The organism is Patescibacteria group bacterium, assembly GCA_028707495.1.
In the GTDB taxonomy this organism is placed as follows: domain Bacteria; phylum Patescibacteriota; class Patescibacteriia; order UBA2591; family JAQWAS01; genus JAQWAS01.
Map to the genome: position 1 here is coordinate 1 of JAQWAS010000006.1, position 56647 is coordinate 56647.

General features: G+C 32.1%; 63 protein-coding genes and 7 tRNA genes. 37 read left to right on the forward strand and 33 right to left on the reverse strand.

The window, feature by feature from the left end:
- Positions 1-76: 76 nt before the first annotated feature.
- From PHS07_02740 to infB, 6 genes are all read right to left on the reverse strand, one after another.
- Positions 77-1018 (reverse strand): hypothetical protein, encoded by a 942-nt coding sequence (locus PHS07_02740; GenBank protein ID MDD4607226.1) that lies wholly within the window; start codon positions 1016-1018, stop codon positions 77-79.
- A 37-nt stretch (positions 1019-1055) separates the two neighbouring features.
- On the reverse strand, positions 1056-1697 hold the full coding sequence (locus PHS07_02745; GenBank protein MDD4607227.1) for an MFS transporter: 642 nt from the start codon (positions 1695-1697) through the stop codon (positions 1056-1058).
- A gap of 268 nt (positions 1698-1965) precedes the next feature.
- The gene (gene rny / locus PHS07_02750; GenBank protein MDD4607228.1) at positions 1966-3489 is read right to left on the reverse strand and encodes a ribonuclease Y; all 1524 of its coding nucleotides are present in this window, start codon (positions 3487-3489) and stop codon (positions 1966-1968) included.
- A 178-nt stretch (positions 3490-3667) separates the two neighbouring features.
- Entirely contained in the window at positions 3668-4270 is a 603-nt protein-coding gene (clpP, locus tag PHS07_02755) for an ATP-dependent Clp endopeptidase proteolytic subunit ClpP (protein MDD4607229.1), read from the reverse strand.
- 16 nt (positions 4271-4286) lie between these two features.
- Positions 4287-4583, reverse strand: coding sequence for a 30S ribosome-binding factor RbfA (rbfA, locus tag PHS07_02760; GenBank protein MDD4607230.1), 297 nt, complete (start codon positions 4581-4583; stop codon positions 4287-4289).
- A 2-nt stretch (positions 4584-4585) separates the two neighbouring features.
- On the reverse strand, positions 4586-6580 hold the full coding sequence (gene infB, locus PHS07_02765; GenBank protein MDD4607231.1) for a translation initiation factor IF-2: 1995 nt from the start codon (positions 6578-6580) through the stop codon (positions 4586-4588).
- A 108-nt stretch (positions 6581-6688) separates the two neighbouring features.
- On the opposite strand from infB, the gene PHS07_02770 reads away from it, so the two are divergent.
- The 8 genes from PHS07_02770 to PHS07_02805 all read left to right on the forward strand — a co-directional run bounded on the left by PHS07_02770 (position 6689) and on the right by PHS07_02805 (position 11374).
- A complete protein-coding gene (locus tag PHS07_02770; protein ID MDD4607232.1) occupies positions 6689-7855 on the forward strand; it encodes a hypothetical protein in 1167 nt (388 codons plus the stop codon).
- A gap of 19 nt (positions 7856-7874) precedes the next feature.
- A tRNA-Ile gene (locus PHS07_02775) sits at positions 7875-7951 on the forward strand.
- Between the two features lie 102 nt (positions 7952-8053).
- Positions 8054-8128: transfer RNA gene (locus tag PHS07_02780), tRNA-Phe, on the forward strand.
- A gap of 329 nt (positions 8129-8457) precedes the next feature.
- The gene (locus PHS07_02785) at positions 8458-8709 is read left to right on the forward strand and encodes a GIY-YIG nuclease family protein (GenBank protein ID MDD4607233.1); all 252 of its coding nucleotides are present in this window, start codon (positions 8458-8460) and stop codon (positions 8707-8709) included.
- A gap of 10 nt (positions 8710-8719) precedes the next feature.
- Positions 8720-8796, forward strand: a tRNA-Pro gene (locus PHS07_02790).
- A gap of 24 nt (positions 8797-8820) precedes the next feature.
- A complete protein-coding gene (locus PHS07_02795; protein MDD4607234.1) occupies positions 8821-10695 on the forward strand; it encodes a hypothetical protein in 1875 nt (624 codons plus the stop codon).
- 3 nt (positions 10696-10698) lie between these two features.
- On the forward strand, positions 10699-11286 hold the full coding sequence (locus PHS07_02800; GenBank protein MDD4607235.1) for a CYTH domain-containing protein: 588 nt from the start codon (positions 10699-10701) through the stop codon (positions 11284-11286).
- A 13-nt stretch (positions 11287-11299) separates the two neighbouring features.
- Positions 11300-11374 (forward strand) — tRNA-Gly (locus PHS07_02805).
- Between the two features lie 114 nt (positions 11375-11488).
- On the opposite strand, the gene PHS07_02810 is transcribed toward PHS07_02805, so the two are convergent.
- The 8 genes from PHS07_02810 to PHS07_02845 form a co-directional block, all read right to left on the reverse strand.
- Positions 11489-11647 (reverse strand): DUF5679 domain-containing protein, encoded by a 159-nt coding sequence (locus tag PHS07_02810; GenBank protein MDD4607236.1) that lies wholly within the window; start codon positions 11645-11647, stop codon positions 11489-11491.
- Positions 11648-11739: 92 nt separating this feature from the next.
- Positions 11740-11946, reverse strand: a complete 207-nt coding sequence (locus PHS07_02815) for a DUF1858 domain-containing protein (protein MDD4607237.1) — start codon at positions 11944-11946, stop codon at positions 11740-11742.
- The gene (locus PHS07_02820) at positions 11927-12307 is read right to left on the reverse strand and encodes an iron-sulfur cluster assembly scaffold protein (protein ID MDD4607238.1); all 381 of its coding nucleotides are present in this window, start codon (positions 12305-12307) and stop codon (positions 11927-11929) included. Before PHS07_02820 ends, PHS07_02815 begins: the two co-directional genes overlap by 20 nt.
- A 285-nt stretch (positions 12308-12592) precedes the next feature.
- Positions 12593-13738, reverse strand: coding sequence for a cysteine desulfurase family protein (locus PHS07_02825; protein ID MDD4607239.1), 1146 nt, complete (start codon positions 13736-13738; stop codon positions 12593-12595).
- Positions 13739-13838: 100 nt separating this feature from the next.
- Positions 13839-14168: a thioredoxin gene (trxA, locus tag PHS07_02830; GenBank protein MDD4607240.1), complete on the reverse strand. Its 330-nt coding sequence runs from the start codon at positions 14166-14168 to the stop codon at positions 13839-13841.
- A 199-nt stretch (positions 14169-14367) separates the two neighbouring features.
- Positions 14368-15513, reverse strand: a complete 1146-nt coding sequence (locus PHS07_02835) for a hypothetical protein (protein ID MDD4607241.1) — start codon at positions 15511-15513, stop codon at positions 14368-14370.
- Between the two features lie 84 nt (positions 15514-15597).
- Positions 15598-15795, reverse strand: a complete 198-nt coding sequence (locus PHS07_02840; protein MDD4607242.1) for a hypothetical protein — start codon at positions 15793-15795, stop codon at positions 15598-15600.
- A gap of 25 nt (positions 15796-15820) precedes the next feature.
- Positions 15821-16117: a DUF134 domain-containing protein gene (locus PHS07_02845; protein ID MDD4607243.1), complete on the reverse strand. Its 297-nt coding sequence runs from the start codon at positions 16115-16117 to the stop codon at positions 15821-15823.
- Positions 16118-16254: 137 nt separating this feature from the next.
- Here PHS07_02845 and PHS07_02850 point away from each other — a divergent pair, with 137 nt between their 5' ends.
- Positions 16255-17166, forward strand: a complete 912-nt coding sequence (locus PHS07_02850; GenBank protein MDD4607244.1) for a slipin family protein — start codon at positions 16255-16257, stop codon at positions 17164-17166.
- Positions 17163-17423, forward strand: a complete 261-nt coding sequence (locus PHS07_02855; protein ID MDD4607245.1) for a hypothetical protein — start codon at positions 17163-17165, stop codon at positions 17421-17423. Before PHS07_02850 ends, PHS07_02855 begins: the two co-directional genes overlap by 4 nt.
- Before the next feature lie 58 nt (positions 17424-17481).
- Here PHS07_02855 and PHS07_02860 read toward each other — a convergent pair whose 3' ends face one another.
- The 5 genes from PHS07_02860 to PHS07_02880 all read right to left on the reverse strand — a co-directional run bounded on the left by PHS07_02860 (position 17482) and on the right by PHS07_02880 (position 21186).
- A complete protein-coding gene (locus tag PHS07_02860; GenBank protein MDD4607246.1) occupies positions 17482-18132 on the reverse strand; it encodes an orotidine 5'-phosphate decarboxylase in 651 nt (216 codons plus the stop codon).
- 19 nt (positions 18133-18151) lie between these two features.
- Positions 18152-18820: an orotidine 5'-phosphate decarboxylase gene (locus PHS07_02865; GenBank protein MDD4607247.1), complete on the reverse strand. Its 669-nt coding sequence runs from the start codon at positions 18818-18820 to the stop codon at positions 18152-18154.
- Positions 18821-18937: 117 nt separating this feature from the next.
- Entirely contained in the window at positions 18938-19141 is a 204-nt protein-coding gene (locus tag PHS07_02870; protein ID MDD4607248.1) for a hypothetical protein, read from the reverse strand.
- Between the two features lie 115 nt (positions 19142-19256).
- Entirely contained in the window at positions 19257-20834 is a 1578-nt protein-coding gene (locus tag PHS07_02875) for a SpoIID/LytB domain-containing protein (GenBank protein ID MDD4607249.1), read from the reverse strand.
- 178 nt (positions 20835-21012) lie between these two features.
- A complete protein-coding gene (locus tag PHS07_02880; protein ID MDD4607250.1) occupies positions 21013-21186 on the reverse strand; it encodes a hypothetical protein in 174 nt (57 codons plus the stop codon).
- Positions 21187-21512: 326 nt separating this feature from the next.
- Between PHS07_02880 and PHS07_02885 the strand changes: the two genes are divergently transcribed.
- The 14 genes from PHS07_02885 to PHS07_02950 all read left to right on the forward strand — a co-directional run bounded on the left by PHS07_02885 (position 21513) and on the right by PHS07_02950 (position 32466).
- The gene (locus PHS07_02885; protein ID MDD4607251.1) at positions 21513-22004 is read left to right on the forward strand and encodes a hypothetical protein; all 492 of its coding nucleotides are present in this window, start codon (positions 21513-21515) and stop codon (positions 22002-22004) included.
- Between the two features lie 336 nt (positions 22005-22340).
- Positions 22341-23783, forward strand: coding sequence for a flippase (locus PHS07_02890; protein MDD4607252.1), 1443 nt, complete (start codon positions 22341-22343; stop codon positions 23781-23783).
- Positions 23784-23812: 29 nt separating this feature from the next.
- Positions 23813-25162, forward strand: coding sequence for an O-antigen ligase family protein (locus PHS07_02895; GenBank protein ID MDD4607253.1), 1350 nt, complete (start codon positions 23813-23815; stop codon positions 25160-25162).
- Complete coding sequence (locus tag PHS07_02900) at positions 25152-25862, forward strand: pseudouridine synthase (protein ID MDD4607254.1); 711 nt, start codon at positions 25152-25154, stop codon at positions 25860-25862. The genes PHS07_02895 and PHS07_02900 overlap by 11 nt, the downstream gene beginning before the upstream one ends.
- Positions 25863-25877: 15 nt before the next feature.
- Complete coding sequence (locus PHS07_02905) at positions 25878-26186, forward strand: hypothetical protein (protein ID MDD4607255.1); 309 nt, start codon at positions 25878-25880, stop codon at positions 26184-26186.
- Positions 26187-26202: 16 nt separating this feature from the next.
- Positions 26203-26288, forward strand: a tRNA-Ser gene (locus PHS07_02910).
- Positions 26289-26315: 27 nt separating this feature from the next.
- On the forward strand, positions 26316-27074 hold the full coding sequence (locus tag PHS07_02915; protein ID MDD4607256.1) for a PD-(D/E)XK nuclease family protein: 759 nt from the start codon (positions 26316-26318) through the stop codon (positions 27072-27074).
- Between the two features lie 2 nt (positions 27075-27076).
- Complete coding sequence (locus PHS07_02920) at positions 27077-28009, forward strand: aminoglycoside phosphotransferase family protein (GenBank protein ID MDD4607257.1); 933 nt, start codon at positions 27077-27079, stop codon at positions 28007-28009.
- Positions 28010-28047: 38 nt separating this feature from the next.
- On the forward strand, positions 28048-28917 hold the full coding sequence (locus PHS07_02925; protein ID MDD4607258.1) for a UTP--glucose-1-phosphate uridylyltransferase: 870 nt from the start codon (positions 28048-28050) through the stop codon (positions 28915-28917).
- A gap of 9 nt (positions 28918-28926) precedes the next feature.
- A complete protein-coding gene (locus PHS07_02930; GenBank protein ID MDD4607259.1) occupies positions 28927-30297 on the forward strand; it encodes an extracellular solute-binding protein in 1371 nt (456 codons plus the stop codon).
- Between the two features lie 30 nt (positions 30298-30327).
- Positions 30328-31065, forward strand: coding sequence for a pilin (locus PHS07_02935; protein MDD4607260.1), 738 nt, complete (start codon positions 30328-30330; stop codon positions 31063-31065).
- Positions 31066-31078: 13 nt separating this feature from the next.
- Positions 31079-31453 (forward strand): hypothetical protein, encoded by a 375-nt coding sequence (locus PHS07_02940; protein MDD4607261.1) that lies wholly within the window; start codon positions 31079-31081, stop codon positions 31451-31453.
- Positions 31454-31666: 213 nt separating this feature from the next.
- Positions 31667-32044: a hypothetical protein gene (locus PHS07_02945; protein MDD4607262.1), complete on the forward strand. Its 378-nt coding sequence runs from the start codon at positions 31667-31669 to the stop codon at positions 32042-32044.
- Between the two features lie 11 nt (positions 32045-32055).
- Positions 32056-32466, forward strand: a complete 411-nt coding sequence (locus PHS07_02950) for a pilin (protein ID MDD4607263.1) — start codon at positions 32056-32058, stop codon at positions 32464-32466.
- A 62-nt stretch (positions 32467-32528) separates the two neighbouring features.
- Here PHS07_02950 and PHS07_02955 read toward each other — a convergent pair whose 3' ends face one another.
- From PHS07_02955 to PHS07_02970, 4 genes are all read right to left on the reverse strand, one after another.
- Positions 32529-33251: a glycosyltransferase gene (locus PHS07_02955; GenBank protein ID MDD4607264.1), complete on the reverse strand. Its 723-nt coding sequence runs from the start codon at positions 33249-33251 to the stop codon at positions 32529-32531.
- Positions 33252-33263: 12 nt separating this feature from the next.
- A complete protein-coding gene (locus tag PHS07_02960) occupies positions 33264-34775 on the reverse strand; it encodes a glycosyltransferase family 39 protein (GenBank protein MDD4607265.1) in 1512 nt (503 codons plus the stop codon).
- Positions 34759-36420, reverse strand: coding sequence for a hypothetical protein (locus tag PHS07_02965; protein MDD4607266.1), 1662 nt, complete (start codon positions 36418-36420; stop codon positions 34759-34761). The genes PHS07_02960 and PHS07_02965 overlap by 17 nt, the downstream gene beginning before the upstream one ends.
- 187 nt (positions 36421-36607) lie before the next feature.
- Positions 36608-37216 (reverse strand): glucose-6-phosphate isomerase family protein, encoded by a 609-nt coding sequence (locus PHS07_02970; GenBank protein MDD4607267.1) that lies wholly within the window; start codon positions 37214-37216, stop codon positions 36608-36610.
- A gap of 304 nt (positions 37217-37520) precedes the next feature.
- On the opposite strand from PHS07_02970, the gene PHS07_02975 reads away from it, so the two are divergent.
- Positions 37521-38240, forward strand: coding sequence for a YebC/PmpR family DNA-binding transcriptional regulator (locus PHS07_02975; GenBank protein MDD4607268.1), 720 nt, complete (start codon positions 37521-37523; stop codon positions 38238-38240).
- A 262-nt stretch (positions 38241-38502) separates the two neighbouring features.
- Entirely contained in the window at positions 38503-38994 is a 492-nt protein-coding gene (gene ruvC, locus PHS07_02980; protein MDD4607269.1) for a crossover junction endodeoxyribonuclease RuvC, read from the forward strand.
- A 71-nt stretch (positions 38995-39065) separates the two neighbouring features.
- Here the strand turns inward: ruvC and PHS07_02985 are convergent, their stop codons facing one another.
- Genes PHS07_02985 through rpmF form a run of 4 tightly spaced genes read right to left on the reverse strand, consistent with a single transcriptional unit; the run spans position 39066 to position 42757 of the window.
- Positions 39066-41324, reverse strand: a complete 2259-nt coding sequence (locus tag PHS07_02985; GenBank protein MDD4607270.1) for an AAA family ATPase — start codon at positions 41322-41324, stop codon at positions 39066-39068.
- 4 nt (positions 41325-41328) lie between these two features.
- Positions 41329-42030 carry a ribonuclease III gene (rnc, locus tag PHS07_02990; protein ID MDD4607271.1) on the reverse strand — a complete coding sequence of 234 codons (702 nt, stop codon included), beginning with the start codon at positions 42028-42030 and terminating at the stop codon, positions 41329-41331.
- A complete protein-coding gene (gene nusB, locus PHS07_02995) occupies positions 42017-42460 on the reverse strand; it encodes a transcription antitermination factor NusB (GenBank protein MDD4607272.1) in 444 nt (147 codons plus the stop codon). The genes rnc and nusB overlap by 14 nt, the downstream gene beginning before the upstream one ends.
- Positions 42461-42502: 42 nt before the next feature.
- Positions 42503-42757: a 50S ribosomal protein L32 gene (rpmF, locus tag PHS07_03000; GenBank protein MDD4607273.1), complete on the reverse strand. Its 255-nt coding sequence runs from the start codon at positions 42755-42757 to the stop codon at positions 42503-42505.
- Positions 42758-42976: 219 nt separating this feature from the next.
- Between rpmF and dnaA the strand changes: the two genes are divergently transcribed.
- The 3 genes from dnaA (at position 42977) to PHS07_03015 (ending at position 47060) form a co-directional block, all read left to right on the forward strand.
- Positions 42977-44347 carry a chromosomal replication initiator protein DnaA gene (gene dnaA, locus PHS07_03005; GenBank protein ID MDD4607274.1) on the forward strand — a complete coding sequence of 457 codons (1371 nt, stop codon included), beginning with the start codon at positions 42977-42979 and terminating at the stop codon, positions 44345-44347.
- A gap of 187 nt (positions 44348-44534) precedes the next feature.
- On the forward strand, positions 44535-45365 hold the full coding sequence (locus PHS07_03010; protein MDD4607275.1) for an ATP cone domain-containing protein: 831 nt from the start codon (positions 44535-44537) through the stop codon (positions 45363-45365).
- Positions 45366-45383: 18 nt separating this feature from the next.
- Complete coding sequence (locus tag PHS07_03015; GenBank protein MDD4607276.1) at positions 45384-47060, forward strand: GspE/PulE family protein; 1677 nt, start codon at positions 45384-45386, stop codon at positions 47058-47060.
- 20 nt (positions 47061-47080) lie between these two features.
- Here PHS07_03015 and PHS07_03020 read toward each other — a convergent pair whose 3' ends face one another.
- Positions 47081-47551, reverse strand: coding sequence for a hypothetical protein (locus PHS07_03020; GenBank protein ID MDD4607277.1), 471 nt, complete (start codon positions 47549-47551; stop codon positions 47081-47083).
- Between the two features lie 233 nt (positions 47552-47784).
- Here PHS07_03020 and ruvB point away from each other — a divergent pair, with 233 nt between their 5' ends.
- Together ruvB and queA are read left to right on the forward strand one after the other, a co-directional pair.
- On the forward strand, positions 47785-48798 hold the full coding sequence (gene ruvB, locus PHS07_03025) for a Holliday junction branch migration DNA helicase RuvB (GenBank protein MDD4607278.1): 1014 nt from the start codon (positions 47785-47787) through the stop codon (positions 48796-48798).
- 2 nt (positions 48799-48800) lie between these two features.
- Positions 48801-49826 (forward strand): tRNA preQ1(34) S-adenosylmethionine ribosyltransferase-isomerase QueA, encoded by a 1026-nt coding sequence (gene queA / locus PHS07_03030; GenBank protein ID MDD4607279.1) that lies wholly within the window; start codon positions 48801-48803, stop codon positions 49824-49826.
- A gap of 48 nt (positions 49827-49874) precedes the next feature.
- On the opposite strand, the gene PHS07_03035 is transcribed toward queA, so the two are convergent.
- The gene (locus tag PHS07_03035) at positions 49875-50537 is read right to left on the reverse strand and encodes a hypothetical protein (GenBank protein ID MDD4607280.1); all 663 of its coding nucleotides are present in this window, start codon (positions 50535-50537) and stop codon (positions 49875-49877) included.
- A 130-nt stretch (positions 50538-50667) separates the two neighbouring features.
- Between PHS07_03035 and PHS07_03040 the strand changes: the two genes are divergently transcribed.
- Positions 50668-50742, forward strand: a tRNA-Cys gene (locus PHS07_03040).
- Positions 50743-50793: 51 nt separating this feature from the next.
- Here PHS07_03040 and PHS07_03045 read toward each other — a convergent pair.
- Positions 50794-51234, reverse strand: a complete 441-nt coding sequence (locus PHS07_03045; protein ID MDD4607281.1) for a hypothetical protein — start codon at positions 51232-51234, stop codon at positions 50794-50796.
- 92 nt (positions 51235-51326) lie between these two features.
- Here PHS07_03045 and PHS07_03050 point away from each other — a divergent pair, with 92 nt between their 5' ends.
- Together PHS07_03050 and holA are read left to right on the forward strand one after the other, a co-directional pair.
- Complete coding sequence (locus PHS07_03050; protein MDD4607282.1) at positions 51327-52235, forward strand: 5'-3' exonuclease H3TH domain-containing protein; 909 nt, start codon at positions 51327-51329, stop codon at positions 52233-52235.
- 12 nt (positions 52236-52247) lie between these two features.
- Entirely contained in the window at positions 52248-53219 is a 972-nt protein-coding gene (gene holA, locus PHS07_03055; protein MDD4607283.1) for a DNA polymerase III subunit delta, read from the forward strand.
- Positions 53220-53276: 57 nt separating this feature from the next.
- On the opposite strand, the gene rpsT is transcribed toward holA, so the two are convergent.
- From rpsT to PHS07_03070, 3 genes are read right to left on the reverse strand one after another with little or no spacing between them, the layout of a single operon-like run.
- Positions 53277-53549, reverse strand: a complete 273-nt coding sequence (rpsT, locus tag PHS07_03060; GenBank protein MDD4607284.1) for a 30S ribosomal protein S20 — start codon at positions 53547-53549, stop codon at positions 53277-53279.
- Positions 53550-53582: 33 nt separating this feature from the next.
- Positions 53583-53897, reverse strand: coding sequence for a hypothetical protein (locus PHS07_03065; GenBank protein MDD4607285.1), 315 nt, complete (start codon positions 53895-53897; stop codon positions 53583-53585).
- A 19-nt stretch (positions 53898-53916) separates the two neighbouring features.
- Entirely contained in the window at positions 53917-54108 is a 192-nt protein-coding gene (locus PHS07_03070; GenBank protein ID MDD4607286.1) for a hypothetical protein, read from the reverse strand.
- A 506-nt stretch (positions 54109-54614) separates the two neighbouring features.
- On the opposite strand from PHS07_03070, the gene ruvA reads away from it, so the two are divergent.
- The 3 genes from ruvA to PHS07_03085 all read left to right on the forward strand — a co-directional run bounded on the left by ruvA (position 54615) and on the right by PHS07_03085 (position 56310).
- Positions 54615-55175 carry a Holliday junction branch migration protein RuvA gene (gene ruvA / locus PHS07_03075; GenBank protein MDD4607287.1) on the forward strand — a complete coding sequence of 187 codons (561 nt, stop codon included), beginning with the start codon at positions 54615-54617 and terminating at the stop codon, positions 55173-55175.
- Positions 55176-55244: 69 nt separating this feature from the next.
- Complete coding sequence (locus PHS07_03080; protein MDD4607288.1) at positions 55245-56231, forward strand: peptidoglycan bridge formation glycyltransferase FemA/FemB family protein; 987 nt, start codon at positions 55245-55247, stop codon at positions 56229-56231.
- 4 nt (positions 56232-56235) lie between these two features.
- A tRNA-Arg gene (locus PHS07_03085) sits at positions 56236-56310 on the forward strand.
- Positions 56311-56647: the final 337 nt, after the last annotated feature.

Here is a 56647-nt window from a genome sequence, read left to right on the forward strand (position 1 = left end):
AATTTTATTTTTGTCTTGGCGTAGGGGCAGAGGGGCTGGGGGTGAATGCCCCGAAGCCAAGACTCCTTATTATTTATTAAGGATTGCCAATTAAATAGATATTTAATGTAACAAATAAAACATACGCAATAAGTAAAATAAGGCCTTCGCGCCGATCCATCTTTTTCCCGCTGTGATAAAAATATGCGAACAATGTCAATATAACTCCCAAAAATATGGCCACTATCCAAAAGGCTGAATTGGTATCAAAAATAATCGGACGAAGAAGAGCCAAAACTCCCAAGACTAACACATTCGTGAATGACGAGCTAAGCAAATGACTCAAAGAAAGTTCTGACGATTTTTTGCGCCACGAAGTAATGGCAATACTTATTTCCGGCAGATTCGTGCCAATCGAAAAAACCACAAGTCCGATTACCAATTGACTAACTTGAATATAATTTAGCAAATCCAAAGTTATGCCAACAATCCAATGTGAAGCAACAAGGACGCCTATAATTCCGACAATAGCCAAAACAATTGACTTGCCGACCCGATTGCTATTGGGTATTTCTATATGTTTATGATTGCTAAAATGGTTTAGGTGATACAAGTAAAAAATCAGACCGACATATAGACCAATCATCGCCATACCGTCAAACAAACTATATTTGCCGTCAACTCCAAACAAAATTGGGGAAAAAATAACCAAAACTGTCGGAATCAATGAAGCTAAACGTCCATCGGTGGCTATCTTTCTATTGAGAAGCAGGCTTGCGCCCAAGATAAGGCCAAGCATAACAATTATTCCACCGAGCAAATTTCCAACCGATAAAGCCGTGGCGCGATCAATCGTTGCGTTTATACCCAAAGAAAGTTCGGGCAAGCTGGTGATAAGTCCGAGCAAAATTCCAAACGCGAACAAGCGAATTTTTAAAACAGCGCCCAAATACTTGATATTTTTTACAGCAAAATTCGCCGACCAGCCCAAGGCGATAAATAGTAATAAAAGTTTTAGTGAATCAAGTAAAATTGGCATAATTATAATTTTTCAATTCTTTTTTTGTAACAATCATCTATTTAAAACTATCCAATTTCAACGGTGCCCTGTCTGATTTGTCACGCATCAATGTTTTAATGATACTTCTCTTGCTTATGCCCAATACCAATAAAATTGTGGCGCTGATTATGCCGAAGAAAGTTATTATTCCGAAAAGAATGTTAAAACCGAATTTATCGGCTATTATAGCGCCTATTGCGGCACTTGATGCTGTGGCTATACCTACGCCAACATCTTCCAGCGACCATTCAAACCCAACAATTTTTTTATCTATGTGATTGGTAAAAATTATACGCCAAGCCGGAACCGCCATAGAGTAGGCGAGACCGTTAAAAATTTGTAATAAATATACATGCCATGGATGAGAGGATATCGTATAAAATAGCGGGATAATCGCGATTAAAAAAGTGCCGGCCACCATAAAAGAATATTCGTCTCGCTCGCCTTTTATTTTGTCCATCAATCGGCTGATCGGCATTACCATAAGAACTCTTGTGATCCAGTAACAAGCCACCGCGTAGCCGATCACTTCAATCCTGTTTTCGATATTTTCTAAAATAAATACCGCGAATATGGGTGCCAGTAGGCCGACCGCAAAGAAAAGAAAAAAATCAGAGAAGATTAAAAAACGAATTGTCCTACTCACTTTATTATTCATAGTTTATATTAATTGTTTATTTTATAAAATCGTTTTCTGAGCGACGAGAGGAGCGAGAAAAACACCATATACCCCCCTCTTAAAAAAATAAAAATAAAATTTGTTCATTATAGAAAAGTGTTAGGCGTTAGCCGTAAAAAGAAAAGCATATTTCATATAACAGGGTTTATACAAACTCATTAAATTGAGCCTTTATTTAAGCCAAAAATGAGCTTAAAATTTGTAATCATAAATGGTTATGATTACACAGAAATAGGCTATTTATTATTTACCTTGCATACTCAGTAATGCGTTTTTCACGAATAACGCTGACCTTGATCTCGCCAGGATATTTGAGTTCTTCTTCAATGCGATTAGCTATTTCACGAGCGAGCTTTTGAGCTTGAAGATCATCAATTTCTTCGGGCATAACAAAAACGCGAATTTCGCGACCAGCTTGAATAGCATAAGTTTTATCAACTCCATCAAAGTCACGAGCTAGATTTTCAAGTTCCTCTAGACGTTTGATGTATTCTTCATAAGTATCTTTACGCGCACCAACTCGAGCGCCAGAAATGGCATCAGCTACTTTAACAATGACCGATTCGAGTGTAGGTGGGTGATCTTCGTGGTGATAGGCAATACCATTGATAATTTCTTCTGACAGACCGAATTTTTTACCCAAGTCACGGCCAATATCAGGATGAGTACCAATTACTTCATGGTCAACAGCCTTACCAATGTCATGGAGTAAACCCGATTTTTTAGCAATGGTGACGTCTGCTCCTAGTTCAGCTGCCAAGAGGGCAGAGAGGTTAGCAACTTCAATTGAGTGTTGTAGAACATTCTGACCATAGGATGAGCGGAATTTTAAACGACCTAAAAGTTGAATCAGTTTAGGATCTAAACCAGTTACACCCATTTCATAAACTGCATCTTCACCAGCTTTGCGAATCTCACGAGCCATTTCTTCTTTAGTTTTTTTAACAATTTCTTCAATGCGACCCGGATGAATACGACCATCCAAAATTAATTTTTCTAAAACTCTTTTAGCTAAATGACGACGAATCGGTGAAAAACCAGAGATAACCACGGTTTCTGGAGTGTCATCAACTATAATTTCTGTGCCAGTTAATTGTTCTAAAGTTTTAATATTACGACCTTCACGACCAATAATACGACCCTTTAATTCGTCCGATGGTAAGCTGACGGTCGTGGTGGTTAGTTCGGGAGTAACTGACGAAGCGCAACGTTCAACGGTTTGAGTTAAAATTTGTCGTGCTTTGTTGTCCCATTCTTCTTGAGAAATATTTTCTAATTTACGAACACGCTGAACCAAATCGTCTTTAATTTGACGTTCGGTATTTTTTAATAAAACATCTTTAGCTTCATCTTGGGTTAAACCGGCAATTTTTTGGAGTTTTTCCATTTGTTGCCCTTTAATTTCCTTGATGCTTTCTTCTTCTTTGCGTAGTTGCTCAGTTTTTTTAAAGATAGTCTCTTGTTTATTTTCTAGGTCAAGAATTTTTTTATCAAAAACCTCTTCGCGCTTCTCTAGTCTTTGTTGTTGAGAGTGGAGGTCTTTTTTAGTTTCTTGTTCTTCTTGTTTAGCCTTTTCAATAATAACTAAAGCCTTATCCTTGGCTTGGATAAGTAATTCTTTGTGTTGAGTTTTAGCTTCATTAATTAAGGCAATAGCCTTAGCTTCAGCTGATTCCGCATTGCGGGCAGCTATGAGTTTACGAACAAAGTAGCCAATCACAAAGCCGACTGGCAAGGCCAGGGCTAAAATCAAAGGTAAAATATCGTTCATAATATTTTAATTTAAACATAATTTATTAATTTTAATTTACATTTTTTAAACTATAAATTTAAATAATAACGTAAATTTATTTTATTGTAGCATAGATTTAATTAACAATCAAGCGGTGATGAAAATTAATTTAAAAAAAAGAAGACAATTGTAGTCTTGCCTTCAAATTTTTAGACTCTTATTTTATAACCTTATCGATTAATCCATATTTTAAAGCTTCTTGAGATGTTAAAAAGAAATCGCGATCAGTATCTTGTTCGATTTGAGTTAATTTTTGGCCGGTGTGTGTGGATAAAATTTTATTAATTTTATCTTTAATTTTTAAAATATGCTCAGCTCGAATTTTAACATCAATTGCTTGACCTTCAGCGCCACCCATGACTTGGTGAAGCATAATTTCGGCATTCGGCAAAGCAAGGCGTTTACCTTTAGCTCCGGCAGCCAGCAGAACGGCACCCATACTCGCCGCCGTGCCAATGCAAATAGTCATAATATCAGGTTTAATGTATTGCATGGTATCGTAAATAGCCATGCCAGAAGTTACCATGCCACCAGGCGTGTTGATATATAATTTAATATCTTTGTTTTTATCTTCACTTTCTAAAAATAAAAGTTGGGCGATGATAGTATTAGCTACCGCATCGTTAATCGGATTACCTAAAAAAATAATTCTTTCTTTAAGTAGGCGAGAGTAAATATCATAAGCGCGTTCACCACGAGATGATTTTTCAATTACCGTAGGAATAAGTTGAAAATTTTGAGCTTGAATTTGAGATGTCATATTTTTTAATTTTAATTTAAACCGGGTTAGAAGTTTCAAATTTAAAAGTAATACGTGGAATCCATTTTAATCTAATTTGACGATTAAGCTTGCGTTGAAGATGACCAATATTTTTTTCTAAAATTTTTAAAGTGGTACCAGCTTGAGTTTCTGGAAAAACACTAATATAAATATCGGCGTTTTTAAAATTATCACTAGTATCAACTCGAGTTATAGTTAAAAAGCTTTCCAAAGGGAGTTCAATCTCACGAGCAAGAATTTGGCTTAATTGCTGTCGAATTAAAATATTAATTTTTTCTAAACGTTCCGTCATAATTATTGAATTGTATTTTTTTCTTGTTCAACCTCTTTAAAGGCGCGCAGAATATCGTCGGGTTGAATTTGAGTTTTACCTTCAAATTGCAGGCCACACTCTTCACCGGCATTAGCCTGAGGAATATCTTGTTGGCTTTTTTGAATTTTACTTACCTTACCTAAACCAATTTCTTTTTGATCGCGTAAGATTAAACAGCGATTACCCTTTTCGATTTTACCACTAACAACCTGTCCGCCCAAAATAGTTTGTTTAGCTTCTTGGCGGAAAATTTTTAAAACTTTTAATTGACCGGTTTCGATTGTTTTAAACTCGGGTTGAATGAGTTTATTCATGCAATCCTTAATTTCATCAATCAATTCATAAATAATACCAAAATTTTTAACTGGAATATTTTTATTTTTAGCTAATAGGTCAGCAGAAGTAGAAATTTGAGTATTAAAGCCAAAAACATGACCATGCTTAACTTCAGCACGCAAAATGTCGGTTTCATTAATTTGACCTAAACCACGTTTAATAATATTAATTTTAATTTTAGGATGTTCTAATTTATTAATAGCCTCTTCAACGGCCTCAAGCGAACCCATAACATCAGCTTTTAAAACCAAGTTTAAATTAATTCTATCAGAGGACTCTTCGGTAGTTTTGTTTTTAATTGATAAAATTTGTTCAAAAGTTTCTTGTTGTTTTATCTTTTTTCTTTTTTTAAGATCTTTTTTGTCATCAATTTTTTCTAAAATGTCGCCAGCTTGCGGAGTGTTTTTTAAACCTAAAATTTTAACCGGTGTACCGGGAAGAGCTTGTTCAATTTCTTGGCCATTAGTTAATTTTAAAGACTTTATTTTGCCACTACCTTGATTAACCAAAACAATATCATTTTTTTTAAGAGTACCACTTTGAATTAAAACTATAGCTTGTGGACCTTCGTTTTTATCTAGATGAGCCTCGATAATTGTGCCTAAAACCGGGCCATTGGGATCAGCCATAATTTTTTCTTTTTCCATATCAACAATCAACAAAATCATATCTAATAAATCATCAATGCCTTGTCCGGTTTTGGCTGAAATTGGCACGCAAATTGTTTTTCCGCCCCAGTCTTCTGGAGTTAGGTTAATTTCAGATAACTGTTTTTTAACTTGATCAACGTTGGCCTCGGGTTTGTCAACTTTATTAATAGCCACTAGCATCATCAGATTTTCTTCTTGAATAATTTTAATCGATTCCATGGTTTGGGGCTTTAAACCTTCCTCGGCCGCCACGATTAAAATAGCGATATCGGCAATAGTGCCACCGCGGGAACGCATTTTTTTAAAAGCCGCATGTCCAGGTGTATCAATAAAAGTAATAAGTTTATTTTTCTTTTCAACCTGATAAGCTGAAATGTGTTGGGTAATACCTCCTTGTTCTGATTGAGTAACGTGAGTTTTACGAATAGCATCTAATAAAGTTGTTTTACCATGATCGATGTGGCCCATAATTGTTACCACTGGCGTTTTAGAGCTTAAATTTTGATCAAGGTGTTGAGCAATAAGATCCTTAGCATTAATTTTTCTAATCTTTTTTTCTTCTAGAGACTGTTCCGTCACTCTAAATCCTAAATCCTCAACAATAATAGCTGCAGTTTCAAAATCAATATTGTCATTAATTGTTGCCATAATACCGTTGCGCATTAGTTCACTGATAACTTTTACAACCGATAAATTAAGTCTATCGGCTAAATCATTAACAGTGATGACCTTAGGTAGACTGACTGGTGGTTGGTCAGCTTTAGCTTCAGCTTTTTTTTCTTTAAGTTGATCTTGTATTTCAATTTTTTGACTAATACTTTTAAGCTTCTCCTGCTCTTGATAATCTTTCCAGACTTGAATGATTTTTTCAGCAATTTTATCATCGACCTGAATGGCTTTTTCCCCCACATCAAAACCAAGCTGAGGAATTTTTTCGCGCAACTCTTGGGTTGAGGTTTTTAGTTTTCTAGCTAATTCAGTGATATTCATATGTTCCTATTGTACTCTTTTAAACCAAATAAGTCAATTAATAAATTAAAAAACTTGATTTTATTATCAGAATAAGTTAAAATAAGATTTAATATAAACAAATAAATTATGGCCTCAGACTTAATTAAAAAATTGCAAGAATTGATTAAAAAATCAACCAGAATTTTAGTTATTTTTCCAGCTGATTTTGATGGTGATATGTTAGCTTCAAGTTTGGCTTGGATAAATTTTTTATCTAAATGCGATCGACAATTACATGTCGATATAGTCGCTGATGGTATAGAAATTCCTAAAAAGTATGATTTTTTAAAATGTTTAGATCAAATTCAATCGAAGTTGAATTTAATTCGGGATTTAGTTATTTCTATCCAATCTCAAGACAATAAAATTGGCGAATTAAGCTATGAAACGATTGATAATAAATTAAACATTTATTTATCTCCACAAGATCGAACTATTCAAAAAAATGATATTGCTTTAAGTTTAGACGGTTATAACTACGACTTGATTTTTGTTTTGGGTTGTCAACATTTATCTGACTTGGACACTGTTTATACTACACATAAAGATTTTTTTGATAAGACGGCAATAATTAATTTTGATTATCATGCCAATAATGACAATTTTGGAATTTTAAATATTATTGATGTTAACTCAGCTTCGTTGGGAGAAGTGATTTATAAAATTATGCGTGGCTATAACCAAGAGCTAATTGATAAAGACATGGCCACGAGTTTATTGGCAGCGATGATTGCAGCAACTAACGCTTTTCGTTCGGCTAGCACGAGCCAACACACTTTATTGGCAGCCAGCCAACTAATTTCTTTTGGAGCTGACAAAAGGAAAATTATGGAGAAATTATTTGAAAGTCGTTCCGTCGCCGTTTTAAAATTATGGGGTAGAGTTTTAGCGAGATTAAAAAATTCTCGCGATGGAAAGATTGCTTGGTCATTAATTTCAGATGAAGATATTTTGAAAAGTGGCTTAGATGGTTTAAATTCAACGGAGCAGGAAGAAGTAGTTTTTTGGGACATTATTAAAGAGCTTTATGCTAGTTTGTCACAAGCTCAAGTTGTTGCTATTTTTAGGCAAAAAAACAATCAAGTTAATGTTTATTTAAAATCACGAGACAGTAAAATTGATTTATTGAAAATCACTGAAGATTTCTCACCTCAAGGCGACAGTCAAAAAGTTAAATTAACATTTGAAAACGGCAGTATTTTAGAAATTGAAGATATTTTAACTAAACTGATAGAAACTAAAATGAGATCATAAATAATAAAATGTTTTTTGAGGGCGCATAGCTCAGTTGGTTAGAGCACCACGCTTATAACGTGGGGGTCGATGGTTCGAGTCCATCTGCGCCCACCAGAATAACTGATAACTCATAATCGCAAGATTGTTTTTAATATGAAGTTGTGATAAAGTTAAATGTTGTTATCGGTTACGAGTTGTAAGTTATAAGTTTTTTCCGCCGGGGTAGCTCAGTGGTAGAGCAGATGACTGAAAATCATCGTGTCGGCAGTCCGATTCTGCCCCCCGGCACCACTACCAACTTTGGAAAAGTTGGTGTGGTGCCCCGGCACCACTATACATTTTTTTAAAAAGTTGACGTGGATGTCCTTGACACCACTATACATTTTTTTAAAAAGTTGACGTGGATGTCCTTGACACCACTATACATTTTTTTAAAAAGTTGACGTGGATGTCCTTGACACCACTATACATTTTTTTAAAAAGTTGACGTGGATGTCCTTGACACCACTATACATTTTTTTAAAAAGTTGATGTGGTGTCTTCAATATCACCTATATCTTTAAAAAAGTTGATGTGATGTCTTTAGTGCCAACTCACTAGCAATATATTACAATATAATTATGTTTTATGTGTACGTAATTAAAAGCCAAAAAGACAACATGACGTATATTGGTTCAACTAATGATTTAAAAAGAAGATTTAATGAACATAATAAGGGTTTAGTTAAATCAACAAAACCAAGGATACCGTTTGAATTAATTTATTATGAAGCCTATAAATCAGAAGCAGATGCCAGAAGGAGAGAGCATAATTTAAAATTAAAAAGCCGTGCTTACGCGCAACTTAGAAAAAGAATTGAAAATAGTTTATAATTGGTTATTTCGGAGTGTGGCCTAGTGGCTTAAGGCGCTTGCTTTGGGAGCAAGAGATCGCGGGTTCGAGTCCCGCCACTCCGACCAAATTAATGATAAAATAATAAATATATGAATCCAGAGAAAATAACTCAGGAATTTTTACCAGATGAAACAAATAGACTTGACGTTTTAAATCAAGAAAATTTTAATGATTTACCAGAATATATTCAAGTAAGTCGAGAATTTAGAGATAAATTATGCGAATCGATTGAAACAGAAGGCTGGCCAGAATATCCCAATGAAAACGTAAAAGGTATTGAAGATTTTTTTAACCAAGCTAAAGATCAAGTAGATCAAAGATGGGAAAAATATGCGACAGGGGTTTTAAGCGAAGATTTAAAAAAATGGGCTGATGAAATTCCTAATCATAAAAGCAATAAGGAAATTAAATTTTTATTATCCAATCCTGAAGAATTAGAAGAAAAATTAAAAATTAATCAATTTGGCGTTTTAGAATCTTTGAGAAATATAAAGCCAGAGGCTTGGCGAGAGTTGGTTCTTTCGGCATCAGAAAGACAATTGGCTCGTGTAGTTTTAACTCGTCATTGGATGAAAGAAATGTCTGACGAGCAATTTGAAATACTTGGTATTAATAAATCAGAAATGGAAATTTTACTTGATGCGGCTGGGATTTTTGGAAAATATATTGATCATGCTTATGTTAAACAAATTGAAATGGCTGATCGACCTGGCGGTCAAGAAAAAACACAATTTGAAGATGATCCAGGCTCAGAATGTGTTTATGAATTTAAATCAGATCAACCAGACAAAATTGATTTAAAACCATATATTGATGTTTTTCCTTTTGAGTTCAAAAGAATAGATGTGGGTTTTAATTTTTTGTCACAAAAAGTTAGAAAATTTTTAGATCAAGGTAAATTACCAGAAGCTTATAATAATTTGCCAGATTATTTAGAAAATATTTCTCGAAACTATATATCAGAAGAAGTTACTTTTGAAACTTTGGATAAAAATTGGAAGGAATTATATGCACAATTTGGGAAAATAAGTCAAAGCGAATGTCCACTTATGGTTATTCCTCAAGGAAATGCTTCAGTGGCAGGCGATGCTTCAAAAGTTGATATAGAATTAAGGTTAGGCGTAAAAACTTTAGAAACACGAGAGATGGAAAATGAGTTTCAAAGTTATCGACAAACAGCACAGTTCATGCTAGATAAAGTTGATACAGGACTAGATGAAAAGTATAAAATTCCTGAGGTAAATTTAAATTATCAACCTTTTGCTTTTGGGTCAGATCTTTTTTGGATGACAAGAGGCGAATCAGACGAAAAAACAATATCTTCTCATGTTAATTCCGTAGCTGATGTGGCGATAGTTAGAGAGTTGCCACTTTTACAAAAAACATTCTTAGAAATGAAAACCGATCAAGCTGATTATACAAAATTGGCAGTTGATGAAACTGTTCGTCATGAAATTGGTCACAGTGTTGCGAGTTGGGAAGATAAAAAAGTTCTTAAAAGAATTGGCACTGGTTTTAATGCAGATGTTTTAGAAGAATTAAAAGCTGAAACACTTGGGGCTGAATTTTTTTATCAAAAAGCCATTGAAGCTAATTTAGATTCAACGGAAATTAAAAAGCATTTTTCAGCCAAGATGGGTGCGATGTGCGATTATTTAGCTAATAAAGATAAAAAAAGTGAAGCAGATAGGATATATTATTATTCAGGAGTAGCTATGTTTGATAAGCTTTTAGAACAAGGAGTTATTGTTATGTCAGAGTCGGGTCAGTATGAAATTACCGATGCTAAAAAAGGATTTGAAGTTTTAGGTGAAATAGGCAAAGACATTTTAAATAATTTTCATACTAATTCAAAGATTAAACCAAAAGAAGTTAAACAAAATTTAAAAGGATTTATTCAAGGATTAAAAGAGAAAGATAAAAAAGATCAGGTACAATCTTTTATAGAATTTTTAAAAAAATAATTTATGTCAATTGAATTTGAAGCTACCTTTGTTGATGTCGATATTGATGAGGTGCGTGTAAAATTAGAAAAATTGGGAGCGAAATTAATTCAACCAGAAAGATTGATGCGTCGGGTTATTTTTTGGCCACCCAAACAAGATGAATTAGGTTGGATGCGAGTTAGAGATGAAGGACATAAAATTACTTTAAGTTATAAAAGATTTTTAGGTTATCAAAAAGAAAAAGTTGATATTAGTGATCAGGAAGAAATTTGTTTAGAAATTAATGATTTTGAGCAAGGAGTTAAACTTTTAGAGATGACCGGGGCTAAAAAGAAGGCTTATCAAGAAACCAAGAGAGAAGAGTGGTTATATTTAAATAGTGAGATTTGTCTTGATACTTGGCCGGGCTTGGAGCCATTTATAGAAATTGAAGCTCAGGACGAAGCTTTGGTTAAAAAAATTTCACAAGATTTAGATTTAGATTATTCGCAGGCTTTGTTTGGGCCGGTACATGTAGTTTACGAAAAGAAATTAGGCATTTCAGCCGATGAAATTAATAATCATACACCTGAGATCACTTTTGACAATCCACCACAGAAAAAGATATAAAATAAAAGTGCAAGCGGGTATCGTATAGTGGCTATTACCTCAGCTTTCCAAGCTGATGAGAGGGGTTCGATTCCCCTTACCCGCTCCAAAATTATTTAGAATTCAAAATAAATCAAAAATAGGCCAATGGCCTATTTTTGTGTGTAATTTCAAAAAATTCTAAACACTTTTTAGTTTAGCGAATAAAGAGAAAAGAGTTTAATTAATCTTGTTTTGGCAAGAATTTAAACATCTTTGTGCCACAAGTTGGACAAGTTCCAGTAGCGGCACGTCTTTTGACTCCACCTTTGCCTTCAATAATAACTTCTTGTGGGTTTTTGATCTCTTTTTTAGCTTTGCATTTAACGCAATAAGCTTCCATGAGATTATTTGTTAATAATTAAACTACCTTTATTTTAGCTTATTTAAGCCAAAAATGAAAGTTGATAACTTTTTCAAGCTAAATTTACCAAATTATTTTAATTTATTCAAATCTTTTAGTAAATTATCTAAATCCAAATCATACATTTTACAAATATCACCTAATTTTAAAACTTGCATTTCCATTTGAGCCATAGGGCAAGAAATACACGGTACTTTATATTTAGCTAAAATTCCAACAGATTCTGGCTTAGTTAAAACTTGAGCTAAAGTTGTATTTTTATTTATTTTTTGAGTCATATGTTTGTAAATAATTATTAATAGCTTGAGTTAGAGCTTCACCGCCTAAAATAGAGCAGTGATATTTAATCGGCGGTAATTCGCCTAGATTTTTAGTTATTTTTTGTGCGTTTATTTTTAAGGCTTGTTTAAGTGTTTTGCCTTTGGCTAATTCGCATAACATATCCGAGGCAGCAATGGCCGCCGGACAACCATAAGTCATAAATTTAATGTCTTGAATGACATTATTTTTAATTTTTAAATATATTTTCATTATATCACCACACCGTACATTGCCAACTTCGCCGATGGCATCGGCGTTTTTAATTTCTCCGGCGAATTTGGGATTTTTAAAGCGATTGATGACTTTTTTGTTATACATAAATTAAATCTTAAATGTAAAATTAAATTTTATTTGTCATCCCGAATTTCCGTCTGAACATCTATGGCTTTGTGTCATGCTGAATTTATTTCAGCATCTGTAATTAAGTTAAACGTTTCTTGCTCTGACAGGGTAAAAAGCATCAACAGATTCTGAAACAAGTTCAGAATGACAACTACAAAACAGAATGACAATCTCTAGCGTTAATAGACTTTTAAATATCCTCCGGTTCGGCTGGTTAGTTGCCACCCTAAATCCCACGGACATTCTGCTAAATTTTTTTAACTAGTAAATCGGCGATATCTTTCTTAATTTTTGAATAATGTTTGGTAAAATTTTAATTAAATAATCAATCTCTTTTAAAGTATTAAAACGACTTAAACTAATTCTTAAGCTACTATTAGCTAGTTCATCAGATAAGCCAATAGCTTTTAAAATATAACTTGGTTCTAAGGTTAAGGCCGAGCAAGCCGACCCAGTTGAAGTGGCAATCCCTTTATCATCTAATAATTTACCCAAAGATTCGCCTTCAACACCCTTGAAAGAAAAATTGATATTATTACACAAACGTTTTTTACCGGTTGGGCCGTTTAAATATGTATCAGGAATTTTTTGAATTTCTTTGATTAATTTATCACGCAATTGAGTCATTTTTAAAATATCTTTTTGTTTGGCTAATTCAACAGCTTTACTAAAACCAATGATTGCTGGAATGTTTTCAGTGCCGGCTCTTAATTTATGTTCATGATTACCGCCATGTTGCCAAGGTTCAATTTGTGTACCATTTTTAACATACAAAGCGCCAATGCCTTTAGGCCCGTGGATTTTATGAGCATTTAAACTAACCAAATCTAGATTAAATTTTTTAACATCAATTTCGGTTTTAGTATAGCTTTGACAAGCATCAGTATGAAAATAGATTTTGTGTTGAGCACAAATTTTACCAACAGCTTCTAAATCTTGAAGAGTGCCAATTTCGTTATTGGCATGAATAATTGAAATCAAAATAGTTTTGGGAGTGATGGTTTTTTTGAGTTCATTTAAATCAATAAAACCGTGTTTATCAACTGGCAAATAAGTAATTTTAAAGCCTTGAGTAGTTAACCATTTACAAGAGTTTAAAACAGCTTTATGTTCAATTTGAGTGGTAATAAGATGATTACCCTTTTTTTTATTAGCCCAAGCGATCCCTTTCAAGGCTAAATTATCACTTTCAGTTCCGCCAGAAGTAAAAATTATTTCGTTAGGTTTGGCCTTGATTGATTGAGCAATAATTAAACGACTTTTTTCTAAATCCTTTTTAGATTTTAAACCACAAGTGTGCAATGAGGAGGCATTGCCATAAAAATTCATTAAATATGGTTGCATAGCTTTAACAACTTGCAGATCAGTTTGGGTTGTGGCCGCGTTATCAAAATAAATATGTTTCATAAAATTTTATTTAAGATTGTTTTAAATATAGCATAGAACAGTTTTTTTTTCAATTTTAAAAGCCATTTCAAAAATTTAAAATGGCTTTTAATAATGTGTTTTACAATGTATTTAGGATATCGTTTTTTAAGGCATCTTTTTGTCTTAAACCAACAAATTCTTTAATAGAGATGCCATTTTTGAATAATTTCATCGCTGGAATGCTTTGAATTTGATATTCTTCAACTAATTGTTGGTTAGCTTCGGCACTAATATCAACTTTTACAATTTTAACTTTATCAACTAAATCTTGAGCGAGTTCATCTAAAATTGGTCCCATCATTTGGCAAGGGCCACACCATGGTGCCCAAAAATCAACCAAAACAGGTAAGTCTGATTTTAAAACTTCAGACTCAAAATTATCCTGAGAAATATTTAATGCTTGTGACATAAGATTATTGATTATTAATTAAGAATTATAGTTTTTTGTCATTCTGAATTTAACGAAGTGAAATGAAGAATCCCGTGAGACCTGCCTGCCGGCAGGCAGGTAACGAACCAATGTTTTAAAGTGTTTTTTGCAAACCTCACGGGATTCTATCAGTCGCCTGCTGAATCGGCAGGCTCCTTCCAGAATGACAGCTTTTAAATTAATTTATACCAATTAAATAATAAAAACCTAAACCTAAAAGTAGTATTGCCTCAATCAAAGTAATCCACACAACAAATTTTTGCGAACCCAATCTAATTTTCATAGTAAAAACCGCGATAACAAAAATTACAATTTCATCCAACATATAGAAAAAGACAAATAAGGTAATACACAAAACATAGCTTAGGGCAGTTAAATTAGCTTGAGAGAGCAGGCCGGCATAAAAAAGTGGTAAGGCGGCTGAGCAAGGGAACTCAATTAAGGTAATAACACCAGCAAAAACAATAATCGCGCCAACGAGACTTAAGGTGCGACTGGGTTGGGTGAAGGCAGATTTTAATTTAGTTGAAATTTTAGTCATAGCCTGACTCATACCACAATTGGGGCCATATTTTAACATACGAATAAATTGATAAATTAAATAAATTCCGCCGATTAAGCCAAGACAACCAATTACAACTTCCATGGAGCGCAAATAATTACCTAAAATATTAAAAAGTTTATACCAAAAGCCAATCAATAAACCATATAAAATAGCCGTTGTTAAAATAAAAGTTAAACCTAGACCAAATATTTTTTTACGTGATTTTAGGGTCAAAACTAGACCTAAAATAAAAACCAAAGCACCCAGAGAGCACACATTAAAACCATCAAAAAAGCCGAACATAACTGCTAAAATTGGTAAGGAATATTTTTCAATATCTATGTGGCCAATAATTGGTAGATGAATATCATTTTCGTCATCATCTTGACATTCAGTATTAGATTCTTGTTGTTGATCAGTTAGATAATCAATTTTATTTTGTAGGTTAATTTGAGTTGTTTGGCCAAAACCTAAAAGGTATTCATCTTGGATAAAAGTTATTGGTACCAAGCCATGGATATTTTGAGGCACATTATATTGCTGATAAAAACTTTTTAGCAGATCAACATTTTCTGATTGAGCCAATGAATAATAATTAATTTTTAAATCACAACCCTCTTTTTCTGTTTTCTGTAAAAAGCTTTTTTCTTGGGCACAATGGGGGCAAGACTCACTATAAAAAAAATTAATTTCATTATTAATTTCTTGTGCCAAAGTTAATTTAGGCAGCCAAGTTAAGCTGACTAAGATTAAAACTAAACTTAAAAATAATTTTTTCATATTTGAAAATTATAATATTTTTTAAACTTTATTTCAAGTTAATCAAAAAATCCCACCAAGGGCGTGGGAAATTTTGACAAGATTTTATCTTGGTCGGGTCATTTTGGCTCCGCATTTAGGGCAGTCACATTCATAGCAGGGACAGCCTCTTTGATGATCAATTTTTTCGCCACAAGAAGGGCAAACACATTGACCATCTGGACCTAAACCTTGACCTTGAGGTTGTCGTCCTCGTCCTTGACCAAATCCTAGACCACGACCAGGTGCATTTGTATTAGGCATATGTTTTTTAGTTAAAAATTAGTAATTATTTTTTTAATCTATAATTGCCACCATCAACTTTAATAGCTGAACCATTGATTAGGGCTTGGGCAATTTTTTTCTGGGCTGAAACTAAAACGCGATGAAAGGTTGAACGTGAAACTTGCATTTTTTTAGCAGCTTGTTCTTCGGTTAACTCTTGAATGTCATGCAAACGAATAGCTTCTATTTCTTCAAAAGTTAATTGAATTTCGGTTAAATTTTTAAGACGTTGACCAGCTGGTTTAAAATAAGTACAGCGTGGTTGTTGGCCGATGCGTCTGCATCTACACGGTCTAGGCATAAAATTATTTTTAAAGTTATCCACAGTTATGAACATATGTTCATTATTATTATAGCAAAGTTATCAACAATGTCAAGAGTTTGTTCTATTTAAAATTATGATATAATAAAAATAACTTAATTTTTAATTTTAAAAATATGCAACAACAAAAAAATTCACCTAACTCTAATGGAATTTTTGGATTTTTATCTGTTATAATTGTTTTTTTACTTGTTTTATCTCCAACTTTAATTAAATCAATAATCAGTGGATCTAAGAGTGGGGTTGACGGTGGTATTGTTGGAATTGTGGCAATTATAATTATGTTTTTAAGTTTAGCGGTTATTGTTGGGTTAGGTGGTTTACGTGTAATTAATCAGTATGAGCGTGCGGTTGTTTTAACACTAGGCAAATATACAGGAACTAGAAACCCAGGATTAACTTGGATATTTCCTGGTATTCAAAGAATTATTAAACCAGATTTAAGAATAACTACTGTTGATATTCCTCAACAAGAAGTAATTACCAAAGATAATGTTACGGTAGGTATAAATGCAGTAGTTTATTTTCGTGTTGCTATTCCAGAAAGAGCAGTTTTAGAAATTCAAGATTATTCGCGAGCCGTAGCTTTATATGCTCAAGCTACATTAAGAGATATCGTTGGTGGAGTTGAATTAGACGCATTTTTATCAGAGAGAGATAAAATTGCTGATGAAATAAAAAAAATTGTTGATGTAGCTACTGATCCTTGGGGAATTGATGTAACTATAATTAAAATTCAAGATATTGAATTGCCAGCTGACATGAAACGAGCAATGGCCAAACAGGCAGAAACAGAAAGAGAGAGAAGGGCAGTAATTATTAAAGCCCATGGAGAATTAAGTGCTTCAGAAAATTTAAAAAAAGCAGCTGAAAATTTAACTTCAGTTCCTGGAGGTTTATCATTAAGAACCTTGGCAACTATTGAAAATATTAATCCCGATCCATCAAAAATGGTTATCTTTGCTTTACCAGTTGAAGTTTTAGAAGGGTTTAAATCTTTACAAAATTTAAAAGAAAAACAAAAATGATATCAAAAAATATATTTGAAATAGAAGATATTTTTTCTATTGAAGGAATAGGAATTATTGTTGCTGGAACATTAAAAAATGGTAATATTTTGAAAGGGATGAAAACAATTATAAACGGTAAGACAGCCGAAGTTGCTAGCATTGAACAATATCATAAAAAAATTGATATGATTGATGCAGTAGGAAGTTCAGCTGGTTTATTGTTAAAAGGAGTTGAAAAAAAAGATATTTCTTTGGGAGAAATTTTTTTACAATAATAAATAAAAAATCAGCCAACCTTTTTATAGATAAATTGGCTGATTTTTTATTTAAAAATTATTTGATAATATTTAAAAATTCTTTAATTAATTTATTAGTTTTTTCATTTAAATAATAAAAATCTTTCCATAAAACAACGATATCAGCATTATTTAACACAGAACTTTTAATTTCTTGAATTGTATCGCCACCAGCTACAGAAATAAAAATTTTATTATAACTACCTTTAATTTGTTTAATTTGATAATAGGGAATTAATTTTTCATTATTTTTTGTTTCGTCAACTCCTCTATGCAAGATAACTGCATCGGGCAAAGTTTTTAGTTTTTTTAAAATTAAAAGAGGATTTTCAACATTCATCATATCAATCATTGAATCAATATGATAATGGTCACATAATTCAATAAATTGTTTGATAGTTTCAATTGGTGCTACGCCTAAACAAGTAATAGCATTGGCACCGGCTTGAGCAAATAATTCTACTTCTCTATAAGCAAGATCGGCACACTTAGTATCAGCAACAAAATAAGAAGATGGGGCCACTTTTTTTAAGGTTGCTACGGCAAGTGCGCCATAAATTTTAATTAAAGGTGTTCCAATTTCAATTAAAATTCTTGGTGAAATAGGCAATTTAGAAATAATAGCTTGTGCATTATTTAAATTACTATTGAGAGCAATTTGAATATATTTTTGGTGTCTTTGTAACATAATTATTATTTAACAAAAATTAATATTTTAATGTTTTAAGAAATTCTTTAGCTAGTTGGCTTGTTTGTTTAGAATTATTATTGAATAATCGCCAAACAACAGCAATATTAGCATCATTAAAAATAGCACGTTTAACTTCTTTAATATTTTCGCCTCCAGCAATGGAAATTAAAACACGATAGGTTGCTTTAATTAAGTGAATTTGATGATAAGGAATTTGTTTTTCTCTATTATTAGATTCATCAACTCCTCGATGAAGAATAACAACATCAGGAATTAATTTTAATTTTTTTAAAATTTCAAAAGGAAATTCAACATTCATCATATCAATCATTGAATCAATATTATGTTTAACACAATTAGAAATAAATTCGTTTATTGTTTCAATTGGAGCTAATCCTAAACAAGTGGCCGCCTGAGCGCCAGCGCGGGAAATTGACGCGATTTCTCGTGAACCACGATCCATACATTTTAAATCAGCTACAATATATCCTGGTTTGCCAAGTTTTTTTTGCCAATAATTTTTAAGATAAACAATGCCCTGTTCGCCATAAGTTTTTATTAAAGGCGTACCCGCTTCAATTAAAATTCTATCTGAAGTTGGTAAAGAATCAATCATTTGTTTAATTTCATCTAAAGATTGATTAAAGGCAATTTGCAAATAAGTTTTTCTATGATTAAGAGTCATAAATTTTTTGAAATTTATTGATTATCAAAAATAAATTATTAATACTTTATTATATAATATTTTTTGTTTTTGTGCATTTTTAACAAAAGAAAAATCACCGGCGTAGAGTCGGTGATTTTATTCTCTTAGCTCAATAAGCATACAAGCATAGAGATATAAATTGACAAGAGTTATCCAACGGTGATTATAAATCGATGCGCCTATTTGGCTATACCGATTAGCTTCTTTAAAAATTTTTTTACGGAGTTCTCTAACAGTATTTTTTAATTGTTCGAGAGTCATTATCTCAAGCAATTTTTCATTTAAAGTATCAAGATCCATTTATCCTCCTTCATTTTTATTTTAACCTTACCAAATTTTAATTTTTATGTCAAGGGTAAATAAAAAAACCGTTTATATAAAAACGATTAATCTTAAAAATAAAAATTAAAACAAATTACCAGGCCTTATTAACTTCTACATCAGTATAAAAATATTTAATAATTTCTTCAAAATTCATATCGCGATTTTTAGCCATATCCCAAGCGCCCCAAGCGGACATACCGACGCCATGGCCAAAGAGTTCTTCGCCATCATCGTAAGGCACATATTTGGGTTGAATCCAAGGCTTATCACTACCGCCCCAGACTTGAGACCAAAGTTTAGTCATGCCATCACTGCGAGCGAAATAGGGCGTGATAGCTATTTGATTATTATAAGTTGCAACTAAACCTTGAGTATTTTCAACAGCTTGAACAACATTGGGGGACATTAATTCACGATCATAGCCACGATAATATTGATCGCCCGGATGTGAAGTTAAAGTAAAATGACGAACTTGATGGCGGGAAGGATTTAAAATGTTATACAAGGCATAGGTGCGTTCAGCAATAGTCATTGATTCGAGATAGGCCATGGGATTGACATTGCCAGTTTCAGCCATACCCTTTAAATAATCCTCCATTGTTAATTCGTTAATTACCCAAAATTTATTATTATCTTGAGGAACGTAGCGTAATTCTAATTTGCCACGAAAACGAGAATAGACACCCCATTCGTCACGAGTTTTGTTAGTCGTAATTTCTAAAATAGTGTTGTCTAGTGGAATAAAGCGTAGGTATTTGTCAGTCATTAAAATACGTTTACCGCCGACATTTACCATATAACGTTGAATATCAAAGTCAAAAATAATTTCTGTTTCTTCGCCTTGTGTCTGAGTAAATAAAAGATTGTTTTCAGCGTCAAAAACTTGATAAGGACCATTGCCAGTAATTTTGACTGGATCTTCAGTTGAATATAAACCAATACGAATGTCAGGTTCTGAGTTGACCAAATTTAAAACTGGAAATTCGTTGAGGTCTTTTTTTTCATAACGCGTAGGGTTAAAGCGTGGTTCTTCGATTGATGGTTGAGTTTCATTTTCGGGCAGAGACGAAATTTCTTCATCTGGGGTAGAATTATTTTCAGCAATAATTTCAGCTTGGTCGGGAGTTTCGGGGACTATAATAGTTCGCGGGGCATTGGGATCCTCAATTTTAATAACTAATTCTAAAGTTCCACCTTGAATCCAGTCTATACCTTTGGAGGCGATTTGGAAATTTTCAACATACAAACCTTCTTGTTCTGGTGCTTGAATAGCAAAACGAAATAAACCGATTTCGCCGGGTTTAACCGTTGTTGTTGTCATGCGAGTCGGGCAATAATAAGATGGCCAAAAGTCATGTTGAAAAGTGCTGTGGCGACCATAGGGTTTAGCTAAATTTAAAGCCACTAAATTATCTCCAGAGTTGCGCCAAGTAGCCGTGCCAGTGTTTTTAAATTTAACCCAAAAAGTAAAGCCTTTGCCGGGCGTTAAATTAATAACATAAGGATAACTTTGTTCGACGCGTTGAGCGGTGTAGGAGGCGGCTTGAATTGGTTTTAAAAAAGAAAAACCACCTACAAATGAGGTGTTAAAAAATAAAACCAAGACACAAAATTTAAGGCCAATTTTAATAAACTTTTTGAATTTTTGTTTTTGACTACGACAAAGCATGGGATAAACTCTTACACTTATATTGTAGCATGGATGAAAAAATAACACAATAGTTAATTAGAAATAATAAACTATTGACTTAGTGAGTTGAAAATCTAAAAATATCAATTGAAACGATAAAATAAAAAGAGCCATTGCGAGGAGCGTAGCGACGAGGCAATCTCTTACGAAATAGAATTTAATGCGTTGATTTACGGGATTGCCACGTCGTCGGATTACCTCCTCCTCGCAATGACACTTCGGAAGTAAGATTGCCGCCTGCCTGCGGCGGGCAGGCGTCGTTCGCCGAATTGGCAAACTCCTCCTCACAATGACACACATCTAAAGTGTCATGCTGAACTTGTTTCAGCATCTGTAGTTGGATTAAAATTTGTTATTTTAAATAGACATCATGAGTGTTTACAGATCCTGAAATAAATTCAGGATGACAAAAGACAAATTCAGAATGACATCGATAATCAACAAAAAGTGCAATAAGTGTGTACACATTACCAATATACCTTGACAAGAAATTTAATTTATGCTAGAATATAGATAGATAATAATTATGGTTCTTTGATATAATATTTAATTGCGAAAAGAACAGACTGTTAATGCGGTTGGTTGGTTATCTGACTGATTGCCTTAGTGGTCTACTCTTTTCGCAATTATACAAAACAAGTTTTCCAAGGAGGAAAGATGGAATGGTGCAAGCAAGACGGTATCATTTATTTCACTGTCACTAGTGACACGACCGGCGAAGGGTGGATCGAGCGTTTCAAAGACCAAGGATTCGATGTTAGCGATTACGCCCAAGGCGTACTTCGTTCACCGGATTTCAAACCGACGAAGGGAGTGACAAGAAAAATTGCTATCATCATGGGTACAACCTGGGATCATTATAGAGATAGGACCACCAAAAACATCCGTGCCAAGGCATCAGAGCTTGGCTTTACCACCCCAAGTGGTGAAGTCGCCTGTCTTATCAAAGAGCAATTCTCTGACGAGAAGATTAAAGCCATGGGTCTTTACTGGATTGTCACCATGCACGAGCCCATTTATGTTAACGGCGATCCGTTGCTACTCGACGCTAGCATCTCCCGGGTGGTCACGTACTATGGCAATCCCGACAGGAGGTGGAGCCGTGGCGATGGGTTCGCTTTCGAGGTCCCGCAAGTTTCTGGCTCTTAAGCCTTGGATCTTTGAGCTGTTGAACTTGGAATTTTAGCCCTTGGCTATTGTCGGGGTTATGCGGGGCGCAATACAATACAAATTGCGCCCCTTTTTTATTTTCAATAGCTAAAAAGACGGATATGAGATATAATGAAATATAAAACAATTTAAGTTGTCATTCCCGCGTAGGCGGGAATCCAGGGTTAACAACTTTTAACTTTTTATAGAATAAGCCATATTTAATTTAAAGAGATTTTTTAAATTAAAGTATTTATTTAATCAATCCTGGATCCCCAATTAGGGATGACAATAAATTAATTTTTAATTTTTGAGATTTAATTTTTAATTTATTCAATGTCTTTGACTCGTAAAATAGCACACCAGACAATTATTCAGACTTTGGGTAAGGTTTTTGGTTTGGTAATTGCTTTGATTAGTATTGGTTTAATCACGCGTTATTTGGGAGCTGAAAAATACGGCGTGTATACGGCGGTTTTAGTTTTCCTAAATTTATTTGGCGTGTTGGCTGATTGGGGCTTACATTCAATGTTAATTCAGTTTGCCAGTCAGCCCGGTACTGATTTAAATAAAATTTTCAACAACATTTTTACTTTAAGGGTTTTATTACTGATTGGGTTTTTGTTTTTAGCCATCGTTGTCGGTTGGTTAATTCCTGTTTATTCTTTAGAGATTAAAATTGGGATTACGACGTCCTGTTTAGTTTTGTTTTTTGTCTCAGTTAATCAACTTTTAACCGCAGTTTTCCAACTTAAAATTAAAATGCAGGCCGTAGCTTGGGGAGAATTTTTAGCCAAATTGACTGGTTTAATTTTTATTATAATCGCTATCTTTTTAAAATTAAATATTTATTTTATTTTATTAAATGTAGTTTTGGGTGGTTTGGTGAGATTTTCAATTTTATTTTTTAAAGCTAAAAAATATATTCAATTTAAATGGCAATTTGACTTTGATTTATGGAAAAAAGTTTTAAATAAAACATGGCCATTAGCCTTATCAATTGTTTTTAGTATGATGTATTTTTTAATGGATACAATTATTCTATCTTGGACTCAACCAAATTTTGACGTTGGGATTTATGGCGCGAGTTATAAAGTTTTAGAAAATTTAATTGTTTTTCCAGTGATGTTTATTGGTTTAGTTTTTCCACTTTTGAGTCAGAGTTGGCAAAATCAAGATTTAGAAAAATTTAAGCATGTTTTGCAAAAAGCTTTTGATTTTTTAATCATCATTGTTACGCCTTTAATTTTTGGCGGTTATTTAATTGGTAATAAATTAATGGTTTTTGTTGCCGGATCAGAATTCTATCTATCTGGTGAAGTGCTTAAAATTTTATTATTAGCTGTTGGTTGGCTGTTTGTGGGGCAATTATTTGGTCATACGATCATTGCCTTGGATTTACAAAAGAAAATGATGTGGTGTTATTTAATTATTGCGATTATGAGTTTAATTGGCTATAGTATTTTAATTCCACGTTATTCATATTTTGGCGCAGCTTGGATGACAGTCGGAGCTGAAATGTTGATGGTAATTTTAAGCAGTCTGTTAATTTTTAAAAAAACGCATTGGCTACCCGAGATTAAAACATTATTTAAAAGTTTATTCGCCAGTTTGATTATGGCTGGGGCGATATATTTAATTTTAGATTTAAATTTGTTAATTAATTTAATAATTGGAATTATAGTTTATTTTAGCATCTTATATTTAATTGGTGGTGTTAAGAAGCAAGTTTTGCAAGAGATATTGAGGTTGAAGTATAATACCAATGACACTAATTAAATACTAATGACACTAATAGATATAATATTATGACTTTATTTATTTTATTAACATTGTTATTTGCTTTATTTATTTTTTTGAGTTGGCAAAATATTCAGTTAGCCTTGGGCTTATTATTTTTATGTTTGCCAAGTTATTTGATTCGATTTAATGTCGGATTTTTGCCGACGACAGTTTTAGAATTGATGATTTTAGCCATTTTTTTAACTTGGTTAGTTAAGAAATTGATTCGACATGAGCGAGTTTTAATTATAAAAAAATGGTTTTGGATTATTTTAATGTGGCTGTTGGGTGCGACCTTGGCTTTATTAGTTTCGGCTGACTTAAGGGTGGCGGCTGGGATTTGGAAAGCTTATTTTATAGAACCAATTATAATTTTTATAATTTTAATTGATGTTATTCAAAAACGTCGAGACATTAATTTAATTATGCATTTTTTAAGCGTAAGTGTGGTTAGTGTTGCACTTTTAGCGATTTATCAAAAAATAACGGGTTGGTTAGTACCGATCGAATTTTGGCAAGATGGGCGGATGACGAGTTTTTTTGGTTATCCCAATGCAATTGGTTTATACGTGGCGCCAATAGTTATTTTACTTTTGGCTCAGATTAAAGAAATTTTTAAAAATAAAAAAGATTTAAAATGGGGAGTCTTTTATTTAATAACTATTATTTTGGGCATTATCAGCTTAGTTTTAGCAAAGTCGGAGGGGGCAGTAGTTGGCTTGTTGGCCGGAATTATTTTTTTAGCTTTATTAAGTGGGCCTAGAGAAAGAAAAACCATTTTAATTATAATAATTTTAGCAATTTTAATGATAAGTTTTTATCAGCCTTGGCAAGAATATGCTAGAGAAAAAATAACTTTAAACGATTTGTCTGGTCAGATTCGTCGCCAACAGTGGAAAGAAACCTGGCAGATGTTGCAAGATGGCCGAATTTTAAGTGGTTCGGGTCTAGCCAGTTATCAGATAGCTATTGAACCTTATCATCAGGATGGGATTTTTTTTAACGCTGAGAAAGACCCTGATTTTAAGCGCAAAATAATTTTATTTAGCGATGAATATAAGGCGGAACACTGGCAACCGGTAGAAATTTATTTATACCCGCACAACATAATTTTAAATTTTTGGACTGAATTGGGTTTGGCCGGATTATCAATTTTTATTTTGTGTCTTTTGGAATTTTTTAAAACTGGTGGATTAATTTTGAAAAATAAAAAAAATTATTTAGTTATCGGCTTGATGGCTAGTATGATTGTTATTTTAATTCATGGCTTAGTGGATGTACCGTATTTTAAAAATGATTTAGCTATTTTATGGTGGCTATTTATTGGTTTAATAACAATTTTAGATATTAAATATCAAACGCGTTATGAAAATTAGATTACAAAAATTTTTATCACAAGCCGGCTGTTGTTCGCGTCGGCAAGCAGAGGAATTAATCCAACAAAAAAGGATTAAAATTAATAACCAAGTGGCACGGCTAGGCGATAAAGCAGAAATTAACAAAGACGAAGTTAGGTTTGATGAGCGTGTTATAAAATTGACTTCGAACTTAATTTATATTAAATTAAATAAACCTAGGGGATATACTTGCACGCACGGTAAATTTGAAAAAGAAAAAAATATTTTTGAATTAATTAATCTTAAAGAAAAATTATTAATTGTTGGTCGTTTAGATCGAGAGAGTCGTGGTTTAGTATTATTAACGACAGATGGTGAATTGATGCAACAAATTACGCATCCGAGTTATCGACACGAAAAAGAATATATAGTTAAAATTAGCCAAAAAATTACCGAAGAAGAAATTAAAAATTTAATCCGAGTTTTTAGGGCTGGACTAGATTTGGGACCCGATTTTGGGAAAGTAAGAGTTAAAAATATAGAATATTTGAAACAAAGTCAATTTAAAATAATTTTAATCCAAGGTAAAAAACGACAAATTCGCCAAATGTTTCAAAAATTAAATTACCAAGTTGCTGATTTACAAAGAATTAGAATAAAAAACATCAAATTAGAAAAATTAGCAGAAGGTAAATGGCAATATTTAACTCAAACAGAAATTAATAATTTAAAAAAATAATTTAATTTAAAAATTATGAATATAACAAAAATTTTTCCTCAAAGTTTTCTGTGTGCACTCGGTACGACTGCGTATATAATTTTAGTAAGTTTAATAATGAATAAGGGCGAACAAATTTTTGGTCAGACAGATGGTGTGGCTGGTCCAATAGCTTTTTTGCTTTTGTTTGTTTTTTCAGCGGCTCTGACTGGAAGTTTAGTTTTGGGTAAGCCGGTTTTACTTTATTTAGATGGAAAAAAGAAAGAAAGTATCCAGATGTTTTTAACAACTTTGGGTTGGTTATTAATTATGACGATGCTAGCGTTAGTGTTGAGCGTAGCTTAACTAATTCAAAAAATAAGGAGAGGTCGCATAGTTGGTCGATTGCGCTGGTTTCGAAAACCAGTAGACTGTAAAGTCTCGAGGGTTCGAATCCCTCCCTCTCCGTTTTTAGGGTTTTATTAAAAAATTTTTATGTCCCAATACTACAAAATCCCACGCGATTCAAGATGGAACTTTGACCCCAATCAAAAAAATAACTTTAAACTAAGTCGCTCTAAATTGGCTTTATTTTTAGAATGTCCACGTTGTTTTTATCTTGATAATCGTTTAGGTCTTAAACGACCAGCGGGTTATCCTTTTAATTTAAATTCGGCCGTGGATTATTTATTAAAAAAAGAATTTGATATTCATCGAGCTGAAAAAAAACAACATCCTTTACAGGAAAAATATGGCCTTGATGCTCGGCCGGTAGCACATGAAAAATTAGACGTTTGGCGTGAAAATTTTCAAGGTGTTGAATATTTACACCCTGAAACTAGTTTATTAATTACCGGTGCGATTGATGATTTGTGGATTAATTCCAAAGGAGAATATATCGTGGTAGATTACAAGGCCACTTCAAAAAATGATGAGATTACAGAATTAGATCAAGATTGGCAAGATAGTTATAAACGCCAGATGGATATTTATCAATGGTTGCTACGTCGAAACGGACTTAAGGTTTCAGATACAGGCTATTTTGTTTATTGTAATGGCCGAACCGACACAGAAGCTTTTGATGCCAGATTAGAATTTGATGTGACTTTGGTACCATATAAAGGCGATGACAGTTGGGTCGATAAAGCTATTTTAGATGCTTATGAATGTTTAATGTCTAACCAAATTCCAGAATCTAATTCTGAATGTGATTATTGTCTTTATCGTCAAACAATTCAAAAATATCTTAAATAAATATGATGGATTTGTTTAAAGAAATTTTAGAAAAATATAATTTAGAATTTAAAAAAGATCATCCAGAAATTGAAATTAATGGTAGCCCTGAACGTTGCCAGCAACGTTGGGTAATTGAAGATCAAGTGGGTGATTTTTTTATTGTTGAAAAAATTTTTAATCATCAAGTTAACCGTCGAGAATATATCAGTCAAAATTTAGAAAAATTAAATCAAGCTGGTTTAGATAAAATTGAATTATATTTAACAAATAATCAGAATGAGTTTATAACTCAAATTAACAAAGACTGGTGGCAGATTAAAAAATATATTTTGGGCGTAGATTTGCAACGTCCAGATTATTTAGATGACAGCTGGCGTGGTCAAGTTTTGGCTGACTGGTATTTAGAATTTAGTCAAAATAGTTCAAAATTAAACACAATTCCTCAAGCGGTTTTTTCTATTAAAACTTATATTTATGAATTAATTGAAGGGCTTAAAAAATATCAGCCTAAAGTTTTGAATCAGATTGAACCTGTTTTGAATTTTTTGAACCAAAAGTTTATGTTACAACATGATAAATTAACCAAGAGTTTTTGTCATGGTGATTGGCATGTGTTAAATATAATTTGGGGAGAACAAGAAATTAAAAAAGTTATTGATTGGGAATTTTGCGGTTGGAAACCGCAAGTCTATGATTTAGCTAATATGTTAGGTTGTTTAGGAGTTGAACATCCAACGGCTTTTCAAAGAAAATGCGTTTTAAGTTTAATTCAAAAAATAAAAGGGTCTAATTTATTTAATAAATTAAGCTGGCAAATTTTACCAGAATTTATTTTAGCCTTGCGTTTTGCCTGGTTGGCTGAATGGTTGAGAAAAAATGACCAGCCGATGATTAAATTAGAAATAGATTATATGTTTTGGTTAAAAGCTAATGTTGATAAATTAATTGATTAAGAGTTTACTCTTTTTTGTTTTTTATCTATAATATATATATGAATAAAAAAATTACCAAAGCGGTTATACCCGTGGCCGGTTTCGGTACGCGATTTTTTCCAGCTACCAAAGCTCAGCCCAAACAAATGTTGCCAATTTTAGATAAACCAGTTATTCAATATATTGTTGAGGAAATGGTAGAGTCTGGAATTAAACAAATTATTTTAGTAACCGGTGCTGATAAAAGAGCCATTGAAGATCATTTTGATTATAATGATGCTTTGGCTCTTCATCTAGAAAAACAGGGCAAAAAAGATGTTTTAGAGCAAATGGAAAAAATTTCAAACATGGCTGACTTTATTTATGTGCGCCAAAAGGGTCCCTACGGTAATGGCACACCATTATTAAACGTTCAAGAAATAATCGGCGATGAACCTTTTATCTGTGCTTTTGGCGATGATGTTTTTATGGGAGAAAAACCAGCTGTTCAGCAAATAATCGAAGTATATAATCAATATGGTGGAAGTGTTATTGGATCTTTTAGAGTTGATCAAAATAAAGTTAATCAATATGGGGTTTTGGATGTTGAAAAAAAAGAAGATAAAATTTATCAAATAAAAGATATTGTTGAAAAACCATTAGTTAAGGATGCTCCCTCTAATTTAGTTGTAACTGGTCGGTATTTATTTACTCCAGATATTTTTAAAGCATTAAAAGAGATTCAACTTGATGGGGGAAAAGAATTGTGCGTTTCAGATGCAATTGATATTTTATTGGGCCAAAATAAGCCCTTTTATGCTCGAGAAATTGATGGAACATATTATGATTGTGGCAATAAGTTTGAATTTTTAAAGGCCATCGTGGATGTTGGTTTGCAACGGCCAGAATTTAAAAAAGATTTAATTGATTATCTAAAAGCTAAAATATAATCTATAAGTATGATTAAAAAACATTGGAGTAAAATTTTAGTTATTTTATTATTAATCGTTATTATGACGGGTGGATTTAGATGCAAGACAACTTCGCAAGAAGTCAGAGAGGCGATGAAGCCGGTTAAATTAATTTATTGGGGAGTTTGGGACACGCCCGAAGCCATCAATTTTTTAATTAATGATTATCGAGTTTTACATCCGCATGTTTCAATCGAATATAGAAAATTAAGAAACGAAGAATATGAACAAGCCTTAAAAGAAGCTTGGTTAGATGAACGTGGTCCGGATATTTTTGCCATTCCAATTACCTGGTTAGAAGAATATAAACATCGATTATTGCCCTTACCAGATAAAATTACGATGCCATACGTTCAATTGGTTGGACCGTCGTGTAAACGTGAAGAAGAAGTTGTTTTAAAAACTCAAGCTAGTTTAAATTTAGGTGATATTCGCCAAAAATTTGTTGGCACAATTTATGATGATGTGGTTGAGGGCGAGCAGATTTATGGATTACCATTAAGCTTAGATAGCTTAGTTTTATATTATAATCGTGATTTGTTGAATACAGCTGGTATCCCTCAACCACCAACTAATTGGACAGAATTTAAAAATCAAGTTCAAAAATTAACTTTTCAAGATGAAAAGGGCAATATTGTTCAGGCTGGGGTGGCCTTGGGTACGGCTAATAACGTCAGAAACGCGACAGATATTTTATCCCTATTAATGATGCAAAATGGAACACCGATGATTCAAGGCAGAAAGGCGACTTTTAATTTACCCTCAACTCAACGAGAAGGCTATTATCCTGGAGAAGAAGCTTTACGTTTTTATACAGATTTTGCCAATCCAGCTAAGGAAGTTTATACTTGGAATAGTCAAATGCCAGATTCTTTAGACGCTTTTATTGAAGGTCGCGTAGCTTTCTATTTTGGTTATTCGTATGATTTGGCGACTATTCAATCTCGAGCACCTAAGTTGAATTTTAGTATCACTACCATGCCTCAAATTAAAGATAGCTTGCAAAGCGTGAACAGCGCTAATTATTGGATTCAAACGGTTTATTGGAAAACGGAACATGCCAATGAGGCTTGGGATTTTATTCAATTTATGGCGACGAATGAAGATTCGATTAAAAAGTATTTAGATGTTGATCATCGTCCAACGGCTTTGAATAGTTTATATAATCAACAAATTGAGGACTATGATTTGCGACCATTTGTAAAACAAATTTTAACTGCCCAAACTTGGTATAACGGTCAAAATTATCCAGTAGTTGAAGAGGCTTTTAAAGAAATGATTAATAAAGTTTTACGTGGTGAGGCGACGATTAAACAAGCAATTCTATATGGAGTAGGGGCAGTAAATTTAACATTTTAGAAAATTCAAAATAAAAAATTAAGAGATAAGATGATATCTAAAAATTATAAAATCATAATTTCAATTCTATTGTTGTCGTTATTTTTTTTACCACAAGTTTCTCAAGCTAAATTATTGCCAACACCAACCGGCAGTTGTCCAAATAATTTAAGTTGTGTTGACGGCAAATGCAGTGGTACTACCTTAGAATGTAATTACACTCTAGATGATATTTTAAGAGGCTTTGTAGATTTTAGTGAGTGGTTATTAAAAATTTTAGGAACCATTGCTCTGCTAATGTTTGTAGTTGGTGGGGCAATGTATTTAACGTCTGGTGGCAATGAAGAAAAAGTCAAACAAGGTACGGCTATTTTAAAGGGAACAATTACGGGTATTATAATTGCTTTATTGGCTTGGACAATTGTGCATTTTGTTTTAGTAATTTTAAATGTAGACCCCAAATATCAAGCCGGTCTAACTGGAGCTGGGGTAAGTGATGCTTGCGGAACCACACCGGCAACATCTGGTTACGATTGTATGGAATTGACTTCATGTAACCTACCTAGTGATTTAGATTATTGTCGGATTGATAATCAATGCTATCGAGGAATGTGTATGAGTAATTCGAGTCAGACGGTTGTGTGTTGTAAGCCGTTATCAACTTGTGGGAGCGGTAGTCGTCAATATTGTTTTTGCCGAGAAAATTGTTTGGGCACGGATGAACATTTGTCGAGCAATGATAGTGATTGTAATTCTGGTCAGTGTTGTTGTTTAAATTATCTTCCATAATAAATAAAAATATATGACATATAAAAAAATTATCATTGGTATTATATTAAGTCTGTCATTTTTTAATTTTTTAATTATACCAATTTTAGCACAAACGAATGCTTCGCCAAGTACAGTATCAATATCTAATCCAATTCCAGAAAATGATCCTAAAATTTTAGTTGGTAAAATCATTAAGGCCTTTTTGGGATTTTTGGGCACAATTGCTTTGGTAATGGTTATTTACGGTGGCTTTATGTGGATGACGTCAGCCGGTAATGAAACTAAAATTGAAAAGGGTAAAAATACTTTATTGTGGGCAGTCATTGGTTTGGCGACAATATTTTTAAGTTATACTATTCTAACAATGGTTTTTAATGCTCTAGAAGGAAAACCGATTTTTGGTTAAAGATCGGCTTGTTGTGGATAGTTTTTTTGTGGTATAATAATTTAATAGTGATAATAATTAATAATATCTTTTAAAAATTTGTCTAGATTAAGGTTATAAATTAGAATCCGTTTGGGGAGGTTTAATGTTAATCAACATTGCCCACCTGAGGCGGACTAATAATTTGTAACTAAATCAAAGATTTAGACAAATTATTAGAAAGGGGGTGAAAATATGAAAATTACAAAAAAACATTTATTAGCTGGTGTCTTTTCTGTTTTTGCGATAAGTATGTTAGTTGTGCCAGCAGTTTTGGCACAGAATATGCCAAATTTGCCTAATAGTCAATATGCAATTAGTAATTTAGAGAATCAACAAGATATTATGAATAGAATAGAAGGTATAATTAATTCTATTTTAGCCTTCTTGGGATTTATAGCCGTTATTATTATGTTAATTGGTGGTTTTTTGTGGATGACAGCTGCTGGTAATGAAGAAAAAGTAGAAAAAGCCAAAAAAACTATTGGTGCGGGCGTAATTGGTTTAGCTATTATTTTATTATCTTGGATTATAGTCAGAATCGTTTGGTTAATTTTGATAAATCAATGGTAAAAGAATATTAAATGAAAATCGAATTTAAAAAAATATTAATTATAATATTTATTCTATTGATTTTACCAATCACAGTTTTGGCTGATAATTATGGACTTGATGTAACAGCGAACGTGGCTGGTTTAAAAAATGCAGATATAGATGTTATGGCCAGAACAGAAGAGATCATAAATGCTATTTTGGGTTTTTTAGGCTTTATAATGGTATGTTTAATAATATATAGTGGTTTTATGTGGATGACTTCGACTGGTAATGAAGAAAAAATTACTAAAGCTAAAAATACATTGAAAGCGTCTATTATCGGTTTTGCTATTATTATGCTAGCCTGGGTAATAATTACGGTTGTTTGGGGTGTCTTAGTCGGCGAACCAATTTTTAGTGGAGGTACGGGTGTGACCGGTGGAATAAATGTACCTCACTAAAAAGTAATTAGTATAAAAAAAATAACAGATTGAATTTAATCTGTTATTTTTTTATTTAAAAATTATTGGATTTGGATTTTTAATCTTATAGTTTCTTTTAAATATTGTAAAATGGTTTTTAGTAAATTGACTCGACTATGACGAATCTTTTTATCAGCGTTATCAGACCATTCAACAGAGATTTCTTGTATTTTATAATTAAGTTTTATAGACCGGATTAATAGTTCCGAGTCAAAGAACCATGAATCGTTTTTTACGTTTGGTAAAATATTTTTGATAATTTCATAATCGAAAGCTTTAAAGCCACAGGGATAATCGTTAATTTTAAGACCAAAAACCCAATTTATTATTATAGTATTTATTTTCGACAACAAAGTTCTTAACTGTGACCTATCTATTTTTGACGCAGTTAAATATCTAGAGCCAATAGTTATATTAGCCTTTTGTAAGATTATAGGTTCTATCAAATTTTTTAAATAAGACAAATCGGTTGCCAGGTCTGCGTCCATAAAACAATTGATACTGGCTGGATATTTATTCCAGGCAGTTCTGATAGCTAGTCCCTTGCCTTTATTGTTTGTATATGTGTATTTTATGTTTAAGTATTTTTTTTCTAAAATTTGAGAAATTTGACCGGTTTTGTCTGACGAATTATTGTCAGCAATTATTATTTGATAGTCATGAGAATATAAATTTTTCTGACAGAAATCTAATATTTTCAAAATATTCTGTTCTAAAATTTTTTCTTCATTATAAACAGGGACGACAATGGAAATTTTTTTCATTTATTTTTTAATTTAATTTTTTTTTGGGGTAAAAAGGTAATAATTGTGACAAGATGGACAGTCGCCGCCTATTTTTTCTTTCAATAAATAGTTATTTTTAATTAATTTAATAGTTGAATAATTGAATCTTCCCAAGATTCCATTTATTATTTTACTGTCGTCAAATATATTAGTTTCTAAGATAATAAGATTTAATTTTTGATCAACAATTTGATTATTGAAGTCATCTAATTTTTTAATATTTGATCTGTCGAGCTGAGAAAGCATAAAAATATCTATAGGGGTGCCTTTATTTGTTAATAAAGATAGTGTTGCGTTTTCACTGAAAATAGGTGCATTAACTTGATCTATTCTTTTTAAAGTTTCCAAATTAATATGTTTTAAATAATTTAAAAAAACATGACTATTTTTATAAAGATTTACAGGAATGCAAATAAGATCAAAAATTAAAATAGTTGATATAATGACTACGAAAATATTTTTATAATTGCTATATGTTACAAATTTAATTGTATCGTCAATAAATAAAGATGCACAGATTGAGAGAAAAATTATTATTTCAATAAAATAATTAGTATTAGATCCAAGTCTAACTAACGTTATAAATGTTAAAAAAAGGGATATAATGGCATAGATAATTAACAAGTAGAAAGATTTTTTATTTTTAAATAAGTTAATAAACAAAAAAGTTCCTCCAAATAGATAAATTAACAGGTCAATTAAGGCAGATTCGTGTATTCTAAATAAAACCATAGATAAATCCATAACAGAACCAGACGTTAAATATTTAAAAATGTGCAATGTAAATTGGTTTTGGGTAAGTAGATTTAAAACAACAATACCCGATAAAAGGGAAATAAAAAATATCGAGGTGAACTTAATTAGTTTTTTATATTCCTTGTTAATAAATAAATATATTATAAAAGCGACCGGAGCGGATATAAATGAGTGTTTAGTAAAAAAAGCTAAAACAAAAAATATTATTGATAGATATAACCAGTTTGATTTTTGATATCTCAATATGAGATAAAAACCTATTAAACTAAAAAGGACTGCCAGCGGATCAACCCTAACGAGTGATAACCAGACTAGAATAGTTTGCGATGAGTAAATTAAAAGAGCGGCAACAAGGGATGTGGTTTTTTTATTCGATAAAATGAATGTAATTTTATAAGCCAAGAAAACTATTAAAATTGAAATAATAAAGGAAAAGGTTCTGCCAGCTAAAAAATTTACTCCGAAAATTTTGACGAGTAAAGATAAAATAAAGATATGAATCGGTGGATAGTTAGTAGGTACGAAGAGAGGATCATCTAATTTGCCGTATATGGTTGTATCGAGATCAAAATTGGTAGCTTGATATAATTCTAAGCCTTCAGCATAGTCTAGCTGGTATGGATATAAAATTTGTTTTATAGATATAAAAACAAAAAAGCCAAAATTTATCAGTAAAATAAAAATAATTACATATTTTATTTTTTCTGCAATGGGTTGGTCTAAAAATTTTTTAATAATTCTCTGCATTTTTTATTTTGTAGATTTTAACTTCTAAGTCTTCATAGGCAAGTATAAATTTAGCATTATTATTTAAAACCTTATCGAGCTCTATGTGACGATTTTTTTCTAAAAAGATATAAGAAGAATTAAAATTGTTTTTTATAATTTCAGACAGATTGTAATCATTGATATCTAATTTTTTATTATTTTTAAAATTTTTTTTATAGTCAGTATTAATAGGTGGATTGCCCCACACAAGATTTTCCCATTGCCAATATAGATTTTTATCATAGTTATACATAAATGTTGGGTCTAAACCAACTAAATAATTATTTTGATCGTTGTGATAAAAGAGGGCGGGAAATTCGTCCCAGCAACTGTGGAAGATGGTTGATTTTAAAGGGGTGTTGTCTTTAAGCCATTGGCTACTGTATTTAAATTTATTTAAGTCAAAACCATTGGTAATATTTTTTTGAGTATCGATAATAACTCTAACTAAGCCAAAATAAACAAAAAACCCCATGCCGATAATCAAATAAATAGTTATTATAGATAAAATAAAACGTTGTGGTCCTAAAAAGCTATGCTTAATTTTTTGTATGATCGATTTATAATTGACGGTTGGCCAAAAATTATTTAAAGAGTAGCCAATGGCGAGAATAGTAAGGGGTACAAAATATTCTACATAGCGACCAGATTTTAGTGTTGCCAAACAAAAAATAATCGATAAAAATAACAAACTAAAAACTTTTTTAGATTTATTTCTTTGATTAGAGGACCAGATGAAAGAAAAAATCCATAGAATCATTATAATAATTAGTACATAAAGTAATGATAAGCCATTATATGGATACCACTCCATACCGACTGAAATTTTATTGCCATAATTTAAAATACCTATTTTAAAAATTTGTTGCCAATAAAAATTTATATTTTGTGGAAAATATGGATTAATTATTATTCCCAAAATCGATCCGGATAAGGTTGATAGGATTAATTTAATTTTTTGTTTTGCAAATAAGTTTTTAAAAGTTTCTGATAAAAATTTATTATAATCTTTGTAATTTGCTGATAACGAGATTATAAGACAATATATAATAGTTATAAAAGGTAAAAGTATCCAGCCGCCATAACTCCAAACATAAATAAAAGATAAACATAAAAGACTCCATGGCCTATTTTTAAATAGACAATAAATACCTATAAACAAAATTATCATTGATAGGGGTTGGGCTTTTGCTAAGCTCATGCGATATAACCAGGGAGAGGCAGTTAATAAAAGGCCAAGATATAACCAAGTTGGTTTTATTTTTAGTTTTTTTAGTAACCAATAAAAAGTCAAAACAGTTAAAGTTGATAAGATGATTACGGAAAATTTTATACCGATTAGTGGGTCAGGGAAGAGAGTAATAAAGGGGATTAAAATAATATGATAAAGTAAATGATGATCTACATATTTTTCACCCGTCACAACCGTATACTGTAACCATGGGAAATTTTTTATAATTCCCTGGTCTTTCATTAAAAGAGCCATTTTGGTGTGATAAAATGAATCGGGGTCGGTTAAAGTCGGTGAAATTTGAAAATAAGAAAAAATAGTTACACTAAAAAGTATGACTAGTAGGATTGGCAATAACTTATTTTTATAAAAAATATTTTTAATTGAAAGCATAAAGAATACTATTTCTATAGTTTAGTCTTGGTAAATAAAAATTGTTTTCTCCAAGCATGGGAGAGAAAATAATTAATATAATAAAAATCAGTTTAATTGTTACTGGCTGGTACTATTATGTCGAAAGTTTGTTTTCTTATAAGTCTGGGGGTCTATAATCTTGGTAATAATTGGAAATATTTTAAATTTAATTTATTACCCTTAAATTGCCTGAGTCTTCTTTTAAGATTTTTTTGTAGCGTGGATTTTTTTTGAGTGCTGGAGTGTTTTCATGTTCAACAACATAATAAGCAAAGCCTTGCATTTTTTTGACTAATTCATAATTTGCATGCCCTGGAAATTTAATTGGGTCTTTTTCTTCGAAATTAACTGGGCTGTCGTCAACAGTAGCAAAATATGTTTGGCCAGTATTGGCAAGAAGGTGGCCATATCCAGGTGGCATATAAATTTTTTGTCCTGGTTTTGTAATAATCGCTTTAAACTCTTCTACTACGTCAGCGATCATTTCTCCTTTTTTATTGGTAGCTAATTTTTGGAGGAGGGCGACACCTTCTCCAAAAATAATTTCATAATTTTCATCCAATTGTCCAACATGGTAGTGCCCATAAGTTTTAATGTATTCTCCTGAGATTGTGCCGGGTTCCCAAATGGTGATATTTTTTTGATCAGATCCTCCACGGATCATATAATAATGAATGATGGGACCTTTTCCTTTGGGGTCCATTAAAACCTCTTGCATTTTTTCATGTGTTCGCGCGGCGTAGTGTTTGGCGACATTAAGAAAATTGATATTCATATTTTTAATCAATTAAAGTTTTATATTTTTTGAGCAATGTCTTAAAATTATTTTTATAGAATTTAACGAGTTTATTATTTCAATTTAAAAATAAAAAAAGCCATGTGCTGGCGATTAATTTTTCTAATAAATTTTAAATTGTCGAGTTGATTTTTCATTTTTATTTTCGCATATTTATTATTTAATGTTATCATATGGCTAATTTTTTGTCCAATAAAATTATTTGTTTAAAATTCCAAAAATTTGCTAACTGAGTTTTATTTTGCTACAATATGTATGATTATAAATCAAATAAATTTATTTTATGTCAGGACACTCAAAATGGCACTCAATCAAGCATAAAAAGGGTGCAGCCGATGCTAAGCGGTCGGCGTTATTTACTAAATTAGCTCATACGGTGACGATTGCTGCTCGTCAAGGTGGCGGAGATATTGATATGAATCCCAAGTTAAGTTTGGCCGTAGAAAAAGCTAAGCAAGCCAATATGCCTAAAGACAATATTGATCGGGCTATTAAACGCGGGACGGGTGATGGTAGTGGTAATCAGGTTGAAGAAGTTTTGTACGAAATTTTTGGCCCAGGTGGCGTTGGTATTTTAGTTCAGGCGTTGACTAATAATAAAAATCGGACCGTATCTAATTTAAAACATATTTTAAGTAAGTATAATTCAACGTTAGCTGCTCAAAATAGTGTTCAGTGGATGTTTGAATTAAAAGGCGTAATTCGGTTAGCCGAGACAGAAATTAAAGATAGAGATGATTTAGAAATGAATTTAATTGAACAGGGAATTTTGGATATTATGAGCGAAGAAAATTATTTAGTTATTTATACTAAAATGGAGGATTTGCAAAAAATTGAAGCTTGGCTTAAAAATAATAGTTATCAAGTTGAATATGCTGAGATTGAATGGATTGCTAAAGAACTTATTGAAGTTGACGTAAACATAGAAGAAAAACTAAATAGATTATTAGAAAATTTAGACGAAGACGAAGATATTAGTGATTATTATACTAATGTGAAATAATGATTAGGTTATAGGTGAGAGGTGGTAGGTTATTTTTATTATCATTTATGTCCATCAGCTGGCGCATAGATTCCTGTAGCGTCTAGAGTTAATCATATCTAAACGTTGATTTAAGAATAGATACTTTAAAACGCTTTCCCCTCCTTACGAAGGAGGGGATAAAAGGGGTGGTTCTGTTTAAAACTTAGAATCAGAATCAACCACCCTCTGACCCTCTCCTTAAAAAGGAGGGGAGAATTAAATAAAGTAATTAAATATAAAAATGATTATTTTAGGGATAGATCCAGGTTTGGCGACACTAGGTTATGGTTTAATCGAAGTTGATAAAAGTGAATTAAAATATCTTAAACATGGTACGATTGAAACAGCTAAAAATGAAGATCATGTCCAACGTTTATCTCAAATCTACGATCAATTAAGCAAGATCATAAAAAAATATCAACCAGAAAAGGTAGCTGTTGAAGAGCTATTTTTTTGTAAAAACACAAAAACAGCTTTAAAGGTTGGTCAGGCAGTTGGCGTAGTCTATTTGTGCTTGGCGCAAAATAAATTACGATTAGAGAGTTATACGCCGTTACAAGTTAAACAAGCTATTAGCGGTTACGGTAATGCGAATAAAAAACAGATGCAAGATATGGTGAAAATAATTTTAAAATTAAAATCTATTCCACAACCAGATGATGCGGCCGATGGCTTAGCTTTGGCTTTATGTTGTGCTCAGAGTTTAAAATTTAAAAGTAGAATTAGAGAATAAATTTTTTAAAAAATAAAGCAGGCAACACATTGACGTGTTGCCTGCTTTATTTTTTAAAATAAAATAAAAATTTATTTATCGTCTAGTTTTAAACTCACAATTTTAGAAATACCATCTTGGCTCATGGTTACACCATAAAGAATTTCGCCGATTTCCATAGTATAACGATTGTGGGTAATAACAATAAACTGAGTTTTATGGGCTAAATCTTTTAAGATTTTAGCAAATTTATGAGAATTGTTTTCATCTAAGGCCGCGTCAACTTCGTCCAAAATTATAAAAGGTGGTGGATTAGATGAGATAATGGCGCAAATTAAAGCCAAAGAAGTTAAGGCTTTTTCTCCACCAGAGAGCATTTCAATATTTTTTAATTTTTTTCCTGGCGGAGTGGCGTGAATTTCGATTGATTTATAGCTGGTTTGATTGATGATTTTTAAGATTTTATCTAATGGAGTTTGCCTTTTACTAGTTTCGGAATCGAGTGTTTCGTCGGGTATATCTTGGCCGATTTGAAATTCAGGATCGAGTTCTTCATTTTCTTCTATAGTGGTCGTCTCTTCCTTTTTAAGAATTAATTCAGCTTTACCACCATCAAAAAAGCTAGTAAAAAATTTGTTAAACTCTTTATTAATAGTTTCAAATTTTTCTTCAAATTGATTTTTAATTTTTTGATTTAATTCTTTAATAATTTTTTCTAAAGATTGGATGGCCTGGTTAAGATCTTCAACTTGATGATTTAAAAAATCATAACGTTCTTTAATTAAAGTATATTCTTGAACGGTTTCTGGGTCGATACCACCAATAATTTCTAATTGGTGTTTTAATTTATAAATTTCACTTTTGATTTCTTCCGAGTTGGGTTGAGTTGTTGCTGGGCACTTTTTAATCTGATCAATATTTTTACCAACAAAATCTTGTTCAATTTCACGCATTAAATCTTCTTGTCTAACTTCAATGCGCGCCAAGTCTATTTTAACTTCATTGAGCTGACTATTAAGTTCATTAAGTTCAAATTGTTTTTGTTGGAGTTCTTCTTGTTGTTTAAAAAGCTGTTGATTTTTAGTTTCTTGGGTTTTATTAAAATCACTAATTTCCTGTTGAACATTTTTTAAATTATCTTGATTGGTTTGCAAATCCTGACTAATTTTAGCTAGTTGCTCATTAATTTTTTTATTTAATTCTTTTTGAGCCGAATTGTCTCTGGTTGGCGAAAGCTGTTGACTTAAAATTTTAAGCTGTTGATTATTTTTAATTAAAACCTGTTGAAGATTTTCTAAGCTTTGTTGGTTAATTTGGCTTAAAATTTTATCTTGAATTTCAATAATATTTTTTAAATCTTGAATAATTTTATTTAAAAGTTGAGGTGTTAGTTGGATCGAAATATTTTGAGTTGGAATTTGGATTAGCTGTGATTTTAATTCAAATTCTTTTTGGCGAAGCTGATTTTGTAAATCAATAATATGTTGATATTTCTCTTGAAGCTGATCAAAAAGTTGTGAGCGTGTTGGTTTGATTTTAATTTGGTCAATCTTGTTTTTAGCCTGATTGAATTCAGTTTGAGCCTGATCGATTTTTTGATTTAAATTATCAAAATTTATTTTCAACTTAGCTTGTTGTTGGTTAATTTGTTGCCACAAATGAGCATAGTAAGTTGTTTGGTAGCTTTCCAGCTCTTGTTCGATTTTTTCTCTTTTTTCCAAACGTTTAACCTGGCGAGTTAGGGAAGTTAATTGGGGAATAATTTCTTTTAAGGTTAATTGAGTTTGTTCTAAATTTTCTTGGACACTTTTTAATTTATTAATGGCTTTTTCTTGTTTAAATTGATATTGTTTTACACCAACAGCTTCGTTAAAATAATCACGTCTTTCTTGCGGGGTAGCTTTAATAATAGAATCTATTTCACCCTGGCTGATAATGCTGTAATTTTTTTGACCAAAACTTATTTTAGCTAATAAAAACAAAATATCCTGTAAACGTGATTTAGATTCATTAATTAAATATTCTCCCTCACCATTAAGATAAATACGTCGTGTAATTAATAAATTAGTATAATCAATAGCTTGGCGCTGAGGATTATCAATATCAATTGAAACTTCAGCCAAATTTTGGCGACTAGCCTTGTCGGAACCAGAAAAAATAATGTCAGTCGATTTTTTACCACGTAAATTTTTTAAACTTTGTTCGCCCAAGCCCCAGCGCAGAGCATCAACTAAATTAGATTTACCACTGCCATTTGGTCCGACAATACAAGTAACACCAGGTTTAAAATCTAACCTGGTTTTATTAGCAAAAGATTTAAAGCCTTTAATTTCGAGTCTTTGTAGATACATGAATTTAAATATAATTTTGCCAAGCTTGTTTCTTGAGCGCTTTTTCGGCAGCTTGAACTTCAGCTTCCTGTTTGCTTGAGCCGATAGCTTGAGCCATTAAAAAGTTTTTAAGATAAACACCCATTTCAAATTTTTTAGCGTGGTCTGGTCCGTGTTCTTGAATTATTTTATAGCTAGGGGTAATTTCAAATTTTTCTTGAGTGATTTCTTGTAGACGCGTTTTAGGATCAATGTAGAGTTTATTTTTTAAAATATAAGGCAATTCAATTAGAATATTTTTTTGGATAAATTGACTAACGATTTTAATTCCTTGGTCAAGATAGATGGCGCCGATTAAAGCTTCCATAGCATTGGCTAAAATAGATTCGCGGGCTTTGGAATTTTTATCTTTAGCCTCGCCCCTGCCCAATAATAAAAAATCATTAATTTTTAATTTATTAGCCACTTGAGCCAGCATTTTAGAATTAACTAAACTTGAACGCCAGTTGGTAAGATCACCCTCTGGATTATCATATTTTTTAAATAAAAATTCAGTTACAATTAATTCCAAAACAGCATCGCCTAAAAATTCCAAGCGTTCATTGTGGTTAAGTTCGAAATTATTATTTTCATTTAAATAAGAACGGTGAGTTAGGGCTTGAATTAGTAGAAAGTCTTGTTTAAATTTAATATTTAATTGTTTTTCTAAAAGATTATATTTTTTCATCTAGTTGAGGATTATTTTCTTGTAAATCACGGTAAATACTACCCAAAACACCGTTAACAAATTTACCCGAAGACGATCCACCAAAATTTTTTGCCAATTCAATAGCTTCATTAATAGCGACTTTGGGCGGAATAGTCTTGTCGTACATTAATTCATAAATACCAATTCTTAAAACATTACGATCGATAATTGTAATTTGTTCTAATGGCCATTCGGGAGCATATTTAACAATTTGGGCATCTAATTCTTTTAGGTGTTCAATAATGCCTTGCAATAAATCAAGCGCGAAATTATTTTTTTCTTCAAGGGTCGGTGCAAATTCAGTTAAATCTTTTTTAAGTAAGTCAGTCGGGTTGCCTTGTTGATTATTAAAGTCCCACTCATAGAGAGATTGCATAACGACACTGCGAGATAAATGACGATGAGACATAGATTTATTTTTTAAAAATTTAAATTAAAACAAAAAAGAAGATTATTTCTTCTTTTTTGCGGGAGTATTTTTTTTATCTAAATTTTTAACTTCAGCTTTTTCGTTTTTGGAGAGCTTTTTTAATTTAATGTCCAGAATTTTTTTGTCGGCATAAGTGCCACAAAATTTACAAACATGATGTGGTTTAACTGGGTGTTGGCATTTAGGACACGAAGTTAATTTAGTTGGTTTGAGTTTTAAATGTTGAGCGCGTTGTTTACGTTGAGATGAAGTTTTCTTTTGTTTGGGTACAGACATACTTATAAATTTATTAATTATCAAATTATTATAAATTATTTTTTATAAAATAGCAAGTGTGTAAAATTTAACAATAAATTAAAATGAATTTTTAAAAAATTTTATCCCCAGTTAATTCACACACTGTCCACCCTTAGGCATTTTGAAAATTTTTTATTTTGTGAGATAGTAGATGAATACATTAAATTATAAACAAAAATAAATTTTAATTTTAAAAACATGACAAAAGAACAATTGTGGCAGGGGGTTTTAGGCGAACTCGAATTAAATTTAAGTAAAGCCAATTTTACAACCTGGTTTAAAAATACTTTTATTTTTTCTTGGGATGAAACTAAAGGAGAGATCGTGATCGCCGTGCCTAACGCGTTTACGCAGGCTTGGCTAGAAAAAAAATATCACAAAGATATTAAAAAGGGTTTAACAAATGTTTCTAATCAAGACATTAAAAATGTAATTTATAAAATAGAGAATATTCGTCATTATAAAGAAATGAAAGAATTAGAAGGCCAGAAAATAGCGGAACCAACATTAATTGAGGATTCGGCTAGTAAAACTAGGTTGAATGCTTATGGTTTAAATCCTTATTATACTTTTGATAATTTTGTAGTTGGTAAAAATAATGAACTGGCTTATGCGGCTTGTAAGGCAGTAGCCGAAAAATCAGGCGAAAAATATAATCCATTATTTATTTATAGTGGCGTGGGTTTAGGTAAAACTCATTTATTACAAGCCATCGGTCATGCGATTTTAGAAAAAAACCCTAAAGCCAAAGTCCTTTATGTCAGTTGCGAAAAATTTACCAATGATTATATTCGAGCCATTCACGACAAAACCATTGATAGCTTTAAAAAATATTATCGTACCGTGGATTTGCTGTTAGTCGATGATGTGCAGTTTATGGCCGGCAAAGAAGGCACTCAAGAAGAATTTTTTCACACCTTTAATGAATTACATCAAAAAAACAGACAAATTGTGATCACTTCAGATCGTTTACCTAAAACCATTCCGGCACTAGAAGAACGGTTAATTTCACGTTTTGAATGGGGATTAATTACTGATATTTCCAAACCAGATCTAGAAACTCGATTAGCAATTTTAAATTCAAAATGTGAGGAGAAAAAATATAAACTCAGTGATGATATTTTAAAATTTTTAGCCTCAACTATTCAAACCAACGTTAGAGAATTGGAAGGGGCTTTAAATAAAGTCATTGCTTATCATAATCTTTACAATTTAGAACCAACCCTAGATTCAACTAAAAATATTTTGTCGAGTTTAAAAGCCAAGCCACAACGTGGTGCTTTAACTCCTCGCCAGGTGATTAAAACCGTTTCTGATTTTTATGAAATTAAACCGAATGATTTATGTTCTAAAACACGTAAAAAGGAAGTGGCCATGCCAAGACAAATTGCAATGTATTTATTACGTGAAGAAGTGGGAACTTCTTATCCCAGTATTGGTCAAGAATTGGGCGGACGTGATCATACGACTGCCATTCATGCTTATAATAAAATTAAGGAAGCTGTCGAAGAAGACGGTCGAGTTAAAGATGATATCGAAATGATAAAACAGAGACTTTATAATACTTAGGTCGTAGTTTTGAGAGATTTATTAAAGAAAACCAAAGTTAAAATTCTAAAAGTATAAAAATAAAAAGCCCGTCTGCCGATTCGGCGGACGGGTTTTGGGATTGGGTTTAGATAAATATGTGTTTATGACTCAGTTTTCTAAATTAAACTTGTTCTAAAGCCAAAATTAGATTATAATAAAATCATCTATGTATATCATTAAAGCTTCAGGCGAAAAAGAAAAATATCAGCCTCAAAAAATTGTGAGGACAATTTTACGTGCTGGTGCAAATAAAAATTTAGCTCGAGAAGTTATCCAAAAAATAGAACCTTTTGTGTATGAAGGTATGTCGACTAAAGAAATTTTAAAATTAGTGCGTAAATTTTTAAGCCAAAAAGAAAAAACGGTTGCAGCCAAGTATAATTTAAAAAAAGCGATTATGCAACTTGGCCCCACTGGTTTTAATTTTGAAAAATTAGTTGAAAGAATTTTACAAAAAGAAGGTTATCAAACCTCGACGCCACTTGTCACACAGGGAAGATGCGCTCAACACGAAATAGATGTGATAGCTAAAAAAGAAAATTCAATTTATGATATTGAATGTAAATATCGCAATGCGCGTGGAATTTATGTTGGATTACAAACAGCCTTATATGTTTGGGCACGTCATCAAGATTTGGTGGGGGGCTCTCAAAATAAAAAATGTCCTAAATTTACTCAACCTTGGTTATGGTGCAATACGCGTTTTTCTAGTCAGGTTATTCAATATGGCGGTTGTGCTAAAATGAAGTTAACTGGTTGGGATTATCCAGCAAAAGAAAGTTTGCGTGATTTGTTAGAAAAAAACAAATTTTATCCCATTACGGTTTTAACTTCTTTATCACAAAAAGATAAGGCAAATTTATTTAAAAATAATATAATTTTAATTCAAGATTTGTTAAACCAAGATTTAAAAAAAATTCAAGTAAAAACAAAAATTGATTTAAATAAATTAAAAAATTGGATTGATCAATCTAAAAAAATATTAAATTTAAAATAAAAATAAAACATTTTAAATATGCCAACCCAAAATTTTTTTAAGGACGAAAGCCGAAAGAAAAATCAACAATTACACGAAAAACTAGGAGATATTAAAATAAAAGAAAAAGAACGTGTAGTTCAAACGCAAGCAGTTATTTTAGGTATAAATTATATTAATTTAGTTGGTTTTGCTATTTCCGATGAAGCTTTAAGAATTCTCCCAAAAGATAAAGCCGAAACATTAAAAACTATTTGTTTTTTATTAGAAAATAAAGAATTGCGTTTGGCTACGGTTGATTCGACTAATGTGGCTGTTCAAGATTTGGCCCAAGAATTAAGTCGACAAGGTTATCATGTTGAAATTTATTTAACTTCGCAACATTCTTTCGACAAGGCTTTACAGTTATATGAGCGTTTGCCTAAAATTAAAGAAGTCACCGTGGGGGTAAAAATTAGCCAAAATGATTTTGAGTTATATAAGAATAAAATTAAAAAATTAAGTGATGTACAGGCTGAAATTCAGGATGCTGACATTTCTAAAATTGTAACCGTAATTATTGCTGCCGCGGTCCAAGCTGAGGCCTCAGATATTCACGTTGAAGCTGAAGAAAAAGATATTAAATTGCGTTATCGTATTGATGGTGTTTTACAAGATGTTGCAATTTTAGATAAAGAATTGTGGAAAAATTTAAATTCTAGAATTAAATTATTAGCCAAACTGAAAATTAATATTATCGACCAACCTCAAGACGGTCGGTTTAGTATTTTTTTGCACGATCAGAAAATTGACGTCAGAGTTTCATGTTTGCCAACTAATTTTGGTGAAAGCGTGGTGATGCGTTTATTGACGGGGACAGCCACTAGTGTAGAATTTGAAAGCTTAGGATTAATTGGTCAAGCCTTTGAACAATTATCACAGGAAATTAAAAGACCCAACGGGATGATTTTAACCACTGGGCCAACTGGTTCGGGTAAAACAACAACCCTATACGCTATTTTGAAAAAAATTAAAAATTCACAAACTAAAATTATTACTTTAGAAAATCCAATCGAATATCAGCTAGATGGTATTAGTCAAAGTAATGTAGATATAGATAAGGGTTACGGATTTGCTGATGGTTTAAAATCAATTTTACGTCAAGATCCAGATGTGATTATGGTCGGAGAAATCAGAGATTATGACACGGTTGATACGGCTATTAACGCAGCCCTAACCGGCCATTTGGTTTTATCGACTTTGCACACTAATAGTGCTGCAGCAACTATTCCGCGTTTTTTATCGATGGGAGCTAAGCCATTTTTGTTGGCCCCATCTTTAAATGTTATCATTGCGCAACGTTTAGTTAGGCGAGTATGTGAAAAATGTAAACAAGAAATCCAACTATCAGAAGCTGATTTAGAAAAAATTAAAAAAATTTTACAATCCATACCAGAAGCTATGCGCCAGGGAATTGATTTAGAAAATTTAAAGTTTTATCATGGTCAAGGTTGTGAAAGTTGCCAAGGAATCGGTTATAAGGGTCGAATTGGTATTTATGAAGTTTTGACTATGAATGAAGAAATCGAAAAAATGGTTTTGAACGAAAAAGTATCAGAATATGATATTTTAAACATTGCACAACAAAACGGTATGGTGACGATGGTGCAAGACGGCTTATTAAAAGCTTTACAGGGTGTTACTTCAGTAGAAGAAGTTTTCCGAGTAGCTGAATAAAAAAGTCGCACACTGTGCGACTAATGGAATAACTTAGTGATCCCTTTTAAGATCCGTGAAAATAAGTTTACACGTTTGATTGGAATAACTGGTTGATGGTTGATTACGGCTTGTTCCTTCATTATTTCTTGTTTAACTTTTTTGTCTAACCATTCAAGACAAATGAAGATATTGTAAATAGGTAAGCCGTGAAGCTGTGATGGGTGTTTATTTTCGAGAATTTTGTAAAATTCGAGATTAGACCATTCTTTTTTATACTTTTCTACCCACGAGTTAACAGCCCGTCGAACATACAGAAGATCTTTCGGGTCTTTGGCTTGCCGTATTCTAGTTTGAATTTCTTGAGATCCTTGGAATAGAAATTGCCAAAGGGTTTCTCTGCCAAAGACTATCCAAATGTTGGCTAATCTAGCCATGGCTAAATCGAGAATTTTTGCCGACGATTCGTCTATATTAATCGTGCATAGAAATTCCGAATGAGAATCTGTCATTTTATTCCCCCTTAGTAAAATGTGCAAAAAATTTTCCCTGCATGGGCCTGCACTCAAGAGAATTTTTGTTAGGAGAAGTCGAGGTATAAACCCAGAGGAACCCTGACAAAAACCCCCATGCTTGTCGTGAGTGCAGACTTATACAGGGAAAATGAAATTAATTTATTAACTTACTTTATATCCTAGCATAAATAAAAAATCTTGTCAAGGGTATAACTCTCTTTTTTATACACATGGATAAACTTAACAAAAAAACTCCTGTAACCGATCAAGACGATGCAATTTTAGATGCGACTTTGAGACCACAAAAATTGGTAGAATTTATTGGTCAAAATAAAATTAAAAACAGCTTAGGAATTTTTTTGCAAGCTGCCAAGGCACGACATGAAGCAATTGATCATATTTTAATTCATGGCGGACCAGGTTTAGGTAAAACGACTTTGGCTAACATTATAGCCAAAGAAATGGGTGTTAATATTAAGTCTATTGCCGGACCAGCCATAGAAAAAACTGGTGACGTGGCTGCTTTATTAACTAATCTAGAAGAAGGCGATGTTTTATTTATTGATGAGATTCATCGTTTACCCAAGGTAGTGGAAGAAATTTTATATCCCGCCATGGAAGAATATTTTTTAGATATTGTTTTAGGTAAAGGGCCCAGTGCACAAACCTTAAAATTAGATTTACCCAAGTTTACACTAGTTGGAGCAACAACGCGGGCGAGTTTATTGTCTTCGCCATTACGTGATCGTTTTGGTATTGTTTATCATTTAGATTTTTATCAAGAGCCTGAGGTGCAAGATATTATTAAGCGTTCAGCTAAAATTTTCAATGTAGATTTAGATGTACCAGCTGCCGAAGAAATTGCTCGACGCTCTAGACGGACGCCTAGAATTGCTAACCGTTTATTAAAACGCGTGCGAGACTATGCTCAAGTGAAAGCCGATGGTAAAATTAATCATGATTTGGCGCGTCGAGCTTTAGCCATGATGGAAATAGATGAATATGGCTTAGATGAAGTCGATCGTCAAATTTTACAAACTTTGATTGAAAAGTTTCAAGGTGGTCCGGTGGGTTTAAAAACTTTAGCCACAGCTACACATCAGGACGTAGAAACACTAGAAACCATGTATGAACCATTTTTAATTCAACTTGGTTTTTTAAATCGCACTAGTCGTGGTCGATTAGCGACGGGATTAGCTTATCAACATTTGGGTTATCAACAACCGGCTCAACTAAATTTATAAATATGCAACTTAAAGATTTTGATTATGTTTTACCACCAAAACTAATTGCTCAGCAACCAATTCGGCCGCGAGATCACTCGCGACTTTTAGTTTTAGATCAAAAGACACATAAAATTAAACATCAATATTTTTATGATTTACCGCAATTTTTAAAAGCAGGCGATGTATTGGTTTTTAACAATTCCAAAGTGATACCGGCACGTTTATGGGCACAAAAATTAACTGGTGGTAAAGTTGAAGTTTTGCTTTTACATCAAATAAATAATAAAACTTGGGAGGTTTTATTGGGTGGAAAAAATTTAAAAGCTGGCATGATTTTAAATTTGAATAAATTTAAACAGCGTCAAATTGAACTTAAGTTAATTAAAAGTTTAACTCAGGGGCGGTGGCAAGTTGAATTTAATTTAACTTCACAAGCTTTTAAAGTTTTTAGAGCTAAATACGGAATTGCGCCAACGCCACCCTATATTAAACGTTTATCAAATTTAAAAGAGTATCAAAATATTTATGCTCAGCCAGAAGGGTCGACAGCTGCGCCAACAGCTGGTTTTCATTTTACTCAACAATTAATTGATAAATTAAAAAAACAAGGCGTTCAGTTAGAATTTGTAACCTTGCATGTGGGCTTAGACACATTTCGACCAGTTAAGGTTAATAAAATAGAAGATCATCAAATGCATTCTGAGCTTGCTGTTTTAAATAAAAAGACAGCTATAAAATTAAACCAAGCCAAAAAGGATGGTCGGCGAATTATAGCTGTGGGTACGACCACGGTGCGAGTTTTAGAATCAGCTTGGCAAAAAAATAAATTTCAGAGTTTAGAAAAATTAGTAGATATTTTTATTTATCCAGGCTATCAATTTAAAAGTTTAGATGGTTTAATTACCAATTTTCATTTGCCAAAATCGAGTTTGTTAATGCTAGTTAGCGCTTGGGTTGGTCGTAAGGTAATTTTACAAACCTATCAAACTGCTATTCAGAAAAAATATCGTTTTTTTTCTTTTGGCGATGCAATGTTAATTATTTAATTTAAAAAAGATAAAACCCGACTTTTGTGCCGGGTTTGTTTGGAGAGGTTATCGAAGACTCTCCTTGTTTCTTTGTTCGAGATAATTTAGCTCATTTGTGCAAGCTAACGGATCAACGTCAGTGATTTGAATCTGTCGATCCTTAATTTCGCGCCGAATATAATCAATGGCTGGTTGAACATCCCTCCAGTCCCATTCGTCTCTAACGACACGAAGAGAATCTCGGATGTCTTTAATGAGCGGATCTGAGTTTTTGCAACTAAGATCCAATAGTTTGTCGAGGTGTTCTTCTGACGTCCCGAGAGATTCAATTGGTACGCCAGCGGAATCAGCATAAGAAAGTATTTTCCAATACTCCTCAGAAACATCTTCATCGCTACACTTCGTTGTGGCTATTTTTATCCAACGATAGCCTTCGGAAATATAGCCCTTTTTTTGACACTCAGCGATTTTTTCTTTGGTGATTTCGAGGCTGTCGAGTTCGATCTGCGCCTTGTCGGCTAGAGAATAGAGATTTTCTATTCTTTCACTGACATTTTCTTCGAGGCACTTATCTTGAATCCATGCCCATTTATTAAGAATTTTTTTTTCATATTCTGTGGGGCTTGGCTTTCCGACTAAATCACAGGCACTTGTTATGCCGGCGATAATAATGATTATAAGTGTTATACCTATCAAAGCGGGTGTTACCTTGCGAATTTTCTTTTCCATTTTTCTCCTTTGTTTATTTTCAATATACAATCTACACTATTTTTATTTCTATTTACATCTTAGCATATATTTAATTTCTTGTCAAGAGTTGCTTTGTTTAAATATTTAAGCTATAATAATTTGAGATTCAGGCGCGATAGCCAAGTGGTAAGGCGACGGTCTGCAAAACCGTTATTCACGGGTTCGAATCCCGTTCGCGCCTCCAAAATAAAAAAAAACACCCCTTGGGTTTTTTACTAAATTTTTTGAAATAAATCTAACTTAACTCTATTCTAATTTTTTCTAATTCTAGGCCAAGATCAAGGCCTTGTTTTTTGTATTTAACTCCAATTTCGCTTATAATTTGATATAAATTTTCTCCACGGGCTACGCGTTGCTGAATTTCGACTTTAATTTTTTCGGTGATTATTTCCTTATATTTATTTTCTAATTCAGAGCTAGGCCATTCTTCACGATTACTGTTTTTGATTTTTTCTAAAGCCAAAAGAATAATTTGATTTAAATCAATGGGTTCAGAAGAAATTTGATTTATATCGATTAAAATATCATTGACTTTTTTGCTCCAATTCAACCAATCAACATCAACGCCCTTATTATTTAAATTATTAATTTCAGAAATAACGTGATTAACGGCCTGATCTATTTTATCTTGCAAAATTATATGAGAAGATTCTCTTTCGTGAGCGCAAGTAACCATATTTTTAAATTTAAAATTATATTTTATTTTATTAAAAATAATCAAAGCTGTCAACTTTTTTAATTTTATAAAAAGCGTTATAATATAAGATTATGAATCAAAAAGATAAATTTATTATTATTGATGCTAATGCGGTTTTACATCGAGCTTGGCACGCCTTACCGCCACTTGAAACAGAGAGTGGTCAGGTTGTGAATGCAGTTTATGGTTTTATTTCAGTTATAATTAAAATTTTGCGGGAATTTAAGCCAAATTATATGGCGGCGTGTTTTGATATGCCAGGGCCGACTTTTAGACATAAAGAATTTAAAGAATATAAAGCGGGACGAGAAAAACAACCTGATGAATTTTATGAACAAATTCCAATCACTCAAGGCGTTTTAAAAGATTTTGATATTCAAGTTTTAGGTTTAAGCGGTTATGAAGCTGATGATTTGATCGGTTTTTTGTCTCACAAGGTTGATGGCGGTTTAGAAAAAATTATTGTGACTGGCGACATGGATGCTTTGCAATTAGTAGATAAATCAACTTGGGTTTATAATTTAAAAAAAGGTATCAGCGAAACTGAAATTTTTGATGAAGCCGCTGTTTTCGAAAGATATGGTTTTAAGCCTGAGCAATTAATTGATTATAAAGCTTTACGTGGAGATCCCTCTGACAACATCCCGGGAATTAGAGGAATTGGCAAAAAAACAGCGACACAATTAATTCAGCAATTTAGTTCATTAGAAGTTTTATATCAACAAGTTGAACAAGGTGAGGTTGAAGGTGTCAGTCAAAGGATTAGGCAAATGCTTTTAGATCAAAAGGATCAAGCTTTTTTAAGTAAAAAATTAGCCACCATTGTTTTGGATGTTCCTTTGGATTTTAATTTAGAAAATTTTAAAACTAAAAAATTAGATGTAGATAAAATTAGTGTTAAATTTAGTCAATTGGGATTTAAATCTTTGTTAAAAAGACTAGATGATGTCGTTGGTATTAAGCAGGAAAAATTGATTTAAATTTTTTTAATTATGATTATTTATCTGTACGGTCAAGATGATTTTCGAATTCATCAAGACTTACAAACAATCAAAAATAAATTTTTAAAACAAGTTGATCAATCGGGTTTAAATTTTAGTTATTTAGATGGCAGTGATTTAAAAATTGATCAATTTCGCCAAGCGGTTTTAGTTTCAGGTTTTTTAGCTAAGAAAAGAATGGTGGTAATTAAAAATTTATTAACCACAGGTCGGGATGAAAATTTAATAACTGAAATTTTAACTAATTTTAAAAAATTAGAACAGCAGGAAGATGTGGTGATAATTTTTATTCAGACCGATGAATTGAAAAATATTCGTACTCAGGTTAAAAAAGATCTTTTAAATAAATTGGTAAAAAGTCAGTACGCCAAAGAATTTAAATTATTAAAAAATAAAGATTTAATAAATTGGATAAAAAAAGAAGTTAGCCAACTCAAAGCCAAAATTGAACCGACTGCCATTGAATTGTTAATTAATTATTTAGGCAATGATTTGTGGAAAATTAATAACGAGATTCACAAATTAGTAGCTTATAAAAGTGGTCAAATTATACAATCAGTAGATGTGGAATTGATGGTTAAAGCTGATTTAGATGAAAATATTTTTAATTTAACCGATGCCATTGCTAACCAAAACAAGAAGCAATCTTTAAAATTAATTCAACAGCAATTAACGGATAGTGGTGCTTGGTTACGAATTTTAAATATGATCAGTTATCAGTTTCGTAATTTAATTATTTTAAAAAGTTATTTAAATGAACATGGCTATAGCAATCAATATGGTTTAGCTAAAGGATTAGGTTTGCATCCGTTTATAATTCAAAAAAGTTTAAATCAAGTTGATAAATATTCTTTGCCACAATTAAAAAAAATCTATCATCAGCTTTTAGAGATAGATTTACAAATGAAAACTAAGAGTTTGAATCCAGAGGTTTTATTAGATAAATTGGTAGTCGAGAATTAGTTTTTATTCAAACAAAAAAGCAATTCAATCAAGAATTACTTTTTTTATTTATCAAAATTATTTTTTCTTGTCAGTTTTATTAGCTTTTTTCATTAAGCCTGATTTTTTGCGAGCGGCCGTGTTTTTTTTAAAAACATTATTTTTGGCAGCTTTATCAATAGCCTTTTGGGTTTTTTGCATCCATTCATTAATTTTGGATTTATCACTCTGATCAATAGCTTTTAATGTTTGTTTAACTAAATATTTGATATTAGCTTTAATATCTTTATTGTGTTGTGTTCTTTTAATCTCTTGACGAAGAGACTTTTTAGCTGATTTTGATTGTGGCATACTATATTAAATAAAAATTAAAAATTAAAAATGTTAAGCCAGGTCGTCATAAATATCCTCTTCGTAGTTATCTTCTTCTTCGGCTGGCATTTCATCTAGAAGTTGAGCTTCTTGTTTAATAATTTCATCCCAGGTTTTATCACTTTGACCGGTCAAGGCTTCAAATTTGGCTTTAAAATTATCATTAAAATCTTTAATTAATTCAGGTTCTTGCTCAAAGATTTCATTTAATTTTTCTAGCACACCTTCTGGTAAAATAGGTAAAAAAACAAGAAGGTCATTTTGATCTTCTGGCGAAACCTGCGATGTACTTAAGGTCTGTTCTATTTTTTTTAATGCTTCAGACATCCTCCTAAATCAATAATAATTAAGCAGCTTGTCGATATTTACGTTCGATAAGGTTGGGGTTTCTTTTCTCGTTATCACATTCATTTGTTATAAAAGCAGCAGCTATAGCCAAGTTTTCAGATTCTTCTCTAATAAAAGCTAAATTAGGCTCATGTTCATGAGTTTCTTTGTTGGCAATTTCTTCAATTTGTGGATTATATGTTTCTGACATATTTTTTGTTATCCCCAGTTAAACGACCTTTAAGTATATTATAATACATTAAAGATTTTTTGTGAAGGGATTTAATTAAACAAGGTGTTAATTAAATTGATACACCATCTTACACCCGATCTAAATTCTTGTCAAGGGGTAAGCGGGGGATAATGTTAAAAGATGTCATTCTAAATCCGCCTGGAGTGGATGAAAGAAATTGTCATGCTGAACTTTAGTCAGCCAAATCGGAGGATGTTTCAGCATCCGTTAGTATGGGAAGTGTCATGCTGAACTTGTTTCAGCATCTGTTAACGCTTAAAATATTGATTCTTAAAAAACGTTTTTTTTCGACCACAGATCCCTGAACTGAATTCAGGGCAGGCTCTGAAATAAATTCAGGATGACAATTCAAGCGTTTCTATAATGTTCGACCCAGATTTAACTAGATAAAAATAAATATTGATTATAATATTGAAATTAATTTATAGCTTTAATCAAAATATAATTTATGCTATAATAAACCCATGTTGAGTTTTATCAAGGGTAAAATTAAATTTAAAGATGAGCGGAGTGTAATTATTCAAACCGGAGATTTAGGTTTTGAAGTTTATTTAACAGAGCCAATTTTAAAGGAATTAATTTTAAATCAAGAAGTGGAATTATTTACTTATTTGCATACACGAGAAAATATCATGGAATTATATGGATTTATAAATAGGCTAGAAATGAATTTTTTTGAAAAATTAATCGAAGTGCCAGGCATTGGACCCAAATCAGCTTTAAGCGTTTTATCATTAGCCAGTCCAGATGAATTAATTGAAGCTATCAATCAAGATAATGTTGAAATTTTAACCAAAGTTTCTGGTATTGGCAAAAAAACAGCGCAACGAATTGTGGTGGAATTAAAAACCAAATTAAATTCTAAATCTAAAATTTTAGATCAAACCGATAGCCAAACATTTGATGCCCTGCAAAAACTAGGTTATTCCGTGCAAGATATTCGTCAGGCGATCAAAGAAATGCCGACAGATGTTGAGGGTTTGGAAAATAAAGTTAAAGCAGCTTTGAAGATTTTGGGAAAATAAAGATTAAAGCATAAACCCGAAATTACAAATTCTAAATAAATTAAAAATTTAAAATTACAGATTCAAAACATGCAGGTTGTAGAAATTAAAAATCAACAAAAGTGGAATGAGTGGGTTGTCCGTGAGAGCGGACAATTTTTACAATCTTGGCAATGGGGAGAATTGCAACAAAAATTGGGTCGTCGGATTTGGCGTTTGGGCGTGCAAGCGGGAGATAAAATTTTAGGCGGGACTTTAATTATCAAACACGATTTGCCCTTTAACAAAAGTTATTTATATTCACCGCGTGGTCCAATTTTAAATCAAAAACAAGATTTGAAAATAAAAGAAATTTTAATAAATAAAATAAAAGAAATAGCTCAACAAGAAAAAGCCATATTTTATAAATGCGAACCTAGCGACCAAAATTTAATTGATCAAAATTTTAAAAAAGTTAAATCAGTCCAACCGGCCAATACTTTGATTTTAGATTTAAAATTAAGCTTGGAAGAATTATTAAAAAATATGCATCCCAAAACGCGTTACAATATTAAATTAGCTCAACGTAAGGGGGTTAAAATTGAAGAAGGTCGGGATATAAGTTTATTTTTAAATTTAATACATCAAACAGCCAAGCGTGATGAATTTAATCCGCATGCAGATGAATATTATCGGAAAATATTTCAAGAATTTAAATATAATCAGGGATCGGGTTTCAAATTATTTATCGCTAAATTTCAAGATCGGGTTATCGCCACCAATTTGATTATGTTTTTTGGCCAGACAGTTACTTATGTACATGGTGCGAGTAGCAATCAAGATAGAAACGTAATGGCACCATATTTATTACAATGGCAAGTGATTAAACAAGCGCAAGAGCAAGGGTTTAAATATTATGATTTTTGGGGCATTAATCCGAGTGATGTCGGTTTGGGCTATTTGAAATCTTGGCAGGGGATTACGCGTTTTAAAACCAGTTTTAGTGGACAAGAAATAAATTATCCTGGCACATTTGATTTGGTTTTAAAACCAGCTTGGTATCGGTTATATAATTTAATAAAAAAAATTAAAAATTAATCTAGCCTCCATAGTTTAATGGATAGAACAAAGGATTCCGGATCCTTAGATCCAAGTTCGATTCTTGGTGGGGGTACCAGAGATAACAGATAACAAGTAACAGCTAACACCTAATTTTAATTAGGTTCTCACCCAGAGGGTGATCAGTCTTTGGCTGAGATTCTTGGTGGGGGCATCAGAGACAATTTACAATCTACAACTCGCAACAGATGATAGACATAAAGTCCATTTTGGTGGATTTTTTTATTTTATTTTTTTAAATGTTTATTTATCCCGTTGACTTGTCGATTCGGCGGATAGGACAAACAAGAGTGAGTTTCTAGAAAATAAAAAGATTCAGTCATTAATAATGAGGCGGATTTTAAAAACCTTGACAAGAAATTTAATATATGCTAAGATATTAACAGAACTTTGAT

Excerpts from the sequence above, each read along its gene's own strand:
- PHS07_02740 (MDD4607226.1), bottom strand. The coding sequence starts at position 1,018 with ATGCCAATTTTACTTGATTCACTAAAACTTTTATTACTATTTATCGCC.
- PHS07_02745 (MDD4607227.1), bottom strand. The coding sequence starts at position 1,697 with ATGAATAATAAAGTGAGTAGGACAATTCGTTTTTTAATCTTCTCTGAT.
- rny (MDD4607228.1), bottom strand. The coding sequence starts at position 3,489 with ATGAACGATATTTTACCTTTGATTTTAGCCCTGGCCTTGCCAGTCGGC.
- clpP (MDD4607229.1), bottom strand. The coding sequence starts at position 4,270 with ATGACATCTCAAATTCAAGCTCAAAATTTTCAACTTATTCCTACGGTA.
- rbfA (MDD4607230.1), bottom strand. The coding sequence starts at position 4,583 with ATGACGGAACGTTTAGAAAAAATTAATATTTTAATTCGACAGCAATTA.
- infB (MDD4607231.1), bottom strand. The coding sequence starts at position 6,580 with ATGAATATCACTGAATTAGCTAGAAAACTAAAAACCTCAACCCAAGAG.
- PHS07_02770 (MDD4607232.1), top strand. The coding sequence starts at position 6,689 with ATGGCCTCAGACTTAATTAAAAAATTGCAAGAATTGATTAAAAAATCA.
- PHS07_02785 (MDD4607233.1), top strand. The coding sequence starts at position 8,458 with ATGTTTTATGTGTACGTAATTAAAAGCCAAAAAGACAACATGACGTAT.
- PHS07_02795 (MDD4607234.1), top strand. The coding sequence starts at position 8,821 with ATGAATCCAGAGAAAATAACTCAGGAATTTTTACCAGATGAAACAAAT.
- PHS07_02800 (MDD4607235.1), top strand. The coding sequence starts at position 10,699 with ATGTCAATTGAATTTGAAGCTACCTTTGTTGATGTCGATATTGATGAG.
- PHS07_02810 (MDD4607236.1), bottom strand. The coding sequence starts at position 11,647 with ATGGAAGCTTATTGCGTTAAATGCAAAGCTAAAAAAGAGATCAAAAAC.
- PHS07_02815 (MDD4607237.1), bottom strand. The coding sequence starts at position 11,946 with ATGACTCAAAAAATAAATAAAAATACAACTTTAGCTCAAGTTTTAACT.
- PHS07_02820 (MDD4607238.1), bottom strand. The coding sequence starts at position 12,307 with ATGTATAACAAAAAAGTCATCAATCGCTTTAAAAATCCCAAATTCGCC.
- PHS07_02825 (MDD4607239.1), bottom strand. The coding sequence starts at position 13,738 with ATGAAACATATTTATTTTGATAACGCGGCCACAACCCAAACTGATCTG.
- trxA (MDD4607240.1), bottom strand. The coding sequence starts at position 14,168 with ATGTCACAAGCATTAAATATTTCTCAGGATAATTTTGAGTCTGAAGTT.
- PHS07_02835 (MDD4607241.1), bottom strand. The coding sequence starts at position 15,513 with ATGAAAAAATTATTTTTAAGTTTAGTTTTAATCTTAGTCAGCTTAACT.
- PHS07_02840 (MDD4607242.1), bottom strand. The coding sequence starts at position 15,795 with ATGCCTAATACAAATGCACCTGGTCGTGGTCTAGGATTTGGTCAAGGA.
- PHS07_02845 (MDD4607243.1), bottom strand. The coding sequence starts at position 16,117 with ATGCCTAGACCGTGTAGATGCAGACGCATCGGCCAACAACCACGCTGT.
- PHS07_02850 (MDD4607244.1), top strand. The coding sequence starts at position 16,255 with ATGCAACAACAAAAAAATTCACCTAACTCTAATGGAATTTTTGGATTT.
- PHS07_02855 (MDD4607245.1), top strand. The coding sequence starts at position 17,163 with ATGATATCAAAAAATATATTTGAAATAGAAGATATTTTTTCTATTGAA.
- PHS07_02860 (MDD4607246.1), bottom strand. The coding sequence starts at position 18,132 with ATGTTACAAAGACACCAAAAATATATTCAAATTGCTCTCAATAGTAAT.
- PHS07_02865 (MDD4607247.1), bottom strand. The coding sequence starts at position 18,820 with ATGACTCTTAATCATAGAAAAACTTATTTGCAAATTGCCTTTAATCAA.
- PHS07_02870 (MDD4607248.1), bottom strand. The coding sequence starts at position 19,141 with ATGGATCTTGATACTTTAAATGAAAAATTGCTTGAGATAATGACTCTC.
- PHS07_02875 (MDD4607249.1), bottom strand. The coding sequence starts at position 20,834 with ATGCTTTGTCGTAGTCAAAAACAAAAATTCAAAAAGTTTATTAAAATT.
- PHS07_02880 (MDD4607250.1), bottom strand. The coding sequence starts at position 21,186 with ATGCTGAAACAAGTTCAGCATGACACTTTAGATGTGTGTCATTGTGAG.
- PHS07_02885 (MDD4607251.1), top strand. The coding sequence starts at position 21,513 with ATGGAATGGTGCAAGCAAGACGGTATCATTTATTTCACTGTCACTAGT.
- PHS07_02890 (MDD4607252.1), top strand. The coding sequence starts at position 22,341 with ATGTCTTTGACTCGTAAAATAGCACACCAGACAATTATTCAGACTTTG.
- PHS07_02895 (MDD4607253.1), top strand. The coding sequence starts at position 23,813 with ATGACTTTATTTATTTTATTAACATTGTTATTTGCTTTATTTATTTTT.
- PHS07_02900 (MDD4607254.1), top strand. The coding sequence starts at position 25,152 with ATGAAAATTAGATTACAAAAATTTTTATCACAAGCCGGCTGTTGTTCG.
- PHS07_02905 (MDD4607255.1), top strand. The coding sequence starts at position 25,878 with ATGAATATAACAAAAATTTTTCCTCAAAGTTTTCTGTGTGCACTCGGT.
- PHS07_02915 (MDD4607256.1), top strand. The coding sequence starts at position 26,316 with ATGTCCCAATACTACAAAATCCCACGCGATTCAAGATGGAACTTTGAC.
- PHS07_02920 (MDD4607257.1), top strand. The coding sequence starts at position 27,077 with ATGATGGATTTGTTTAAAGAAATTTTAGAAAAATATAATTTAGAATTT.
- PHS07_02925 (MDD4607258.1), top strand. The coding sequence starts at position 28,048 with ATGAATAAAAAAATTACCAAAGCGGTTATACCCGTGGCCGGTTTCGGT.
- PHS07_02930 (MDD4607259.1), top strand. The coding sequence starts at position 28,927 with ATGATTAAAAAACATTGGAGTAAAATTTTAGTTATTTTATTATTAATC.
- PHS07_02935 (MDD4607260.1), top strand. The coding sequence starts at position 30,328 with ATGATATCTAAAAATTATAAAATCATAATTTCAATTCTATTGTTGTCG.
- PHS07_02940 (MDD4607261.1), top strand. The coding sequence starts at position 31,079 with ATGACATATAAAAAAATTATCATTGGTATTATATTAAGTCTGTCATTT.
- PHS07_02945 (MDD4607262.1), top strand. The coding sequence starts at position 31,667 with ATGAAAATTACAAAAAAACATTTATTAGCTGGTGTCTTTTCTGTTTTT.
- PHS07_02950 (MDD4607263.1), top strand. The coding sequence starts at position 32,056 with ATGAAAATCGAATTTAAAAAAATATTAATTATAATATTTATTCTATTG.
- PHS07_02955 (MDD4607264.1), bottom strand. The coding sequence starts at position 33,251 with ATGAAAAAAATTTCCATTGTCGTCCCTGTTTATAATGAAGAAAAAATT.
- PHS07_02960 (MDD4607265.1), bottom strand. The coding sequence starts at position 34,775 with ATGCAGAGAATTATTAAAAAATTTTTAGACCAACCCATTGCAGAAAAA.
- PHS07_02965 (MDD4607266.1), bottom strand. The coding sequence starts at position 36,420 with ATGCTTTCAATTAAAAATATTTTTTATAAAAATAAGTTATTGCCAATC.
- PHS07_02970 (MDD4607267.1), bottom strand. The coding sequence starts at position 37,216 with ATGAATATCAATTTTCTTAATGTCGCCAAACACTACGCCGCGCGAACA.
- PHS07_02975 (MDD4607268.1), top strand. The coding sequence starts at position 37,521 with ATGTCAGGACACTCAAAATGGCACTCAATCAAGCATAAAAAGGGTGCA.
- ruvC (MDD4607269.1), top strand. The coding sequence starts at position 38,503 with ATGATTATTTTAGGGATAGATCCAGGTTTGGCGACACTAGGTTATGGT.
- PHS07_02985 (MDD4607270.1), bottom strand. The coding sequence starts at position 41,324 with ATGTATCTACAAAGACTCGAAATTAAAGGCTTTAAATCTTTTGCTAAT.
- rnc (MDD4607271.1), bottom strand. The coding sequence starts at position 42,030 with ATGAAAAAATATAATCTTTTAGAAAAACAATTAAATATTAAATTTAAA.
- nusB (MDD4607272.1), bottom strand. The coding sequence starts at position 42,460 with ATGTCTCATCGTCATTTATCTCGCAGTGTCGTTATGCAATCTCTCTAT.
- rpmF (MDD4607273.1), bottom strand. The coding sequence starts at position 42,757 with ATGTCTGTACCCAAACAAAAGAAAACTTCATCTCAACGTAAACAACGC.
- dnaA (MDD4607274.1), top strand. The coding sequence starts at position 42,977 with ATGACAAAAGAACAATTGTGGCAGGGGGTTTTAGGCGAACTCGAATTA.
- PHS07_03010 (MDD4607275.1), top strand. The coding sequence starts at position 44,535 with ATGTATATCATTAAAGCTTCAGGCGAAAAAGAAAAATATCAGCCTCAA.
- PHS07_03015 (MDD4607276.1), top strand. The coding sequence starts at position 45,384 with ATGCCAACCCAAAATTTTTTTAAGGACGAAAGCCGAAAGAAAAATCAA.
- PHS07_03020 (MDD4607277.1), bottom strand. The coding sequence starts at position 47,551 with ATGACAGATTCTCATTCGGAATTTCTATGCACGATTAATATAGACGAA.
- ruvB (MDD4607278.1), top strand. The coding sequence starts at position 47,785 with ATGGATAAACTTAACAAAAAAACTCCTGTAACCGATCAAGACGATGCA.
- queA (MDD4607279.1), top strand. The coding sequence starts at position 48,801 with ATGCAACTTAAAGATTTTGATTATGTTTTACCACCAAAACTAATTGCT.
- PHS07_03035 (MDD4607280.1), bottom strand. The coding sequence starts at position 50,537 with ATGGAAAAGAAAATTCGCAAGGTAACACCCGCTTTGATAGGTATAACA.
- PHS07_03045 (MDD4607281.1), bottom strand. The coding sequence starts at position 51,234 with ATGGTTACTTGCGCTCACGAAAGAGAATCTTCTCATATAATTTTGCAA.
- PHS07_03050 (MDD4607282.1), top strand. The coding sequence starts at position 51,327 with ATGAATCAAAAAGATAAATTTATTATTATTGATGCTAATGCGGTTTTA.
- holA (MDD4607283.1), top strand. The coding sequence starts at position 52,248 with ATGATTATTTATCTGTACGGTCAAGATGATTTTCGAATTCATCAAGAC.
- rpsT (MDD4607284.1), bottom strand. The coding sequence starts at position 53,549 with ATGCCACAATCAAAATCAGCTAAAAAGTCTCTTCGTCAAGAGATTAAA.
- PHS07_03065 (MDD4607285.1), bottom strand. The coding sequence starts at position 53,897 with ATGTCTGAAGCATTAAAAAAAATAGAACAGACCTTAAGTACATCGCAG.
- PHS07_03070 (MDD4607286.1), bottom strand. The coding sequence starts at position 54,108 with ATGTCAGAAACATATAATCCACAAATTGAAGAAATTGCCAACAAAGAA.
- ruvA (MDD4607287.1), top strand. The coding sequence starts at position 54,615 with ATGTTGAGTTTTATCAAGGGTAAAATTAAATTTAAAGATGAGCGGAGT.
- PHS07_03080 (MDD4607288.1), top strand. The coding sequence starts at position 55,245 with ATGCAGGTTGTAGAAATTAAAAATCAACAAAAGTGGAATGAGTGGGTT.